The 56,845-nt window shown below is 66.9% G+C and carries 53 protein-coding genes (2 of these 53 cut by a window edge); 31 read left to right on the top strand and 22 right to left on the bottom strand.

The window, feature by feature from the left end:
* The 3 genes from V1Y59_RS03180 to V1Y59_RS03170 form a co-directional block, all read left to right on the top strand.
* Positions 1-490 carry the 3' portion of a hypothetical protein gene (locus V1Y59_RS03180; protein ID WP_330503388.1) on the top strand. It extends 329 nt beyond the left edge of the window, so 490 of the gene's 819 nt are visible here — the last part of the coding sequence; its start codon lies off the left edge, out of view; the stop codon is at positions 488-490.
* A gap of 97 nt (positions 491-587) precedes the next feature.
* Positions 588-1,265, top strand: a complete 678-nt coding sequence (locus tag V1Y59_RS03175; protein WP_330503387.1) for an AAA family ATPase — start codon at positions 588-590, stop codon at positions 1,263-1,265.
* Positions 1,266-1,808: 543 nt separating this feature from the next.
* Positions 1,809-2,417, top strand: a complete 609-nt coding sequence (locus V1Y59_RS03170) for a hypothetical protein (RefSeq protein WP_330503386.1) — start codon at positions 1,809-1,811, stop codon at positions 2,415-2,417.
* A gap of 790 nt (positions 2,418-3,207) precedes the next feature.
* On the opposite strand, the gene V1Y59_RS03165 is transcribed toward V1Y59_RS03170, so the two are convergent.
* Positions 3,208-5,268, bottom strand: a complete 2,061-nt coding sequence (locus V1Y59_RS03165) for a prolyl oligopeptidase family serine peptidase (RefSeq protein ID WP_330503385.1) — start codon at positions 5,266-5,268, stop codon at positions 3,208-3,210.
* Between the two features lie 450 nt (positions 5,269-5,718).
* Here V1Y59_RS03165 and V1Y59_RS03160 point away from each other — a divergent pair, with 450 nt between their 5' ends.
* Entirely contained in the window at positions 5,719-7,356 is a 1,638-nt protein-coding gene (locus V1Y59_RS03160; RefSeq protein WP_330503384.1) for a serine hydrolase, read from the top strand.
* Positions 7,353-8,744: a DUF1254 domain-containing protein gene (locus tag V1Y59_RS03155; RefSeq protein WP_330503383.1), complete on the top strand. Its 1,392-nt coding sequence runs from the start codon at positions 7,353-7,355 to the stop codon at positions 8,742-8,744. Before V1Y59_RS03160 ends, V1Y59_RS03155 begins: the two co-directional genes overlap by 4 nt.
* Here the strand turns inward: V1Y59_RS03155 and V1Y59_RS03150 are convergent.
* A complete protein-coding gene (locus V1Y59_RS03150; RefSeq protein ID WP_330503382.1) occupies positions 8,741-9,967 on the bottom strand; it encodes an NADH:flavin oxidoreductase in 1,227 nt (408 codons plus the stop codon). The genes V1Y59_RS03155 and V1Y59_RS03150 overlap by 4 nt on opposite strands.
* On the bottom strand, positions 9,964-10,563 hold the full coding sequence (locus V1Y59_RS03145; protein ID WP_330503381.1) for a TetR/AcrR family transcriptional regulator: 600 nt from the start codon (positions 10,561-10,563) through the stop codon (positions 9,964-9,966). Before V1Y59_RS03145 ends, V1Y59_RS03150 begins: the two co-directional genes overlap by 4 nt.
* A gap of 251 nt (positions 10,564-10,814) precedes the next feature.
* Here V1Y59_RS03145 and lpdA point away from each other — a divergent pair, with 251 nt between their 5' ends.
* Both lpdA and V1Y59_RS03135 read left to right on the top strand, forming a co-directional pair.
* Positions 10,815-12,200, top strand: coding sequence for a dihydrolipoyl dehydrogenase (lpdA, locus tag V1Y59_RS03140; protein WP_330503380.1), 1,386 nt, complete (start codon positions 10,815-10,817; stop codon positions 12,198-12,200).
* 120 nt (positions 12,201-12,320) lie between these two features.
* Complete coding sequence (locus tag V1Y59_RS03135) at positions 12,321-13,199, top strand: DNA-3-methyladenine glycosylase family protein (RefSeq protein WP_330503379.1); 879 nt, start codon at positions 12,321-12,323, stop codon at positions 13,197-13,199.
* Here the strand turns inward: V1Y59_RS03135 and V1Y59_RS03130 are convergent.
* Entirely contained in the window at positions 13,184-13,879 is a 696-nt protein-coding gene (locus V1Y59_RS03130) for a class I SAM-dependent methyltransferase (protein WP_330503377.1), read from the bottom strand. The genes V1Y59_RS03135 and V1Y59_RS03130 overlap by 16 nt on opposite strands.
* A gap of 28 nt (positions 13,880-13,907) precedes the next feature.
* Positions 13,908-14,444, bottom strand: coding sequence for a carboxymuconolactone decarboxylase family protein (locus V1Y59_RS03125; protein ID WP_330503376.1), 537 nt, complete (start codon positions 14,442-14,444; stop codon positions 13,908-13,910).
* 25 nt (positions 14,445-14,469) lie between these two features.
* On the opposite strand from V1Y59_RS03125, the gene V1Y59_RS03120 reads away from it, so the two are divergent.
* Positions 14,470-14,937, top strand: a complete 468-nt coding sequence (locus V1Y59_RS03120) for a MaoC family dehydratase (RefSeq protein WP_330503375.1) — start codon at positions 14,470-14,472, stop codon at positions 14,935-14,937.
* A gap of 172 nt (positions 14,938-15,109) precedes the next feature.
* On the opposite strand, the gene V1Y59_RS03115 is transcribed toward V1Y59_RS03120, so the two are convergent.
* The 3 genes from V1Y59_RS03115 to ramB all read right to left on the bottom strand — a co-directional run bounded on the left by V1Y59_RS03115 (position 15,110) and on the right by ramB (position 20,004).
* The gene (locus tag V1Y59_RS03115) at positions 15,110-16,480 is read right to left on the bottom strand and encodes a lipase family protein (protein WP_330503374.1); all 1,371 of its coding nucleotides are present in this window, start codon (positions 16,478-16,480) and stop codon (positions 15,110-15,112) included.
* Positions 16,481-16,696: 216 nt separating this feature from the next.
* Entirely contained in the window at positions 16,697-18,088 is a 1,392-nt protein-coding gene (locus V1Y59_RS03110) for a lipase family protein (protein ID WP_431309088.1), read from the bottom strand.
* 497 nt (positions 18,089-18,585) lie between these two features.
* Positions 18,586-20,004, bottom strand: coding sequence for an acetate metabolism transcriptional regulator RamB (gene ramB, locus V1Y59_RS03105; protein WP_330431441.1), 1,419 nt, complete (start codon positions 20,002-20,004; stop codon positions 18,586-18,588).
* A 51-nt stretch (positions 20,005-20,055) separates the two neighbouring features.
* Between ramB and V1Y59_RS03100 the strand changes: the two genes are divergently transcribed.
* The 4 genes from V1Y59_RS03100 (at position 20,056) to V1Y59_RS03085 (ending at position 24,533) form a co-directional block, all read left to right on the top strand.
* The gene (locus V1Y59_RS03100) at positions 20,056-20,820 is read left to right on the top strand and encodes a hypothetical protein (protein WP_330503373.1); all 765 of its coding nucleotides are present in this window, start codon (positions 20,056-20,058) and stop codon (positions 20,818-20,820) included.
* 405 nt (positions 20,821-21,225) lie between these two features.
* Entirely contained in the window at positions 21,226-22,521 is a 1,296-nt protein-coding gene (gene aceA, locus V1Y59_RS03095) for an isocitrate lyase (RefSeq protein ID WP_330503372.1), read from the top strand.
* A gap of 114 nt (positions 22,522-22,635) precedes the next feature.
* Entirely contained in the window at positions 22,636-23,520 is an 885-nt protein-coding gene (locus tag V1Y59_RS03090; protein WP_330503371.1) for a 3-hydroxybutyryl-CoA dehydrogenase, read from the top strand.
* Positions 23,521-23,807: 287 nt separating this feature from the next.
* Positions 23,808-24,533, top strand: a complete 726-nt coding sequence (locus V1Y59_RS03085) for a heparin-binding hemagglutinin (RefSeq protein WP_330503370.1) — start codon at positions 23,808-23,810, stop codon at positions 24,531-24,533.
* Positions 24,534-24,631: 98 nt separating this feature from the next.
* On the opposite strand, the gene V1Y59_RS03080 is transcribed toward V1Y59_RS03085, so the two are convergent.
* Positions 24,632-25,195, bottom strand: coding sequence for a helix-turn-helix domain-containing protein (locus V1Y59_RS03080; RefSeq protein WP_431309087.1), 564 nt, complete (start codon positions 25,193-25,195; stop codon positions 24,632-24,634).
* Positions 25,196-25,240: 45 nt separating this feature from the next.
* On the opposite strand from V1Y59_RS03080, the gene V1Y59_RS03075 reads away from it, so the two are divergent.
* Positions 25,241-26,437, top strand: a complete 1,197-nt coding sequence (locus tag V1Y59_RS03075) for a benzoate/H(+) symporter BenE family transporter (protein WP_330503369.1) — start codon at positions 25,241-25,243, stop codon at positions 26,435-26,437.
* Positions 26,438-26,627: 190 nt separating this feature from the next.
* Here V1Y59_RS03075 and V1Y59_RS03070 read toward each other — a convergent pair whose 3' ends face one another.
* The 4 genes from V1Y59_RS03070 to V1Y59_RS03055 all read right to left on the bottom strand — a co-directional run bounded on the left by V1Y59_RS03070 (position 26,628) and on the right by V1Y59_RS03055 (position 29,736).
* Positions 26,628-27,131, bottom strand: a complete 504-nt coding sequence (locus V1Y59_RS03070) for a copper chaperone PCu(A)C domain-containing protein (RefSeq protein ID WP_330503368.1) — start codon at positions 27,129-27,131, stop codon at positions 26,628-26,630.
* Positions 27,132-27,204: 73 nt separating this feature from the next.
* Complete coding sequence (locus V1Y59_RS03065; RefSeq protein ID WP_330503366.1) at positions 27,205-28,074, bottom strand: polyphosphate kinase 2 family protein; 870 nt, start codon at positions 28,072-28,074, stop codon at positions 27,205-27,207.
* Positions 28,067-28,894: an SDR family NAD(P)-dependent oxidoreductase gene (locus V1Y59_RS03060; RefSeq protein WP_330503364.1), complete on the bottom strand. Its 828-nt coding sequence runs from the start codon at positions 28,892-28,894 to the stop codon at positions 28,067-28,069. Before V1Y59_RS03060 ends, V1Y59_RS03065 begins: the two co-directional genes overlap by 8 nt.
* Positions 28,891-29,736 carry a TetR/AcrR family transcriptional regulator gene (locus tag V1Y59_RS03055; protein ID WP_330503363.1) on the bottom strand — a complete coding sequence of 282 codons (846 nt, stop codon included), beginning with the start codon at positions 29,734-29,736 and terminating at the stop codon, positions 28,891-28,893. The genes V1Y59_RS03060 and V1Y59_RS03055 overlap by 4 nt, the downstream gene beginning before the upstream one ends.
* Positions 29,737-29,773: 37 nt before the next feature.
* Between V1Y59_RS03055 and V1Y59_RS03050 the strand changes: the two genes are divergently transcribed.
* The 6 genes from V1Y59_RS03050 to V1Y59_RS03025 all read left to right on the top strand — a co-directional run bounded on the left by V1Y59_RS03050 (position 29,774) and on the right by V1Y59_RS03025 (position 34,917).
* Positions 29,774-31,126, top strand: coding sequence for a DUF445 domain-containing protein (locus tag V1Y59_RS03050; RefSeq protein WP_330503362.1), 1,353 nt, complete (start codon positions 29,774-29,776; stop codon positions 31,124-31,126).
* 82 nt (positions 31,127-31,208) lie between these two features.
* Positions 31,209-31,685 (top strand): helix-turn-helix domain-containing protein, encoded by a 477-nt coding sequence (locus V1Y59_RS03045; protein ID WP_330503361.1) that lies wholly within the window; start codon positions 31,209-31,211, stop codon positions 31,683-31,685.
* A 2-nt stretch (positions 31,686-31,687) separates the two neighbouring features.
* Positions 31,688-32,521 carry a heparin-binding hemagglutinin gene (locus V1Y59_RS03040; RefSeq protein ID WP_330503360.1) on the top strand — a complete coding sequence of 278 codons (834 nt, stop codon included), beginning with the start codon at positions 31,688-31,690 and terminating at the stop codon, positions 32,519-32,521.
* 69 nt (positions 32,522-32,590) lie between these two features.
* Complete coding sequence (locus V1Y59_RS03035; RefSeq protein WP_330503565.1) at positions 32,591-32,896, top strand: DUF2516 family protein; 306 nt, start codon at positions 32,591-32,593, stop codon at positions 32,894-32,896.
* 57 nt (positions 32,897-32,953) lie between these two features.
* A complete protein-coding gene (locus V1Y59_RS03030; RefSeq protein WP_330503359.1) occupies positions 32,954-33,796 on the top strand; it encodes a MerR family transcriptional regulator in 843 nt (280 codons plus the stop codon).
* A complete protein-coding gene (locus V1Y59_RS03025) occupies positions 33,793-34,917 on the top strand; it encodes an alpha/beta fold hydrolase (protein ID WP_330503358.1) in 1,125 nt (374 codons plus the stop codon). Before V1Y59_RS03030 ends, V1Y59_RS03025 begins: the two co-directional genes overlap by 4 nt.
* On the opposite strand, the gene V1Y59_RS03020 is transcribed toward V1Y59_RS03025, so the two are convergent.
* The gene (locus V1Y59_RS03020; RefSeq protein ID WP_330503357.1) at positions 34,901-35,992 is read right to left on the bottom strand and encodes a UDP-N-acetylmuramate dehydrogenase; all 1,092 of its coding nucleotides are present in this window, start codon (positions 35,990-35,992) and stop codon (positions 34,901-34,903) included. The genes V1Y59_RS03025 and V1Y59_RS03020 overlap by 17 nt on opposite strands.
* Before the next feature lie 46 nt (positions 35,993-36,038).
* Here V1Y59_RS03020 and V1Y59_RS03015 point away from each other — a divergent pair, with 46 nt between their 5' ends.
* The 6 genes from V1Y59_RS03015 (at position 36,039) to V1Y59_RS02990 (ending at position 40,958) form a co-directional block, all read left to right on the top strand.
* The gene (locus tag V1Y59_RS03015; protein ID WP_330503356.1) at positions 36,039-36,539 is read left to right on the top strand and encodes a DUF2505 domain-containing protein; all 501 of its coding nucleotides are present in this window, start codon (positions 36,039-36,041) and stop codon (positions 36,537-36,539) included.
* 130 nt (positions 36,540-36,669) lie between these two features.
* On the top strand, positions 36,670-37,179 hold the full coding sequence (locus tag V1Y59_RS03010) for a DUF2505 domain-containing protein (protein WP_330503355.1): 510 nt from the start codon (positions 36,670-36,672) through the stop codon (positions 37,177-37,179).
* Positions 37,180-37,216: 37 nt separating this feature from the next.
* Complete coding sequence (locus V1Y59_RS03005) at positions 37,217-37,984, top strand: class I SAM-dependent methyltransferase (protein ID WP_330503354.1); 768 nt, start codon at positions 37,217-37,219, stop codon at positions 37,982-37,984.
* A 106-nt stretch (positions 37,985-38,090) separates the two neighbouring features.
* On the top strand, positions 38,091-38,909 hold the full coding sequence (locus V1Y59_RS03000) for a carbon-nitrogen hydrolase family protein (protein WP_330503353.1): 819 nt from the start codon (positions 38,091-38,093) through the stop codon (positions 38,907-38,909).
* A 27-nt stretch (positions 38,910-38,936) separates the two neighbouring features.
* Positions 38,937-40,022, top strand: a complete 1,086-nt coding sequence (locus V1Y59_RS02995) for a hypothetical protein (protein WP_330503352.1) — start codon at positions 38,937-38,939, stop codon at positions 40,020-40,022.
* 141 nt (positions 40,023-40,163) lie between these two features.
* On the top strand, positions 40,164-40,958 hold the full coding sequence (locus tag V1Y59_RS02990) for a DUF1542 domain-containing protein (protein WP_330503351.1): 795 nt from the start codon (positions 40,164-40,166) through the stop codon (positions 40,956-40,958).
* 26 nt (positions 40,959-40,984) lie between these two features.
* Here the strand turns inward: V1Y59_RS02990 and V1Y59_RS02985 are convergent, their stop codons facing one another.
* Both V1Y59_RS02985 and purU read right to left on the bottom strand, forming a co-directional pair.
* Positions 40,985-42,610, bottom strand: coding sequence for an MFS transporter (locus tag V1Y59_RS02985; RefSeq protein ID WP_330503350.1), 1,626 nt, complete (start codon positions 42,608-42,610; stop codon positions 40,985-40,987).
* 118 nt (positions 42,611-42,728) lie between these two features.
* The gene (gene purU, locus V1Y59_RS02980; RefSeq protein WP_330503349.1) at positions 42,729-43,673 is read right to left on the bottom strand and encodes a formyltetrahydrofolate deformylase; all 945 of its coding nucleotides are present in this window, start codon (positions 43,671-43,673) and stop codon (positions 42,729-42,731) included.
* Positions 43,674-43,700: 27 nt separating this feature from the next.
* Between purU and deoC the strand changes: the two genes are divergently transcribed.
* Entirely contained in the window at positions 43,701-44,375 is a 675-nt protein-coding gene (gene deoC, locus V1Y59_RS02975; protein WP_330503348.1) for a deoxyribose-phosphate aldolase, read from the top strand.
* Between the two features lie 32 nt (positions 44,376-44,407).
* On the opposite strand, the gene V1Y59_RS02970 is transcribed toward deoC, so the two are convergent.
* Together V1Y59_RS02970 and V1Y59_RS02965 are read right to left on the bottom strand one after the other, a co-directional pair.
* On the bottom strand, positions 44,408-45,367 hold the full coding sequence (locus V1Y59_RS02970) for an NAD(P)/FAD-dependent oxidoreductase (protein WP_330503347.1): 960 nt from the start codon (positions 45,365-45,367) through the stop codon (positions 44,408-44,410).
* On the bottom strand, positions 45,364-46,269 hold the full coding sequence (locus V1Y59_RS02965) for a class I SAM-dependent methyltransferase (protein ID WP_330503346.1): 906 nt from the start codon (positions 46,267-46,269) through the stop codon (positions 45,364-45,366). Before V1Y59_RS02965 ends, V1Y59_RS02970 begins: the two co-directional genes overlap by 4 nt.
* A 48-nt stretch (positions 46,270-46,317) precedes the next feature.
* Between V1Y59_RS02965 and V1Y59_RS02960 the strand changes: the two genes are divergently transcribed.
* A complete protein-coding gene (locus tag V1Y59_RS02960; protein ID WP_330503345.1) occupies positions 46,318-46,881 on the top strand; it encodes a helix-turn-helix domain-containing protein in 564 nt (187 codons plus the stop codon).
* A gap of 73 nt (positions 46,882-46,954) precedes the next feature.
* Positions 46,955-48,217 carry a L,D-transpeptidase gene (locus V1Y59_RS02955; protein ID WP_330503344.1) on the top strand — a complete coding sequence of 421 codons (1,263 nt, stop codon included), beginning with the start codon at positions 46,955-46,957 and terminating at the stop codon, positions 48,215-48,217.
* Between the two features lie 19 nt (positions 48,218-48,236).
* Here the strand turns inward: V1Y59_RS02955 and V1Y59_RS02950 are convergent, their stop codons facing one another.
* Both V1Y59_RS02950 and V1Y59_RS02945 read right to left on the bottom strand, forming a co-directional pair.
* Positions 48,237-50,129, bottom strand: a complete 1,893-nt coding sequence (locus V1Y59_RS02950; RefSeq protein WP_330503343.1) for an HNH endonuclease signature motif containing protein — start codon at positions 50,127-50,129, stop codon at positions 48,237-48,239.
* Positions 50,130-50,744: 615 nt separating this feature from the next.
* Positions 50,745-51,521 carry an SDR family oxidoreductase gene (locus V1Y59_RS02945; protein WP_330503342.1) on the bottom strand — a complete coding sequence of 259 codons (777 nt, stop codon included), beginning with the start codon at positions 51,519-51,521 and terminating at the stop codon, positions 50,745-50,747.
* Positions 51,522-51,563: 42 nt separating this feature from the next.
* On the opposite strand from V1Y59_RS02945, the gene V1Y59_RS02940 reads away from it, so the two are divergent.
* From V1Y59_RS02940 to V1Y59_RS02930, 3 genes are read left to right on the top strand one after another with little or no spacing between them, the layout of a single operon-like run.
* On the top strand, positions 51,564-52,706 hold the full coding sequence (locus V1Y59_RS02940) for an ROK family transcriptional regulator (RefSeq protein WP_330503341.1): 1,143 nt from the start codon (positions 51,564-51,566) through the stop codon (positions 52,704-52,706).
* Positions 52,703-53,515: a transglutaminase-like domain-containing protein gene (locus V1Y59_RS02935; RefSeq protein WP_330503340.1), complete on the top strand. Its 813-nt coding sequence runs from the start codon at positions 52,703-52,705 to the stop codon at positions 53,513-53,515. The genes V1Y59_RS02940 and V1Y59_RS02935 overlap by 4 nt, the downstream gene beginning before the upstream one ends.
* 5 nt (positions 53,516-53,520) lie before the next feature.
* Positions 53,521-54,624, top strand: a complete 1,104-nt coding sequence (locus V1Y59_RS02930) for a zinc-binding metallopeptidase family protein (RefSeq protein ID WP_330503339.1) — start codon at positions 53,521-53,523, stop codon at positions 54,622-54,624.
* A gap of 218 nt (positions 54,625-54,842) precedes the next feature.
* Here the strand turns inward: V1Y59_RS02930 and otsB are convergent, their stop codons facing one another.
* Both otsB and V1Y59_RS02920 read right to left on the bottom strand, forming a co-directional pair.
* Positions 54,843-55,631, bottom strand: coding sequence for a trehalose-phosphatase (gene otsB / locus V1Y59_RS02925; RefSeq protein ID WP_330503338.1), 789 nt, complete (start codon positions 55,629-55,631; stop codon positions 54,843-54,845).
* Positions 55,628-56,845, bottom strand: partial view of an alpha,alpha-trehalose-phosphate synthase (UDP-forming) gene (locus tag V1Y59_RS02920; protein ID WP_330503337.1) — the 3' portion only. 315 nt of this gene lie beyond the right edge of the window; only the last 1,218 of its 1,533 coding nucleotides appear in the window; the start codon falls outside the window, past its right edge — the gene reads right to left on this strand; it ends in the stop codon at positions 55,628-55,630. The genes otsB and V1Y59_RS02920 overlap by 4 nt, the downstream gene beginning before the upstream one ends.

The raw sequence follows: 56,845 nt of genomic DNA, 5'->3' as shown, positions 1-56,845 counted from the left end.
GGACACGACCACGATGCAGCTCGACATCACCGACATGGTGAACCGGGTCATCGAACAGACCGGGGTGGATGCGCGGGTGTCCGGCCCGATTCTGGTGCCGCTGTCCGGAAGCAGCGGGTCGGGACTCGAGGCGGGCAGGTATCACGAGGTCGGCCAACAGATCACCGCGATGGCCTATCTGTCGTTGGCGGTGGCCGTGGTCGCGGGCCTGCTGGCGCTGTTGATCGCCCGGCGACGATCGACGGTGGTGGCGTGGCTCGGCGTGGGTGTCGTCGCGTCGGCGGTGTTCGCGTGGGCCGTGGCCATGTTCTTCGCCGATCGCGCCAAGGACGAGGTCGAGGCCGCCGAAGAGGGCGGAAGAGAGGTGTCGGCGGTCATCATCGACGGCGCGGCAACCGATCTGCAGGACCTGGCCTTGATCGTCGGAGCGGTCGGCTGCGGTGTTGTGGTCCTGGGGATCATCGGGCGACTCGTGGTCGGTCGGCGGTAGTTCAGGTCGTCCGCCTGTTCTCGAAGCTGGGGGTGACGCGTTGTTCGTCGAACGGGCAAGGGTGGGTGCTCGGGACGCGCCGATCGGCGGATCGTGGATGAAGGATGTGCCGTCGATCGCGGCGATCATCGATGGCGCCACATTGGAGTTCGGTTCGCCCATCACCTTCGTGGTGGGTGAGAACGGTTCCGGCAAATCGACGGTGGTCGAGGCGATCGGTGAGCAATTCGGACTCGACCCGCGCGGTGGCAGAGCCGGGATCACCGGCGGAAACCGAGATCTGCCCAAGAGTCCGCTGGGCGAGTTACTGACGTTGGACCTGACATGGGCGGGGCAGAGTATGCGCCGCGCACCTCGGGAGGATCGGCAGGGCTTCTTCTTTCGCGCCGAGACCGTCATCGAGATGAACCGCCGCTTCACGGGAGTGCCGGGATATTGGGACGCCGATGTGGAACAGCAGAGCCATGGCGAGGGATTCATGCATATCCTGGAAACCATGCTGACCCGGGCCGGGTTGTACATCTTCGATGAACCGGAGACCGCATTCTCGTTTACCTCGACTCTGCGGTTTCTCGCGATACTCACCGAACTCGCCGAGCGTGGGTCCCAGGTCATCTGCGCCACGCATTCGCCGCTCCTCACCGCGACGCCGGGCTCGACCATCATCGAGATGACCGACGACGGACCGACTCTCGTTGACTGGCATGATCTTTCCCTCGTACGTCACTGGCGTCGTTTTCTGGCTGAACCGAACAGCTATCTGCGACATCTGTGACACCTTGGTGTTGGTCGCCTAGCTTCTCTTCACCGTTGGTCGAGTAGCTTCGAGCCGCGTCTTCTACGTTAATCGTCTAGCCTCGCGCCGCGTCTTTTACCGCTGGTCGAGTAGCTTCGAGCCGCGCTTTCTACCGTTGGTCGAGTTCCTTCGAGCGGCTTCTACCGTTGGTCGTCTAGCCTCGCGCCGCGTCTTCTACTGTTGGTCGAGTAGCTTCGAGCCGCTAGGCGAGAAGTGTATCGAGACCTCTTGAACCGTTGTGCGCCAATTCTTGTCGGTGCCGGCCGATACCCTGTTCTCAACGAATCAATTCAGGCATCCACACCGACGTCTTCGACGAACAAATATTGTCGTACCCGCCCGATACTCTGACATCAGTTCGTTCCCACCACGTTCCGCGCAGCCAATTCTCGCGAAAGGCGTTCCGTGTTCTCGTTTTCCGATCGGCCGGCCGATGAGCGGTTGCTGGCGTCGTCGGAGCCTGATGATCTGGTCGCGGGGTTGCGCGATTCGTTGCGGTTGAGTCGGCAGGCCGAGGCGCGGGTGGTTCTCGGGGCGTATCGCTTAGGCCTTTCGACATACAACGAACGCCTGTTGGGGCAGGGGCCGGGTGGTCGGGTGCGGGCGCGTCAGCATGCCGAGCGTGCTGCGATCTCGGAGATCTCGTTGCGGTTGGGTGTGTCGCGCACGATGGCGGGGAAGTGGTCGCGTCTGGGGGAGATGCTGGCGGAGTTCCCGAAGATCCGTGAGGCGTATCTGGACGGTGATTTCAGCACGCATCGGATGTCGTTGTTGGTGCGGGCGGCTGCGGCGGCGCCGAAGGGTGATTTGCAGGAGCGGTTCGCGGAGGCTGCCGAGGATGCGATCGGGCACAACGACTGCCACGACGATCCCACGCACGACAAGGATGCCGCCGACAAGGACCCCGCCGACAAGGACGTCCCTGATGGGGTAGACCCGACGGCGGATGCTGGTGAATCGGGCGGGGACGCCGGCTCCGATGCCGACGCCACTACCGCCGATGATGTCGATGACACTCCTGCCGACGATGCCGATCCTGATGCCGGTGCGGGCACCGGTGGCGTGTCGGTGACGTTTGAGGATATTGCTCTGGAGTTGGGTCATCGGGCGACGACGGATACGGCGGCGTGAGGATCTGGATTCTGCGGTGATCGGTCTGGATCCGGATGGTGCTGCGGAGAACCGTGAGGACATCTCGGATGTCTACGCGAATGTGGTGCTGAGTAAGGAATCGTTCGGGCACATGAACCTCGAGGCGTGTATCCCGGCGGAGTATGGGGTGTTTTTGCAGGCGCGGATCGCCGGGTTGATTGCCGAGCGGGTGTGTCGGGCCGATGGTCGTCGGGTCGGGCAGCAGCGGGTGATCGCGCTGGCCGAGTTGATCGGGGTGCCCGGTGTCGAATTGCGGTGCGGGTGTGGTGTGGACGGTTGCCGGGCCGGACAGTCCGACACCCGTAGCGCCGATATCCGGAGACCCGACCTCACCACCGACACAATCGACACCTCGGACACGAGTGTCGCCGATGGCCGGGAAGCGTCAGGGGCCGGCGAACCGACGGCTGCGCCCAGCGAGGACGAAACTTCAAACCCGGCCGTCGAGATCGAGCCAGGTGTCGTGACGCCCCAACCTGTCAACGAGTCCGGTGAAGCCGAACCTACTACGGGCACAGTCGACTTCTCCATTGACGAAGCCGAATCGGCTTCGGTCTCGGTCGATGAGAGCATTAACGTAGACGCCGCTGCCGGCGCCGGCATCGTCGACGTCGAACCCGCCGCCGTCGAGCGGATCGGCTACACACCGCTCACCGATCGTTCACGAGGGCCGCCAAATCTGGCTTTCACGGGGGCCATCGGCGACCGGCGAACGCACCGCGCCCTCCGACACGAACCCAGGTGGTTGGTCACACGGCAGGTCGCCAATTCACTCCTGCCCGAGAGCCCGCCACAGGAACTCATAGGCCAACGCCGATTTGAATGCTGCCTGCTTGTTGTCCGCGGCTCCGCCGTGCCCACCTTCGATGTTCTCGTAGTACGACACCGAATGGCCGAGTTCCTCCAACCGCGCCACCAGCTTTCGGGCATGACCCGGGTGTACTCGGTCGTCGCGGGTTGACGTGGTGACCAGCAGTTCCGGGTATGCCGCGTCGGCCCGAAGGTTCTGATAGGGCGAGAACGGCTCCATGAACGCCCACTGTTCGGGATCGTCGGGGTCGCCGTACTCGGCCATCCAGGATGCGCCGGCCAACAGCAGATGAAAGCGCCGCATGTCGATCAACGGGACCTGGCAGACCAGCGCGCCGAACAACTCCGGATACCGGGTGAGCATCACGCCCATCAACAGGCCTCCGTTCGATCCCCCCTGTGCACCAAGCTGTTTCGGCGTCGTCAGGCCTTCGGACACCAGGGCCTTGGCCACGCTGGAAAAGTCCTCGTACACCTTGTGGCGTCCGGCTTTCTGCGCCTGGGTGTGCCACGACGGCCCGTACTCGCCGCCACCGCGGATGTTCGCGATGACGTAGATCCCTCCGCGTGCAACCCACCCGCGCCCGGCGATCGCCATGTAGCCCGGGGTCAGCGAGTTCTCGAAACCGCCATACCCGTAGAGCAGGGTCGGACCCGACTCGACGCCGGACCGTCGGACCACGAAATACGGGACGGCGGTCCCGTCGTCCGACGTGGCGAAGCGCTGCTCGGCGACCACGTCGTCGGCATCGAAAAACGCGGGGGATTGCTTGATCACCTCGACCTCGCCACCCGACTGCCCGTACAGCAGGCTCGGTGGCGTGGTGAACGAATCGGCCGACCAGAAGATCTCGTCGCTCTCGTCGGGGTCGGTGTCGAGAACCGAGATGGTCGCCAGCGGCGGCAGACCGGGCGTCTCGAGCGGTGTCCACGTGCCGAGGGTCAGCGTCGTCACCTCGGTGTGCACATCGTGCAGCGTGGTGAGGATGAGATGAGAAGCGGTGAACGAGTAGTCGGCGAGACTGGTGTGCGCGTCGGGCGTGAAGAGGACCGTCGCATCACGGCCGCCGGCCAGATAGTCCTCGTAGTCGAAGACGAGCAGGCTTCCGGTGGGGTAGGTGGTGTCGCCGATCGTCCAGTCCGACCGCGGCATCACGATCAGCCAGTCGAGGCGCACTCCCGAATGCGCATCGGTGGGAACGTCGATGCGAATCCGCTGACCGTCACGCAACTCGTAGCGTTCGGCGTTGAAGAAATCGGTGGCACGGCTCGCGAAATGTCGCTCGTAGCCGGGGGTACTGTCGTATCCGGCTCCCGCGGAGACGTCGTCGACCTCGCCGGCGAACACCTCGACCGCGTCCGCCAGCGGGGTGCCCCGCGACCAGCGCTTCGTGATCCGCGGATATCCGGATGTGGTGAGAGCCGATGATCCGTCCGGCTGCTCACCGAAATCGGTTCCGACATAAACGGTGTCACGGTCGATCCAGCCGATGCTCGACTTGTTCTCGGGCAGCTCGAATCCGTCCGCGACCCAGGAGCGGGTCTCGATGTCGAATTCGCGGATCACCGTCGCGTCGGCGCCACCGCGGGACAACGACACCAGCGCATGCCGGTACTCGGGACGCAGTACCGTCGCACCCGCCCACACCCAGTTCTCGTCCTCGGCGGCCGCGAGGGCGTCGACGTCGATCAGCACATCCCAGTCGGGCGAGTCGCTGCGATAGGACTCCAACGTGGTGCGTCGCCACAAGCCCTTGGGGTTGGTCGCATCGCGCCAGAAGTTGTAGAGATACTCGCCGCGACGTCTGACGTAGGGGATGCGATCATCCGTGTCGAGTACCTCCAGCGCCTCGGACTCGAGGGTGCTGAACCTGTCGCCGGACGCCAGATTCGCCACCGTCGGTTCGTTGTGGGCACGCACCCAGTCGAGCGCAGCGTCACCCGTGACGTCTTCGAGCCACACGTAGGGGTCATCCGGTGTGACATCCGACGCGGTGGATGTCGGCTGTTCGGTACTCATGGATCTCCTCGTTCTCCGACGATCGCATCGTCGCGGCCACCCGTTGCACGGTCCCGCGAGCCGTCCTCTCGCCAACCTATCGCGGCGATGAGATTCGAGGCGGGCCGAGGTCTACCCCGGTGTGCTGAACGAACGACGACGAGCCTCCAGTCGCCACCCCCGCCCAACCGCCTACCGCCGGTCGAGTAGCCGAGGAGCCGACAATCCGCTGGTCGAGTGGCCGAGGAGCCTGCGACGAGGTGTATCGAGCCCGAGCCGCCACCCGCCAATCCGCTGGTCGAGTAGCCGAGGAGCCTGCGACGAGGTGTATCGAGACCCGCCCGCGCCCGCCCGCCCAACCCCCTCGCCCGAACCCGTGCTTCGACCGACATCGACCGATAGGCTTGGCGCGGGTCGAACGTCGCCGTGTCGACAGATCGGCACGCTCTGGTGAGGAAGCGGGTACGACTGATGGTCGTCCGAACTCGGTTCGCCGCGCGTGCGCGTGCCGCGACGACCGTGTGCGCACTCGGTGTGGTCGCCGCTCTGGCAGCGGGTTGCGCGACGGTGGCTACGGACTCCGAGATGTCGTCGTCCCCGGCGCCGTCGGCGTCGGAAGCCGCGGAACCGGCCGATCCCGCTGCCGCCGTCGCGCTGCCGCTGCCCGACGACGGGCTCGACATCGCGCTCGGCCGACTCGACGGCCTCGTCGAGTCGTTGATGGACTCGACCGGGATACCCGGGATGTCGGTGGCGGTGGTGCACTCCGGTCGGTCCGTGTACGCGAAGGGCTTCGGTGTCGCCGAGGTGGGCACCGGCCGCGAGGTGGGCGCCGACACCGTCTTTCCCCTCGCCTCGGTGTCGAAGCCGATCGGCGCCACGGTCATCGCCAAGCTGGTCACCGACGACGTGGTCGAGTGGAGTACGCCGGTCGCCGAGAACCTGCCGGGCTTTGCCCTGTCGGATCTGTACGTGACCCAGAACGTCACCATCGGCGACATGTACGCGCACCGGTCCGGGCTGCCCGAGCACGCCGGCGACAAGCTGGAGGACATGGGCTACGACCGCCAAGAGGTCATCGAACGGCTCCGCTATGTTCCGCTCGATCCGTTCCGGATCTCGTACAACTACACCAACTTCGGCCTCACCGCCGCTGCCGAATCCTCCGCCCGAAAGGCCGGCGAGGATTGGGAAACGCTGTCGGCGAATGCGATCTACGATCCGCTGGGCATGGACCGCACGAGTTCACGATTCCGGGACTTCGAGGCCGAACCCGACCGGGTCGTCGGACACGTCAAGGTCGACGACGAATGGGTGCCCACCCCGGCACAACGTAACCCCGACGCGCAATCGCCCGCAGGGGGCGTCTCGTCATCGGTGAACGATCTCAGCCGCTGGCTGACGATGCTGTTGGCCGAGGGCGAGTACGACGGCGAGCAGATCGTCGACAGCGACGCGCTGCTCCCTGCGCTCACCCCGGAGATCATCTCCTCGCCCTCCACCTCGACCGATGCCCGCGCCGGCTTCTACGGCTACGGCTTCAACTCCACGGTCACCGAAGCCGGGCGAACCCAGTACAGCCACTCCGGTGCGTTCGGCTTGGGCGCTGCGACCAACCTCCTGGCGATACCGTCGGCAGACGTCGCGATCGTCGCCCTCAGCAACGCCGCGCCGGTCGGCGCGGTCGAGGTGCTCACCGCGGAATTCGCCGACCTCGTCCAGTTCGGCGAGATCCGGCAGGACTGGCGGGACCTCTACGGCGAGTTCTTCGCGTCGGAGGGCGAGCCCAGCGGTTCCCTCGTCGGCGAGCGGCCGCCGGCTGATCCCTCTGCGCCACAGCCACTCCCGTCCTACGTCGGAACCTACCGCAACGATGTGTACGGCCCCGCCGAGGTGCGCGAGGACGGTGACGGGCTCGTGCTCGCCCTCGGGCCCGACGGCGTCACGACACACGAACTCAGCCACTGGGATGCCGACACGTTCACCTTCACGATGCGCAACGAGAACGCGGAGGCGGGCTCGATCTCCGCCGTGACCTTCGAGGGGGACACGATGACCATCGAGTACTACGACGACGACTGCAGTGACGGGGTGTTCACCCGAGAATGACGAATCGTCGACGTCGAACCGCCACCGCGGCACTAGCCGCGCTGATGGCGGTGACCTGCGCAGTAGTGGCCCCGGCGCGGGTCTCGGCGGCGCCGGCCACTGCGGCGATCCAGAGTGCCGCGGACGCCTATGTTTTCGGCGCAGCACCGGTGGCGATGGTGCGCACCCGGTCGCAGTTGCTCTGCCCGCGTGGGCCGCTGCGACCGGCGCCCAACCAGCTGGTCAATGTCCCGATCGCGGCGAACCCCCTCATCCGCGCCGTGGTGGCACCCAACTCCGACACCCTGTACACGACAGCCTTTCTCGACCTGCGTGACGGGCCGGTGACGCTGAGCTACCAGAACACCGGTGGCCGCTATCTGGCGTTGCAGATGCTCGACATGTACACCGATGTCATCGGCAACATCGGCACCAGGACCACCGGTTCGGGCCCGGCATCGGTCACCGTCGTCCCGCCCGGATACACCGGGCAGATCCCGGCGGGGTCGCAACGTATGCAATCGACGACCTGGGACGTGTGGCTGCTCGGCCGTGTCCTGATAGCCGGTGGCGGGTCGCCGATCGCGCAGCAGGTTCAGGCGGGTATCGGGCTCAGTGTCGGCCCGCGACAGGGTTATCCGGCGGCCGTTCCACCGCGTCTACGCACGCCCGCGTGCACCGGCCGGTCACCGCAGGATCTGGCCGCCGACGGCCCGATCTTCTTCGACGAACTCGCCGACGTGCTGGCCGCCAACCCGCCGCCGGCGCGTGACGCGGCCGCAGTGGCGGCGATGGCCGCGGTCGGTGTGCGGCCGGGGTCGACGCCGAGTCGCGGGCCGACCGCCGAACTGTTGAGTTCGGCGATCCCTGTGGGCGAGCGGACGATCGATGCGGCGGTCGCCGGCAACCTCGCCCGACGGGGTTCGTGGAGCAGTCTGGCGACGGCGGGCCACTACGGCAGCGATTACGTCACCCGTGCGGTCGTCGCCACGTGGGGTCTCGGTGCCAACGAGGAGGCCGAGTCACGCTACTTCCTCGCCGATTCCGACAGTGGCGGTGCGCGGCTCGACGGCTCGCGTACCTATCGGCTGCACCTCCCGGCTCGACGGCCGCTGGTTCCCGTCGACCCGAGCCGGGGTGGCTGGTGGTCGGTCACCATGTACGACGAAGCGAACTTCCTGGTACCCAACCTGATCGGACGGTACTCGCTCGGGCCGGAGTCGTCGGCGCTGACGCGGAACCCGGACGGTTCGGTGGACATCGTGCTCTCATCCAGGCCACCCGGCGACCCGAGACTGTTGCCGAACTGGCTACCCGCCCCGGCGGGAACGTTCCGGTTGATCTTCCGGCAGTACGTTCCGACGTCGACCACGTGGTTTCCGTGGTCGCCGCAGGTTTCGGGACACTAGACCAGCGCCAACGGGTCGGGCACCTCGCCCTCGCGGATGGGACAGCGGGTGTGTGAGTAGATGGTCGGCATGCACAGGTTGCAGTGCACACACCGCGACGTCGTCGTCGGGTCGGCCCGGATGCGAAGCGGGAGATCGGGTTCGCGGAGCAGTGCCCGACCCATGGCGACGAAGTCGAAGCCCTCCTCGAGGGCCTTGTCCATCGACGCGCGATCGGTGATGCCGCCCAGCAGGATCAACGGCAGGCGCACCGCCGCGCGCAGTTGCCGCGCGAGGGGCAGCAGGTAGGCGTCGTGATACTCGTAGTGCTTCAGGAAGAACGGCGCCGCCACCCTGAGGCCGGTGCGCATCGCACCGTGGAACGCATCCGCGAACTCCGCACGGGGCGGCTCGCCGTGAAACAGATACATCGGGTTGAGCAATGAAGAGCCCGCGGTCGGTTCGATCGCGTCGATGTGGCCGTCGGATTCCAGCAACTGCGCGACGGCACAGGCTTCGTCGATGTTGAAGCCGCCGAACCTGCTACCGTGGCCCGGCCCCGGTTGTCCGACACCGTCATACATGTTGAGTTTCACCCAGATCGCGGCCTCGTCACCGATCTCGTCGCGGACGGCGGCGAGTATCTCGCGCGCGAAACGTGCTCGGTTCACCAGCGATCCGCCGTAGCGATCGCGGCGATGATTCAGCAACGGCGACAAGAAGCAACTGATCAGATAGTTGTGGCCGCAGTGGATCTCGAGTCCGTCGAAGCCACAGTCGACGGCGATCCGCGCCGCTCGCCGGAAAGTCGTGACCATCGCCGCGATGTCGTCGGCGTCGAGCTTGTGGGTTACCGACATCCCCATCGGCGCCGGGATACGCGACGGCCCCAGAGCCTTCTTGCGGTTCGACACCGAGTTGGCGACCGGGCCCGCATGGCCGAGTTGCGCTGCCGCGAGGGCACCCTCGGCGTGGATGGCGTCGGTCAGTTGCCGCAGACCCGGCATCGCGTCCTCGCGCAGCCAGATCTGATGTCGGTCGGTGCGGCCCTCCGGTGCCACCGCACAGTAGGCGACCGTGCTCATCGCGACGCCACCCGCGGCCACCTCGCGATGGAACCCGATCAGGTCGTCGGTGACCAGGGCGTCGGGGGTGGCGCCCTCGAACGTGGCGCACTTGATGAGCCGGTTGCGCAGCGTGAGGGGGCCGAGCTGGGCCGGGGTGAACGGGTCTGGACTGGTCATCGGGACTCCTCGGTCCGGGCTGGGGGAGCGGGGGAGGCGGACAGGCCGGCGGTCACGAAGCCGCGCAGCGCGGACACGGACGCCGGAGACACGGGGTGTTCGCCGCCGAACTGGTCCAGGATCAGGCCGAAGGCCAGGCCCCACCGGCGGCGCGCATCGTCGGCATCGAGGTCGTCGACGATCTGCGCGAGCATCTGTGCCCACCGATCGAGTCGAAACCACGGCCGCGTCCAGGCCGCGTCCGGGTGGGTGGAGACGAACCGGGCCAGCAGGCGCAGGTGCAGGTGGCCGACCGGCTCGGACTGAATGGTCGCGAACGGCTCCAGGATCAGGTCGATGAGGTCGGCCACCCGGGCGTAAGTGGGGTCGAAGCTGTCGAGCAGGTCGGCCCAATGTGGCCCCATCCGGTCCTCGAGGAGTGCCACCACCAGCGCATCCTTGGAACCGAAGTGATAATGCACGGCCGCCGGATTGGCTCCCGCCGCCGCGCAGATCGCGCGGACGGAAACCTGCTCGTACCCCTCGGTCAGCAGGAGCGATTCGGCAGCGGTCAGCAGGGCGGTGCGGGTCGTCGTGCTGCGCGTCGATGCGGGCATAGGTCGATGCAAGCACAGATCAATCATTGTTTCAATCAGTGATGGAATCGGAGCGACGGGAGCATCCCGCGGATGGCGCGGGTCGATTTCGGTGACGCTGGCGGTGCCGGGTGGCGCGGACCGTCGACGACTCGCGGGAGCCGAGCCGACCCGCGTGACGGTTGTCGGGAATGCCGGAACCGGCGAAGAAGTTACCTATGAGTACGGGGACGCCGTGCGGCGAAGACACGGCCCGACGTAGGCTGGCAGGCGTGGCTGAACACTTTCAAACAGTAGTACTAGGTGCAGGTCCTGGTGGGTACGTGGCCGCGATCCGGTCCGCCCAGCTGGGCATGAAGACCGCCGTCATCGAGGAGAAGTACTGGGGCGGCGTGTGTCTCAACGTCGGATGCATTCCGTCCAAGGCGCTGCTTCGAAATGCCGAGCTGGCGCACATCTTCAACCACCAGGCCAAGACCTTCGGGATGTCGGGTGAGGTCTCGTTCGACTTCGGCGCGGCGTTCGACCGCAGCCGCAAGGTGTCGGAGGGGATCGTCAAGGGCGTCCACTTCCTGATGAAGAAGAACAAGATCACCGAGATCGACGGATACGGCACGTTCAAGGACGCCAAGACCATCACCGTCGGCGATCGTGAGATCACGTTCGACAACGTCATCATCAACACCGGGTCCACCGTCAAGCTGCTGCCCGGCGTCGAGCTCTCCGACAACGTCGTCACCTACGAGGACCAGATCCTCACCCGTGAGCTGCCGGAATCGATCGTCATCGTCGGCGCAGGCGCCATCGGCATGGAGTTCGGCTACGTCCTCGCCAACTACGGCGTCGACGTCACCATCATCGAGTTCCTCGACCGTGTGCTGCCCAACGAGGACGCCGACGCGTCGAAGGTCATCGCCAAGGAGTACAAGAAGCTCGGCGTCAAGATCCTCACCTCCACCAAGGTCCAGTCGGTGAAGGACGAGGGCGACAGTGTCACCGTCAGCTACAAGGACGCCAAGGACAAAGACGGTGAGATCACCGTCGACAAGGTCCTCATGTCCGTCGGGTTCGCCCCGCGCGTCGAGGGCTTCGGCCTCGAGAACACCGGCGTCGAGCTGACCGACCGCGGCGCCATCGCGATCGACGACTTCATGCGCACCAACGTCGACGGCATCTACGCCATCGGAGATGTGACGGCCAAGCTGATGCTTGCGCACGTCGCGGAGGCGCAGGGCGTGGTGGCCGCCGAGGTGATGGCAGGCGCGGAGACGATGACTCTCGGTGACTACCGGTTCATGCCGCGTGCCACCTTCTGCCAGCCTCAGGTCGCGTCGTTCGGGCTCACCGAGGCGCAGGCCAAGGACGAGGGCTACAACGTCAAGGCGACGAACTTCCCGTTCAGCGCCAACGGCAAGGCTCAGGGACTCGGCGAGACGGCCGGCTTCGCGAAGCTGGTCACCAACGCCGATACCGACGAGTTGCTGGGCGGACACCTGGTGGGCGACAACGTCTCCGAGATGCTCCCGGAGATGACGCTGGCCCACAAGTGGGATCTCACCGCCAAGGAGCTCGCCCGCAACGTGCACACCCACCCGACGATGTCGGAGGCGATGCAGGAGACGTTCCACGGCGCGATCGGGCACATGATCAACCTGTAACCGTCCGCCCACTCTGCGTTCTTCCCCCAGCTTTCCATTCTTCCCCCTCAAACAGACGGGGGAAGAATGGAAAGCTGGGGGAAGAACTGTCTTTGGACGACCCCACGAGGTGGTGATGCCATGACCAGCGGTCGACGCGAATGGCGGCCACCATGGCCACTCGACATCCGCGCAACCGTCGGTCTGCATCGTCGGGGCTCCGGCGACCCGACGTTCACCTACGGCCGTGACGGATCGGTGTGGCGGGCTGTCCAGACGCCGGACGGGCCCGGCACGCTGACGATCCGCTCCGACGGGACGACGATCACCGGCAGGGCATGGGGGCCGGGTGCCGACTGGTTGCTCGGGCAGATGCCCGACTTTCTTGGTGCACAGGACAATCCGCAGGAACTGGTGCCCCGCGACACCGTCGTCGCCGAGCTCGTGCGACGCTCTGACGGCCTGCGTCTCGGCCGAACCGACCGGGTCTGGGAAGCGCTGGTTCCGGCGATTCTCGAGCAGAAAGTGGTGGGCGCCGAGGCGTTTCGCGCCTGGCGATACCTGGTGCGCAGGTTCGGTGAGCCCGCACCGGGGCCCGTCCCCGACACCATGCGAGTACCGCCGCCCCAGCGTGAGTGGGCACGGATCCCGAGTTGGGAGTGGCATCGCAGCGGCATCGAACCGGTGCGGATGCGCACCATCCGCGGTGCGACCGCGATGGACGTCGAGCGTCATCACGACCGTCTGACGGTGCTGCGTGGGGTAGGGCGATGGACCGAGGCCGAGGCGCGGTCTCGCGCGGTCGGCGACCCCGACGTCGTCAACGTCGGCGACTATCACATACCGAAACTGGTGGGATTCACCCTGATTGGGGAGCCAGTCGACGACAACGGCATGCTCGAGCTACTCGAACCCTATGCGGGACAACGGCAGCGGGTCATCCGGATGGTCGCACGGCACGGCGTGCGGCCGGAGCGGCGCGGCCCGCGGATGACCGTCCGCGACTATCGGGAGTTCTGACGAACACTCCGGGGGATTCTGTCGGCCGACGGCGTCAGGGGGGATTTTGTCCCCAGAACGTACTGGCCCTGTCCGGTGATGGTCTGTTCGACGTGGTCGACGCCGGCCGCGCGAAGTCGATCGACGATCTCGTGTCTGTCGAAGATGCGATACCCGGCGGAACCGGCAGCCGCGACGACACCGGGGAACGACGTGAGATCGGTGCGCACAGACGTGAAGATGACCACCTCGCCACCGGTCCGTGTCACCCGCACGAGTTCGTCGATCACCGGCAGGGGGTCCGGGATCAGATACAGCGCAGCCAGGCAGGTGACCGTGTCGAAGGTGTTGTCCGCGAAGGGAAGGGCATGTCCGTCCGCGCGGATGTACATGGTGCGGTCCGTCCGGTTGGTCCGGGCGGCTTGCGACAGCATGGGTGGCGAATAGTCGACACCGACGCACCTGCCGTCGCCGGTCAGCCCCTCGGCGATTCGCCGAGTGTAATTGCCTGGCCCGCAGGCGACGTCGAGCACGAGTCGGTCTCCCGGGCGGGTCAGGTATGCGGTCAGGGCTCGGTCGAAATCGGCGGTGCCGGTCCCGCCCAGGCTGAACAGCCGCGTGAATGTCGGTCGCCACATGTGTTCGTAGACCTGCGAGAACACCGGGTTGTGCATCATCCGTTGCGCCAGCGAGTCGGACATCGTGCCCCCGGGGATCGTGTCGGTCGGGTTAGACCTTCGTGTCGCGCTGTACGCGCAATGTGGTGATCGTCGTCGCGAGCATGTCGTACTGTCCGACCAGCAGGACGAAGGCGACGAGCCTGGCGTCATCGAGATGGCGGCGCAGGGCGGCCCAGGTGTCGTCGGAGATGTCTTTGTCGGTGACGAGTTCGTCGGTCGCCGTCAGCAGCCAGCGCTGCCGGTCGCCCCACCCGGCGTCCGGTCCCTCGAACACTCCGCCGATCTCCTGCTCGGTCAGCCCGGCCCGCTTGCCGAGTCGGCGATGATGATCGAGTTCGTAGTCGCACCCGCGCAGATGCGCGACACGGATGATGATCATCTCGGATTCCTTGCGCGACAACGCCCCGAACGGCATCAGTCGTGCACCGAAGTGCAGCCAGCCGCGGAAGAGTCCCTTGGCGCGGCCCAGCGTGGAGAAGATGCGGGCCTCGTCGACGCCGATGGCGCGAGCCGCCCCGCGGGCGAACAGCCAGTTGATCGGACCGAGATCGCCGAAGCCGCCGGGAGCGACGCGAGGAGTGCCCATGGGGCCACGGTAGACTACCGTGACTATGACGAGCACCACACAGCGAACGTTCACCAGTGTCGATGAACTCAAGGCCGCGATCGGGGAAGACCTCGGCTCCGGCGAGTGGATGGAGATCGATCAGGAGCGCGTCAACGCGTTCGCAGAGGCCACCGGCGACCACCAGTGGATCCACGTCGATCCCGAGCGCGCCAAGGACGGTCCGTTCGGCGCGACCATCGCACACGGGTACCTGACGCTCTCGCTGCTCCCGGTGTTGGCCGGTGGCATCTTCACCGTCGAGGGGCCGAAGTTGGTCATCAACTACGGCGCCAACAAGGTGCGTTTTCCCAACCCGGTGAAGGTCGGTTCGCGTATCCGCTCCAACGCCGTCATCACGTCCGTCGACGAGACCCCCGCCGGCGTCAACATGGTCGTCAAGAACACCATCGAGATCGAGGGCGTCGAAAAGCCGGCCTGCGTCGCGGAGAACGTGCGGGTCCTCGTCTACTGAGCGGCGGCGGACCCTTCGTGACGCTCGCAGGCTCGCTCCTCAGGGGGGGGTGCGGCGGGCGTCACCCCCTGGTCCCTGAGGAGCCCGGAGCTTGCGGCTCACCCCCCCTGGTCCCTGAGGAGCCCGGAGCTTGCGGAGGGCGTCACGAAGGGCCGAACCCATCGACCAGTAGTTATCCCGCGCATCCGCTCTGCGGCACATTCCCGGTGAGGCGCTGCTCGATCCACCCCATCGCGTCCTCGAACGCGGTGAAGACGGTGATCATGTGTTCACCCGGGTACTCGCGGTAGGTCGAGTTGACCCCGAGGCGACACTGCTCGGCGTGCAGGGCACGGGCCTGGCTCGCGGGAATCCACCACTCCTGCGCCCCGTGATAGATGAAGACCGGCATGGCTGCGGGCATGTCCTTCATCGAGGTGATGTCGAAGATCTCCTCGGCGACGGGTGACTGGTAGGGGTCCGGAACGTTCGACAGCACCTGGGTGGGGACGAACGAGAATCCCATGTAGCCCATCTTCCCGGTGCAGAGGTTCTTGAAGAAGTCGATGGTGGCCAGCCACTGCGCCACGTTGTTAGCCAGCGGCAGCAGTTCCGGCCGTTCCCGGGCGATGCCGAGGATCGCCGAATGGAAGACTCCTGTCGCCAGATTGGCGTTCATGGCGCCGGCGAGCGCTCGGTAGTCGGCCGGAACCCCGCCGATCGCTGCCCCGACGAAGCGATCGGCGACATCCGGCGCATAGGACGCAGCGAGCTTGGCGGTGGCATTCGTGGCGATCGCACCACCCGAGTACCCGAGCATCGCGACCGGACCATTCGCAAAGTTGCGTGCGTCGAAATCCTCCGCGGCCCGAATCGCATCGAGGACGACGTGGGCGGCCACATACGGTTCGGCGTAGGCCATCCGTGCCCCGGTGTGGTCGGGGACGATGACCGCGTAGCCCTTCTCGAGGGAATCCTGGGTGGTCGGCGGCCGGAGGTCGGTGTTGTTGGTGTCGTCGGTCTTCCCGTGCGCGAGCGTGTAGCCGGTGGTGCAGCGTGTACCCAGCGCGACGATCGGCGGGTTGTTCACCATGACCGGCCGGGCCCCGGGGCCTGTCCACTTCGTCGGCGGCACGAAGAGGGTCGCGGTCGCGAACAACGGCCGGTCCTTGGCATCCCGCGTCGCGAACTTGATTTGACGCGCGTACCCGACCTGTACCTCGAGGACCTCGGACGCCACCGATGCGACGTCGCGGGACGTGATGATCTCGCCCGGCCGGCGCTGCTCGAGTCCGCGCGGCCACACGTCGAAGAACGGATCCCCGGACGGGGAGGGCATGATCGCCTCGCGGAGTTCCTGCAGTTCCCGGCTGGCGCCGGGTACGACGGATCGGGCCGGGATGGAGTCGAGTCGGGGAATGTCGGGCGCTGGGATCATGGAGTCGATCCCGGTGTGCAGGCGGTCGGGGAATGGCATCAGGTTGACGGGCTCGCCGCTTGCATTGCCGACTCCGCTGACCGCGGCGGCGATCGTGATCGACACGACCACCGCGGCTCGGACCATCGTTGTCACAGTTCTTGATCGGCGTGCCGGCATCGTCCACCTCTTACTGCATGCGAAAACGGGTCGCACCGACCAATTGGGACGGATGACCGATTTTCGCTCTCTCAAACAATCCTCGAAGGATTGTAAGTGGCGTGACTTACATTCGCGATACCGGGTGGACCTGACTCACAGGTAATGATCCGTTTTGACGAACGGTCACACGGCGCGGTTCGGTCAGCGGCATGCGGTCCGGGCCGGTGCTCCGCCCAGACGGTCGTCCAACCAGTCGAGTGCTTCCGGGTATCCGAGAACCGCGGCGGAGACGTGTTCGCCGAACACCTCCCGGTAGACCGCTCGCGCGCCCAACGCGCACTGGGTCCAGAACAATCGGCGCGCCCCGTCTGCGGGAATCCACCACTCGTGCGTCCCGTGATAGATGTACAACGGCACCGCCGAGCGTCGGTCGCTCATCGCGGTGATGCGAAAGATGCGTTCTGCCACCGGGGAATGGAACGGGTCCGGGTCGTTGGCGAACAGTTGCATCGGCCAGAACGTCTGACCGGCCAAGGCCGCGGGGATGGTGCAGATGTTCTTCAGCGGCGAGGTCCCCATCCACCGTGCGAGATCGTTTGCCATGGTGAGCATCTCGGTGCGCTCGCGGGCGATGCCGAAGGTCGCCGCATGGAAGATTCCGGTGGCGAGATTGGCGTTCATGCTGCCCACGAGCATCCGGAAGTCGGCGGGCACGCCACCCAACGCGGCACCGACCACTCGCCCGGCGAGCTCAGGTGCATAGGTGGCGACGAGCCGCGCCGCACCGCCCGTCGCGATCGCCCCGCCGGAGTAGCCCGTCATCGCGATCGGCGCGTCGGCGAAGGTGTCGCGGTCCAGCTCGGTCAACGCGCGGATGGAGTCGAGCACGACATGCCCTGCCACGATCGGCTCGGCGTAGGCCATTCGCGGCCCCTGATGGTCGGGGACCAGGACCGTGTAGCCGCGCGCCAACGCGATCTGAGTGGTCGGCGGAATGAGGTCGGTAGGATTCGTGGCAATGGAGAATCCATGTGCCAGAGTGTATCCCGGAGTGCACGCGGTGCCCAGGGAGTCGATGGGCAGGTTGTTGACGAGGACTCCCGCGCGGCGCGTGGTCCGAGGGACGAGGACGGTCGCGGTGCCGTATGACGGTGTCCCCACCGCGTCGGTGCTCCGGAACTTGAGCAGGTGCGCCGAGCGGATCGGCGTGGTCACCACCGGTGCCGCGGTGGCGGTGACGTCACGGGTCGCGATGATCCGGCCGGGCGGGAGCGAAGCCAGGTCTCCCGGCCAGTGGTCGAACATGGCGTCGCCGGTCGGCGAGGGTAGCGCCGCCTCGCGGAGCTCCTGTGTGTGATGCGAAAAGCCTTCTGCGCGCGCACGTGCGGGTATTCGGTCCCATCGGGGAATGGGAGCGTCGGGGAGTATGGCATCGATGCCGGCCGGTATTTCGGGCGGTATCGCCATCATGTTGGGTGGTTCGGCGTTGGCGGGTGCGGAGCCAACGGCGACGAAGCTGATCAGGGTCAATGCGACCGCTGCAGCGGGGCGAAAAAAATTATCCGACAACGGTTTCGAGCGACACCGCCACATAGCGTGCTCCCTCTGGGCGAGGAGATCCCCGATGATCTCCGCACTTCAGCAGCGTATTGCGGCGTGTGGCACAGATGTCTGGGACACGCGACCCACATACCAAACGTTATGGGATTGAAACGCGGTGGTGTCGTCGAGCGGCCCACGCCACGACGCGCGAGCCCCTCGCCGGTTGGGCGGAGTTTGCCAGCCGTCCCCGTCGCCGGTTTGAGTAGCGGCGCGCGAGCATGCGAGCCCGACGCGTATCGAAACCGGGCTCGCGGCAACTGATCTCGATACGCGTCCTCGCCTAGCGGCTCGGACGCTACTCGATCAGCGACAAGGCTCTCGTCGAGCTGGACACTACTCGATCAGCGACAAGGCTCTCGTCGAGCCGGACGCTACTCGATCAGCGACAAGGCTCTCGTCGAGCTGGACACTACTCGATCAGCGACAAGGCTCTCGCCGAGCCGGACGCTACTCGATCAGCGACACAAACCTCAACCAGAGAGGGGCCATCAGCTGGTCATGTACGGCGACACCGTGCTCCGGTGCTCGTCGATCTGCAGGCTCGCGCCGAGGGCGGGGAACGCGCGCTGCGGACAGTTCTGTCGTTCGCACACCCGGCAACCGGCGCCGATCGGTGTGATGCGGGCCTGCGGCCCGATCTCCAGGCCGTCGGAGTAGATCACCCGCCCGGCATGACGGAGCTCGCAACCGAGTCCGATGGCAAAGGTCTTGCCCGGCTGGTTGTAGCGCGCCGCGCGTCGCTCGACGGTACGCGCCACCCAGAAGTAGTCGCGACCGTCGGGCATCTCCGCGATCTGGGTGAGGATCTTGCCGGGGGAGGCGAACGTCTCGTACACATTCCACAGCGGACACGTGCCACCACTGGACGAGAAGTGAAATCCGGTGGCGGACTGCCTTTTCGACATGTTGCCGGCACGATCCACGCGGACGAACGTCCACGGGATACCGCGCAGATTGGGGCGCTGCAGGGTGGACAGCCGATGGCAGATCGTCTCGTAGGACACCGAGTAGAACGCCGACAGACGCTCGATGTCGTAGCGGAAATCCTCTGCCGCGCCATGGAACTGGTTGTACGGCAGGATGACCGCAGCGGCGAAGTAGTTGGCCAGGCCCAACAGCGCGAGCGACCGGGCCTCCTCGCTGGTGAAGTTGCCGTCGTCGACGAGCCGGTCCAGGAGGTCGCCGTACTCGAGGTAGCCGAGCTCGGCGGCCAGCTTCATCGTCCGCTGCCCGGCCGACAGGGCGGCGGAGAACTCGAGGCGGCGCGACTCGGGGTCGAACCGATGCAAGGTGTAGTCGCCGAGATCGACTCGGCGGACGATGTTCACACCGTGGACGGTCTCCAGGCGGTTGGCGACCTCGCGGCGGATGTCGGCCGAGTGCATCCGCATCCGGACCGTCATCTCCTCTGCAGCGACGTCGAGCTCGTGAATGTAGTTGCGCCGCTGGTAGAAGTAGTCGCGCACCTCCTCATGCGGCGCGGTGATGGCGCCGCGCATACTCCGGTCACCACGCTCGTCGGTGGCTGCGGCGAGTTGATCGGTGGCGATCCGGTAGCGCTGATGCAGATTCACCATCGCCCGGGCGAACTCGGGATGGGCGGCCACCAGCGAACTGATCTGATGGGCCTCGGTGGCCGACGCCGCCGCCTCGACGTCGTCGTCGAGCATCACCTCCCGCAGTTCCGCGACCAAACGGACGTTGTCCTGCGTGTCGAAGAACTCCTCGTCGATCCCGAACACCTCGGTGATCTTGGACAGGACGGGCACGGTCAGTGGGCGCGCGTCGTGCTCGATCTGGTTCAGGTATGACGGCGAGATGGACAGCGTCTGGGCCAGCGCGACCTGGGACAGCCCGCGCTCGGAGCGCAGTTGCCGCAGTCGCGAACCGACGTAGGTCTTGGTCATGGCAACCTCCTGCCGATCCACCTGCCTGCACGTTCAGGGTACGGTGACCGCGTGCGAGTGCTGGGGCTGCGTCGGCGGGGAGTGCCGGTGCTCGCGGCCCTGCTCGTGTCGGCGACGATCGCCGGCTGCCAGACCGACGTCGACCCGACGGCCCCCGCCACCGAATCCGCGGTCCCGGCCGACTTGTTGCTCGCCCCGGCCGATCTGCCTCCCGGATTCGACCCCACGCAGCTGTCGCTGTCCGAACTGGTCGAGGGCAACGGTGCCCGGATCGAGTCGGCGGCCGACGCCGAAGTGCAGCCGCCGTTCTGTCGACCCACCGCCGACGCCGACCTCAATCCCCGGCTCGACGACGTCAATTCCGCGGTACTCGCGGCTCGGGCGGCGTCGGCGTCGCTCGTCGAACTCGTCACCACGGCACCGCGCGACATCGCCGCGGACATCGGCGCGTCGACGGGCCAGTGCGCCGTCACCACGACCATCATCCGTGCCGGAACGCTGGCGGGCGCGCGCATCGTCACCCGGTACTCCCGACTTCCGATCCCGCCGGGAGCGCAGCAACTGTCGGCTCTGCGGCAGTCCGTGCTCTTGCGTTCCAACGTCACCACGACACTGCCCGACGGATCGGCCACCAACCAGGTCGGGTTCGCCGGATATGCCGATCTCGACCGGGGGTCTGGCGCGGTGACCGTGCAGCTGACCGTGTCCGGCGATGCCCCGCCCGTCGCCGAACCGCCGCCCGCAGCGGAACCACCCATGAGTGACGCCGCGTTCGGGGCCCTGTTCGATGAGGCGGTCGCCGCCGCTGCGCAGTGATCCGTGCCGACGGCGAACGTGAAACCGATCACACGCCGAGCGTGAGTCCGCCGCGTCGTCGTCGGTCGGTGATGGCATCGCCTCGCCATCTGGGCTACCGGCCGGTAGATTAAACATGCAGTACGCGCGTACTTTTTGGCGCAACCCGCTCTGACGTTCACACCGAGAGCTTCGCAAACTTTGCAAATCTTCGCCGAACTGTGGCCCAATTTTGCACCTGAAAGGGATTGGACCTGCAGGTTTGTCCTGTGGCACTCTTGGTTCAGACACCGCCAGACGACGCGGACTTGTTCGCACATTTTGCGGGCAGGGCGTGTGACGACGGCCGTCTGTCAGCAGATCAGCCCGGGCGCCACCGGGACGATGCAGAACTGTTGAGCCAACGAACGGAAAGTGAAGTAGGCAATGAGCAACGTCGGAAAGCCCCGCACCGCTGCGGAGATCCAGCAGGACTGGGACAGCAACCCGCGGTGGAACAACGTCAAGCGTGATTACACCGCCGAGCAGGTCGCCGAGCTGCAGGGTTCGGTCGTCGAAGAGCACACCCTCGCCCGTCGTGGCGCCGAGATCCTGTGGGACGGCGTGACCAAGGGTGACGGCAGCTACATCAACGCGCTGGGCGCGCTGACCGGTAACCAGGCCGTGCAGCAGGTCCGCGCCGGCCTCAAGGCCGTCTACCTCTCCGGTTGGCAGGTCGCCGGTGACGCCAACCTGTCGGGCCACACCTACCCCGACCAGTCGCTGTACCCGGCCAACTCGGTGCCGAACGTGGTGCGTCGCATCAACAACGCGCTGCTGCGCGCCGACGAGATCGCCCGCGTCGAGGGCGACGACTCCGTCGACAACTGGCTGGTGCCGATCGTCGCCGACGGTGAGGCCGGCTTCGGTGGCGCGCTCAACGTCTACGAGCTGCAGAAGGCCATGATCGCCGCTGGTGCCGCCGGCACCCACTGGGAGGATCAGCTCGCCTCGGAGAAGAAGTGCGGCCACCTGGGTGGCAAGGTGCTCATCCCGACCCAGCAGCACATCCGCACCCTGAACTCGGCTCGCCTGGCCGCCGACGTCTCGGGCACCCCGACCGTCGTCATCGCGCGCACCGATGCCGAGGCCGCCACCCTCATCACCTCCGATGTGGACGAGCGCGACCGCGAGTTCATCACCGGCGAGCGCACCGCCGAGGGCTACTACCACGTCAAGAACGGCATCGAGCCGTGCATCGCGCGTGCCAAGTCCTACGCTCCGTACGCCGACATGATCTGGATGGAGACCGGTACCCCGGATCTCGAGCTGGCTCGCAAGTTCGCCGAGGCTGTGAAGTCGGAATACCCCGACCAGCTGCTGTCCTACAACTGCAGCCCGTCGTTCAACTGGAGCAAGCACCTCGACGACAGCACCATCGCCAAGTTCCAGAACGAGTTGGGCGCCATGGGCTTCACCTTCCAGTTCATCACCCTGGCCGGCTTCCACTCGCTCAACTACGGCATGTTCGATCTGGCCTACGGCTACGCCCGTGAGCAGATGACCGCCTTCGTCGACCTGCAGAACCGTGAGTTCAAGGCCGCCGACGAGCGTGGCTTCACCGCCGTCAAGCACCAGCGCGAGGTCGGTGCCGGCTACTTCGACAACATCGCCACCACCGTCGACCCGAACACGTCGACCGCGGCGCTGAAGGGCTCGACCGAGGAAGGCCAGTTCCACTAGAACCGGTCGCCACGGCGAAAACCGTTGCCCTACATGATCCCGGGGTGAGCAGGGTTACCACTCTGCTCACCCCGGGTTTCATTTACCCACGTATTGCAGTCCGAGGAGCCCGCAATGGCAACCGAAAAGGTCTCTCGGGTCGGTGTTGTCGGCGCCGGCCAGATGGGCGGCGGCATCGCCGAGGTGTGCGCGCGTGCGCACACCGACGTCCTGGTCTACGAGTCCTCCCGCGAACTCTGCGTCGCCGGTCGGAGCCGCATTCTGCGGTCGTTGGATCGCGGCGTGTCCAGCGGCAAACTGACCGAGCGTGAGCGGGAGCAGGCGGCCTCCCGGCTCCGATTCACCTCCGACATCGGCGATTTCGCGGATCGGCAATTCGTCGTCGAGGCCGTCGTCGAGGACGAGGCCGTCAAGACCCGGATCTTCTCCGACCTCGACAAGGTGGTCGCCGACCCCGACGCGGTCCTCGCCTCCAACACCTCGTCGATCCCGATCATGAAGCTGGGCATGGCGACCCAGGACGCGGGCCGGGTCATCGGCATGCACTTCTTCAACCCGGTACCGGTGCTGCCCCTGGTGGAACTCGTCACCACCCTGATGACATCACCCGAGGTCAGTACCCGGGCCGAGGATTTCGCCCACGATGTCCTCGGCAAGCAGGTCGTGAAGTCGGCCGACCGCTCCGGCTTTGTCGTCAACGGACTGCTGGTTCCGTACCTGTTGTCGGCGATCCGCATGGTGGAGAGCGGTTTTGCCACGGTCGAGGATGTCGACAAGGCGATGGTGCTCGGTTGCGCTCACCCGATGGGGCCGTTGAAGCTGGCCGACCTCGTCGGTCTCGACACCGTCAAGGCCATCGCGGACAGCATGTATCAGGAGTTCAAGGAGCCCCTGTACGCGCCGCCCCCGCAGTTGTTGCGCATGGTCGAGGCCGGGCGACTCGGCAAGAAGGCCGGTCGTGGTTTCTATCCCTACGCCGAGAACGGGACGGCCAAGTAGCTCGTGGCTCGTCCCCCGGCGGACGGCCATTTTTGGCAGGCGTCGGGCATGTTGACGCCAGATCAACGTCGCGTGACATCTCGCACCCGTGCTTGCTGTGTGCTTGCATTTGCTAGCAAGTTGTGGATACTGGGTTGTGGAACCAGGCGGATACGCCGAACAGACGTCGAGACACACGGCGTCGTTCGAGGGATCTGGCACCGGGTGATCTGTGGGGGTGGTCATCCGCGGAGTCGCGCCCTGGTGGCCACAACCGACTTCCGCCCATCACACAGGAGGTGTGAATCATGAGTGAATCCACTCGTACGCTCGCCAATCCGATCTATGCCGCAGTCGGCGCCGGGGACTATGTCCTCACCCAGTTCAACGACATCATCGCCCAACTGCGCGAACGCACCGAGGCTGCGTCGGAGAGCGCACAGTCGCGTTTCGAGCAGACCCGCGACGATGCGCAGACCCGGATCGACGAGGCCCGCACCCGCATCAACGCGCTGCCCGAGGACGTTCCCGCCGGCTTCGAGGAGCTGCGCGGAAAGCTGACCAGCGACGAACTGCGCAAGTTCGCCGAGGGTTACCTCGACAGCGCCACCGAGTTCTACAACTCGCTGGCCGAGCGCGGCGAGACCACCGTCGAGCGCCTGCGTCAGCAGCCGGTCGTCCAGGAGAACCTGGGTCGCGCCGAGAAGTACTACAACGACGCGGTCGACATGACCGAAGACGCCCTCGGCGTGGTGTCGTCGCAGACCCGCCTCGTCGGTGAGCGCGCCGCCAAGCTGACCGGGATCGTCAGCAGCCGTGTCGAAGGGGTCGCCGCCGACATCGAGGAGGCAGGCGAGGTCATCAAGGGCGAGACCGCCGAGGCCGCTTCGGAAATCGGTGGTGCGGCAGGCACTGTCGAGGCCAAGGCACGGACCTCGAAGTCGTCGCCGGCCAAGAAGGTCGCCGCCGCCAAGAAGGCCCCGGCCAAGAAGGCGCCTGCGAAGAAGGCTCCGGCCAAGAAGGCCTCCAGCTGATCTGACGCGGCCACGCATACGCACTCGGCCCCGCTCATCCCATGTGGTGAGCGGGGCCGAGTGCTATGTCAACCGGCCGCGTTTCGCCGCCACCGCTATCAGTCAACCGCCGGGGAGCGAATCGTCAGCACCGCCTGTGCGGGCGCATCGCCGCTCCGATAGCTGTGCTCGACATCGCTGCGCCATTGCATCGAATCACCGCTTACCGCGCGGCTTTCCGAGCCAAGCGGGCCGGCGGTGAGCTCGCCCTCGACGACCAGCACGTGTTCGGTGACGCCGGGGCCATGTGCCGGCGATACCCGGGTACCGCCCGGTAGTACGGTCAGCCAGACGACCTCGGTCGTGGCGCCGTCCGGATGGTGCTCCACGTGCAGCAAGCGGGCGAGCAGGTGTTCGCCGCTGCCTTCGGTGCCTGCCTCCTCGCCGAGCAGTGCGGTCAGCGGTACACCGAGTGGGCCGGCGATGGCATACAGGGTGTCCAGCGTTGGATTTCGCTGTCCCGACTCGATCTCCGACAGCGAGCCCTTACCGATGCCGGCGCGGCGCGCCAGTTCCGACAGAGACATCCCGCGCTCGGATCGCGTCATGGCGATGCGGGCACCGATCTCGCGTCGGCGTTGGTCGATGGTCACGGCAGGGATGGCCTTTCTGACGGTTCGCACGCGGGCGATCGTTCCGCAAACAGAACGATCGCCTATTCTGCACAGATGACCATCAGAGCACAGGCCGGATTGCGCGAGCCGATCATCGCCGGCATCGTCACGGCGTTGGTGGGCTTCACCTCATCGTTTGCGGTGGTCATCGCCGGTTTGCGGGCCGTGGGGGCGACGCCCGAGCAGGCGGCGTCGGGACTGTTCGCGCTGACCGTGGTGTTCGGTATCGGGATCATCGTGCTCAGCGTGCGGTCGCGCGCACCGGTCACCCTCGCGTGGTCGACTCCCGGAGCGGCTCTGCTCGTCAGCATGGGCGCAAGCCACGACGCTGGATGGCCCGCCGCTGTCGGTGCGTTCCTCGTGGTCGGCGGCCTGATTATGGTGGTCGGTTTGATCCCCGCGCTCGGCGACCTCATCGCGCGGATTCCGACCCCGATCGCCCAGGCGATGCTCGGCGGGGTGTTGTTGTCGCTGTGTCTGGCACCGATGGAATCATTGGCCGCCGAGCCGTTCGCGACGCTCCCGGTGCTTGCGGTCTGGCTGGCCGCGACGCGTTGGCTGGCCCGGTGGGCGATGCCGCTCACCATGGTGACCGCGCTCGTCGTCATCGCCGTCTACGTGTCGGTGTCCGGCAACGAGCTGCACGCCGACTCGACGTGGTTGCCGACGTTGACGTGGACCACCCCGCAGCTGGATGTCGCGGCGATCGTGGGCATCGCCGTCCCACTCTTCGTGGTGACCATGGCGGCGCAGAACATCCCGGGGGTCGCCGTTCTGTCGTCGTTCGGTTATGCGACCCCGTGGCGGGCCGCGATGGCGGTGACCGGCGCGGGAACCGCGGTCGTCGCGCCGTTCGGCGGGCATGCCATCAACCTGGCCGCGCTGTCGGCGGCACTCGCCGCCGGAGACGAGGCCGGACCGGACCGGTCCCGCCGATGGATCGCCGGAGTGTCGGCCGGGGTGAGCTACCTCGCGCTGGCGGCGGTGTCCGGGGCGTTGGTGACGATGGCCGCCATCGCGCCCGGCGGCCTGGTGGAAGCCGTTGCCGGCCTGGCGCTTCTGGGGACCTTCGCCGCTGCGTTGATGGGTGCGTTCGCAGCGGTCGAGACGCGGATACCGGCGGCGCTGACGTTCGTGGCGGCCGCGTCGGGTCTCACCTTCTTCGGCATCGGCGGGGCCTTCTGGGGTTTGGTGATCGGGGTGGCTGCGCATTCGGCACTTCGTGCCGGTGGACGCACGGCTACGTCCTGAGCACGCGCCCAACAGGAAGTGGCGCCCAGTCGACGGAAGATGGCGCCCACTCAACGAAGAATGGCGCCCAGTCGACGGGGAATGGCGCCCAGTCGACGGGGATTGGCACCCAGTCGACGGGGATTGGCGCCCAGTCGACGGGGAATGGCGCCCAGTCGACGGAGGGTGGGCGCGCGGGGCGCCTCGAACCTCACGCGGCCGGGCACGCCTCCACCGGCACGATCAGGTCCACCGGGTCCGAGTTCTCGAAGGTGAACGTGACGGTGAACGACCGACCGGGTTCGGCGTCCTCACGCAGACCGATCAACGTGGTGGTGAACGCCGGGTCGCCGGGCGCGAGGTCGGCGCCCGGCACGCCGGAATTGATCTCCGACTGGGGTTCGATCGTCTTCGGTCCGGCCGGCGAGATCTGCACGGACTCCGCGACATCCGTGGAGATGCCGGTGAACGTGACCGGGGCGGTCTCCGATCCGTTGGAGATGATGTAGCGGAAGCCGGCCTCGCCGCCGACCTGGAGTGCGCAGCGTCCGGCGATGTTCTCGGGCGTGATGAAGGCGTTGCTGATCGACACCTCGCCGGTGCCCGCACCGGAGTACCCGGAGCCACGGTTGGAGGAACCGCCGTCGGGGTCGTCCGAGCACGCGGCGACGAGCGCGGCCACGCCGATGATCGGGATGATGAATCGGGTTCTCATGTCAGTGACGGTAGGCAACCAGACTCATGGCCCGAGAACAGGGGCACAACGATTCCGTGACGATGTTGATCACTCAGACATCGAGCGCCGCAACCCGCTCCTTCTCCACCTGCACATCGAAGTCGGCTTTCGGCCAGTCCAGTCCCAGTCCCTCGAGCGCGGCGATCAGCAGTTCGCAGACGGCGAGCCGCGCAAACCATTTGCGGTCGGACGGGATCAGGAACCAGGGGGCGTTCGCGTTGTCGCAGCGGTCGAAGATCGCCTGGTACGCCTCCAGGTAGTCGTCCCAGAACCCACGTTCGTCGATGTCGCCCGGATTGTATTTCCAGTGCTTGTCGGGCCGTTCCAGCCGCTGGGTCAACCGCTCCTTCTGCTCGGCCTTCGACACCACGAGACAGCATTTGATGATGGTGATACCGGCGGCGACGAGGTCGCGCTCGAACTTGTTGATCAGTTCATAGCGCTTCTCCCACTGCGACTGCGGCACCAGGTTGTGCACCCGCACCGGGAGTACATCCTCGTAGTGCGAGCGGTCGAAGATGCCGATGCGCCCGCCGGGCGGCAGAGCCCGGTGGATGCGCCACAGGAAATCGTGCTGCTGCTCCTCGGGCGTCGGCGGACCGAATCCCTTGATACTCAGGCCCTGTGGGTCCACCAGGCCGCCGACATGACGGACGATGCCGCCCTTGCCCGCGGTGTCCATACCCTGCAGTACCAGCAGCACCGAACGATGATCGCCGGTACGGCCGTTGGCGTACAACAGTTCCTGCAGATCGGCGAGGACCTCACCGCGCTCGGCGAGGAGCTCCGCTCCGGCGCTCTTGTCGCCATCGAAGCCCGGTGTCGACGACGGGTCGAAATCGGCGATCGGGCCGGTCGAGGTGACCCGCAACGCCTCGGTGGCCGGAACGGTCCAGCCGGCGGTCGGGCTGTGCTTACCCATGGACGTCCTCTCCTCGTGGTTCACGTGGTTCGGTCGCGGCGGGAGGGAACAGCGGCCCACCGCCGAATGCGTCGCGGTGGGAGTCCGGCGCGGTTCCGTCGTTGTTGGTGATGCCGTAGTGGGCACCGAGTTCTGCGGTGACGAGGGTGTGGCCGTTGCGGTCGATGAGGTCGGGGTCGTCGGCCAATGCGGCGATCACCCGTCCGACGAACCCCGGGTCCTCGGCTCGTCGGAGCGAGAAGCCGGCGAACTCGTCCACGCCGAGGGACAGCAGCAGTTCGGTCCGGATCAGCCCCAGCCACAACGACACCGCGGTGACACCGGTCCCGGCGAGGTCGTGGCCCATGTCGAAGGCCATCTTGTCCAGTGCGGACTTGCTCATCCCGTACAACACCGAGTGCAGGTGACCACGGGATCCGAACGACGAAATCGATGCGATCAACCCACTGCCCGCCTCGACCATGAGCCGGGCCGCGTGCACCGACGCGACATAGTGGGCGCGCAGGCCGACCTCGATCAGGGTGTCCCAGTCGTTGACCGGGCGTTCCCAGAACCTGTCGGAGAACCCGCCGAAACCACGCGGGGCGGCCCACGCGTTGTTGACCAACAGATCGAGGCCACCCGCCTCTCGTGCCACGCGATCGAACACGCCGGCGACCTGCGTGTCGTCGGTGTGGTCGCAGGTCAGCGGGACGGTGCCGTCTGGTCCGGTGCCATGCCGCGAGGTCACGTAGACCTGCCATCCGGCGGTGACGAGAGCGGCGGCGACACCCTGACCGACGCCGCGGCTCCCTCCGGTGACGAGGGCGGTCCGGGTCATGTGGCGTTCTCGATCGGGTCGCCGGCGGCGGCGTGGTCGGAGGCCGGACCGCCGGGCACAGGATGGTCGGTGCCGGCGGGTTCGGGCAGCGTCGGGGGAGCCGCGACGAACGCCTGACGGGATCCGTTGACGGCGGCGATCCCGACGATCGAACTCCACGACAGCATCGTCAGATAGTCGATCAGGTCGCCGACCGGCATCGAGCGCTCGGTCATCCACCAGTCGACTGCACGTTGGATCGCGCCGACGAGTGCGTTGGACCAGACCTCGGCACCCGACGTGTCGGCGTCGCGTTCGGACATCCGCAGGACGAGCAGATCGGTCATCAACTGCGCGACCAACTTCTCCGAGTCCGCCGTGGCGACCGACGACGGCGCGCCCGTCAGGGCGAACTTGTACAGGTTGGGCTCGTCGGCGACGGCGGTCACGTACACCTCGATGACGGTGCGCGTCAGCGTGTACTCGTCCACGTCGTCGGTGATCGTCTCGGTCAGTCGGGGCAGCAGCGTGGTCTCGAAGAAGCGCACGGCGGTCGCTACGGCGAGGTCGTTCTTGTCGGTGAAATAGCGGTACAGCACCGTCTTCGACACACCGATGTGCGCGGCGATCTCGTCCATCCCGACGTCCGCGCCGAGCGCGCGGACGGCGTCGATCGTGCCGTCGGTCAGTTCGGTGCGACGGTTCGCCTTGTGCTTCTCCCAGCGTCTCCGTCGCCCGTCCGGCTTGGCTGTCGGGTCGGTGACGGTGCTGCGCAACGCGTGTTCGAGTCCCCGGGTCACGTTCGCTGCGGCGGTCACGGCCGTGCGGGCGGCCGCCGCGGGACTTGGCCGGTTGGGCGTCACCTGGCCAGCCTAGTGGGTGCCGGGTAAAACTGGTTCAATGCCGCCAACAGTCATTTCGGACGTCTCCGGGTCGCCGGATCGTCCGCCCGCGACAGAGCCGCCGCGGGCGTCGCTCGGGTTCGGGGCCGACGGTGCGGGCGATGCCGCCCGCCGCCGCGACTTGCGCAGGATGAAGGTCGTCGCGACCGGGTTCCTGCTGTTCGCCGCCGTCGTCTACACGTTCACCCGGTATCTCGAGCATCGGGACGGTGCGGACGTGGCCGCCTGGGTCGGCTATGTGCGTGCGGCATCCGAGGCGGGAATGGTCGGGGCCCTCGCCGACTGGTTCGCGGTCACCGCACTCTTCAAACACCCGCTGGGCCTGCGGATTCCGCACACCGCGTTGATCCGCAAGAAGAAGGACGACATCGGCGACCAGCTCGGTGGGTTCATCGAAGAGAACTTCATGACGCCTGAGGTGATCGAACACCGCGCGCAGACCCTCGATCTACCCCGACGCCTGTCGAACTGGCTGGCCGACCCGGCGAACGCACCGCGGGTCTCCGACGAGGCCGCCAGACTGATCGCGCTCGCCGCGGAGATGCTGCGCGACGAGGACATCGAGAAGCTCATCGAGCACGCCATCAAATGGGCCGGCGAGCCGGAGTGGGCGCAGCCCCTGGGGCGAGTCCTCGAGCAGCTCATCGCCGAGGACCGTCTCGAGCCGGTCTTCCAGCTCGCGTGCGACCGCGCGCACGAGTGGGCACTCGGTAGCCAGGATCTCATCGACCGCGTCGTCGACGAAGATGTCGGGCCGTCGTGGAAACCGAAGTTCGTCAACGTCCTGCTCGGCGACCGGATCTATCGCGAACTCGTCGACTTCACCTTCAAGGTGAAGACCGATCCGCAGCATCAGCTGCGCCGGTCGATGCACACATTCGTGGAGCAGTTCGCCGACGATCTGCAGAACGACCCGGAGACGATCGAGCGGTTCGAGAAGATCAAACAGGAACTCATCGGCCGCGACGAGGTCTCCGACGCCGCGTCGACCGCATGGAAGACCGGCAAGGCCGTCATCGAACAGATGCTCAGCGACCCCAACAGCACATTGCGGAACTCGTTGTCCGACGCGGCGATCCGCCTCGCCATCCGCATTCGCGACGACCGGCCGCTGCAGGAGAAGATGAACGGGTGGGTGGTGCGCGCGGCCCAGCACGTCGCCGCGAACTACTCGCAGGAGATCATCTCGGTGATCACCGAGACCGTGCGCGGCTGGGACGCCGACGACACCAGTCGCAAGATCGAACTACAGGTGGGTCGCGATCTGCAGTTCATCCGCATCAACGGAACGGTCGTCGGCGCGTTGGCCGGTCTCACGATCTACACGGTCTCGGTCCTCGTCTTCGGGTGAGCAGGTCTTTGGGGGTGGCGGTCTGCTTGCACGTGCTAGCACTCCCGCTGATACTGGTGAGCAGGACCGACACGGGAGAGTGATGACGCCGGACGAGAACGACCTTCCCGACCCCGCCGATGGCACGACGCCGTCGGATGAGGCCGACGACGGGGGTTCGTCCGGTCCGGTGGAGGCCGTCGAGGCGGTCGCGACCGCCGCGCAGGATGCCGTTGCGACGGCCGCGCAGGACATCGGCGGGTTCATCCGGGCACAGCGAATCGCCGCCGAGGTGTCGTTGCGTCAACTCGCCGAGCGAGCCGGCGTCAGCAACCCGTACCTGAGCCAGATCGAACGAGGTCTGCGTAAGCCGTCGGCCGACGTCCTCGCCCAGATCGCCAAAGGCCTGCGGCTGTCCGCGGAGGTGCTCTACGTCCGCGCGGGCATCCTCGAAGAACGTCCGGCGAGCCCCGTGCGTGACGCGCTCCTCGCCGACGACTCGATCAGCGAACGCCAGAAGCAGATGCTGCTCGAGATCTATGAGTCGTTCCGCAGAGAGAACACCGACGCCAAGGAGTGAACATGCCGGAGAATCCCCTGAACACGGTCATCGAGCAGGTGACCGCGTTGCTCACCGATCTGCGCGAGCGCAGTGGCGCTGCCGGCGAAGAGGCACAGAAGCGTCTCGGAGAAGCCCAGGCCCGTGCGCAGAGCCGCGTGGACGACACCCGGGATTCGGCACTGGCGGTGTTCGAGGATGCCAAGGCGCGGCTGTCGGCTCTGCCGGTCGAGGTCCCCTCCGAGATCGACGACCTGCTCGCGAAGTTCGGGCCCGATGAACTGCGCAAGGTCGCCGAGGCGTATCTCGCGGTCGCCGCGGGCCTGCTGACCGCCCTGTCTGAACGCGGCGAGGAAGTGGTCGAACGGCTCAAGTCGCAGCCCCTTGTCGGAGAGAACCTGCCGAAGCTGGAGAAGGTGTACAACGACGCACTCGGTCTGACCGAGGATGCGCTGGGCACCATCTCCACCCAGACCCGCGCGGTCGGGGAACGTGCGGCCACCCTGGCCGGGATCACCTCCGGCGAGGACGTCGCCGACGAGCCGGCGACGAAGGCTCCGGCCAAGAAAGCACCGGCGAAGAAGACCGCCAAGAAGGCCGCGACGAAGGCGCCGGCCAAGAAGGCCCCGGCGAAGAAGGCTGCCGCGAAGGCACCCGCCAAGACCGCCGCGAAGAAGACACCGGCGAAGAAGGCGCCCGCCAAGAAGGCGGCTACCAAGAAGGCCGAGTCGGTGCAGGAACCGGCCAAGAAGGCCGTCGCGAAGAAGGCCGCCAAGAAGGCAGCGACGAAAGCGCCGGCCAAGAAGGCGCCTGCGAAGAAAACACCCCCGCAGCGGATGACCCCCGACGAGGCCTGAGTGGTGAACTCCGACGCTTGGCCCGACGACGCCGCGGCGATCGGAGTCTAAGCTGGCCTCGTGGACCTGATGAGTTTTATGGCCTACGGCCAGAATCTGATCCTGCTGCTGCTGACCCTGGTTGCCGGGGTCGCCGCGGCGGTGGCGTTGATTCATGCGGCAATGCAGCGCAAGGATGCGTTCCCGGCCGTCGACCGGCAGAGCAAGGTGATCTGGGTGTCGATCCTGGCCGCCGCGACCCTGTTCATCTGGCTGTTCGGGGCGGTGAACCTGCTCGGGATCATCGGTGTGGTCGCGATGCTGGTCTACATCGTCGACGTCCGCCCGCGGGTCGACGAGATCCAGGGCAAGCGCTGGTTCAGCAAGCGAGCGTGACGTGCCCGGCCCGGCGGTTGTTTCCGACCGCACGGGCAGGGTGAATACACTGGCGAAGTGGCCGAGTACCGGATCAACGACCTGGCAGAGGCGTCAGGCGTCAGCGTGCGCAACATCCGCGTCTATCAGGACCGCGGCCTGCTGCCGCCTCCGACGATCCGTGGCCGCACCGGCTGGTACTCCGATGAGCACCTGGTCCGGCTCAATCTGATCTCCCGCATGCTCGAACGTGGCTACACGTTCGCCACCATCAGCGAGTTGCTGCACGCCGCCCACTACGGGATGCGGGTGGAACAGGTGTTGCGGGGTGCACCCCGCGGCGGACGCTTCCGCAATTTCAAGCGCGCCGCCACCATCACCATCACCGAACTGCGCAAGACGCTGAACGCGACCGACCGCTCGATCGCGCTGAGTCAGAAACTCGGGCTGCTGGCCAAGGACGGCGCCCACTACGCGATCCGCAACCCGGAACTGCTCGAAGGGGCCGAGACCCTGGTCAAGGCCGGGATCGACATCGACGTCCTGCTCGATCGCTGGGTCCGTGTGCAGGACGACCTCGATGACGTCGCCAAGAGTTTCGTCTCGATCATCACCGACAAGTACTTCGACGAGAACCTGCCCGATCTGGGTGAGGAGCAGGTCAGCAAGATGGCGGAGCTGATCCAGACGGTGCGACCGATGGCGCACGACATCGTCGAGTCGACGTTCCGTCAGGCTCTCGACCGGCAGATCTCCGCGGCGATCGGCGAGGCCAGCACATACTTCGACGCCGGCGCGCCCGATAGTGAGAATGCGGCGGGCGGTTCGGAGTCGGACTCGGCCGACGCCGGTGGTGTCACCGAGCTGCGTGCCGTGGGGGACCGGCCCGAGCGAATCGTCCGACATGAGGGGGAATCATGAAAGCACTGACCGTGCGGCGGCCGGGGCCGATCGCGACCATCGCCGGCGCGGCTGCTGCGGTGGGGGTCGGCGTGGTGGCCGCCGGAATCGGGACGATCTTCGCGGGACTGCTCCGCGAGGCGTTCCGTGCCGAACGGGCGCTCGACGACGGGCCCGATGATCTGCTTGCCACCCCCGGGGCCCAGCCGAGGCGGATGAGCGTGGAGACCGCCGGCGGCGTGCGACTCAACGTGGAAGCCCACGGGCCCGACAACACCGACGACGACATCGTCGTCATGGTGCATGGGTGGACCTGCAGCATCCGCTATTGGTATCCGCAGATCAATCACCTTGCCGCGACGAAGCCGGTCGTCGCCTATGACCAGCGCGGGCATGGCGCAAGCCAGCTGGGCCGGGTCCGGCCGACCATTGCGATGCTCGGTCAGGATCTCGACGCGGTGCTCGACGCGGTGGTGCCCGAGGGGCGGCGGGCGATCCTGGTCGGCCACAGCATGGGCGGCATGACGATCATGTCGTGGGCCGCGCAGTTCCCCGACAAGATCTCCTCGCGGGTGTCGTCGGTGGTGCTCACCTCCACCGCAGCCCAGGCGGTCGTGCAGAATCACCTGCTCATTCCCGTGGGGCTACCTCGGTACACGAAGCCGTTCGAGACGACCGTCGGCAAACTCGTCACGTCGGCGCCCGTACCGCTGCCGCATACCGCGCACAGCGCGTGGCTGTCGCACTACATCGCATTGGGCCCCAACGCGCGCAAGGCGCACGTCGACTTCGTCGATCGCATGATCGCCGAATGCCCGGCGCGCTCGCGGGCCGGGTGGGGATCGGCGATGGGCAAGCTGGAGGTCGTCGCCGGCCTCGAGGCGCTGCGCGTACCGACGACTGTCGTGGTCGGTACCGACGACCGCCTCACCCCGCCGGTCCATGCCGAGCAGATGGCAGAGGTGTTGCGGCGCAACGGTTCACTTCGAGAGCTGATCGTGCTCGACGGTGTCGGACACATGTCGAGCATCGAGGCGGACGTACGTTTCAACGAATTGCTCGACGACGTGCTGGCCGATGTGGGGCGGCGGGAGACGGCCGCTGTCGACGCCGAGGCGGTCGGGACTACAGCGAGCAGTTGACCAGCACCGGCTCCGGGTGCAGATCCACCCCGAACGCCTGACGCACACCGTCACGGACGTCGCGAGCGAGATCGAGGAGTTCGTCCGTGGTCGCGTCACCCCGATTGGTCAGCGCGAGTGTGTGTTTGGTCGATAGCCGGACCGGCGCACCGGGGCTGGGGTAGCCGCGCCGGAACCCCGCGCGTTCGATCAGCCACCCCGCCGACAGCTTGACGCCGTCGCCCGCGGGGTAGGTCGGGACAGTGATGTCGGAGCCGACCTGCTCGCGGATACGGCGCAACACGGGTACCGCTTCGTCGGCGGTCAGCACCGGATTGGTGAAGAACGAACCGGCACTCCAGGTGTCGTGATCGTCGGCGTCGAGGACCATGCCCTTGCCCCGTCGCAGTGACAGCACCTGTTCGCGGACCTCGGCCGCGTCGGACTGCGCGCCGGGTTCGAGGCCCAGGGTCGCGGCCAGTTCGCCGTACCGGATGGGGCGGCTGATGCGTTTGTCGTTGAGCCAGAAGGAGACCGCGAGCACCACATGGTCGTCTCGGTGCTTGAGATTGCTCGTCCGGTAGCCGAGTTCGAGCGCGGACGGCGCCACCCGCCGTCGTTCGCCGGAGCGCCGGTCGAGGAGGTCGACGTCGCGCAGCAGGTCGGCCACCTCCACGCCGTAGGCGCCAACGTTCTGCACCGGGGTGGCGCCGGCAGCTCCCGGGATACCCGAAAGGCATTCCAGCCCACCGAATCCCGCGTCGATGGTGGCCGCAACCAAACCGTCCCAGTCGACTCCGGCGTCGGCGGTGACGTACGGGCGGCCGTCCTCGGTGCCGAAGGCGACCCCCGACGACTCGATCAGCACAGCGGTGCCGTCGAACCCCTCGTCTGCGACCACCAGGTTCGATCCGCCGCCGACGAGCAGGCAACGGTGCCGTTGCCGGTCGAGGTCGGTGACCGCACCGATCAGATGGTCGGTGTCGTGGCATCGTTCGAATGCACGCGCAGGGCCGCCAAGACGCAGCGTCGTCACCGAGGACAGCAGGGTGTCCTGCGTCTGTCGGGCCGGGCCGGCGGGCACGGGGTCGCTCACCTGACCAACCGTAGCCCGACCGATGATCTCCGGTACCCTCACCCTCATGGCGAGCACCATGGAACACGCGGTGTCCTATCCCTTCTCGGTATCGCGGTTGTGGGAGATCCTCTCGTCCGAGCAGTACTGGCGGGACCTGCTCGATGCCATCAACTCCAGTCACGGCCAACTCGACTCCTTCGACGTGACCGACGACACCATCACCGTCGTGATGCAGCAGGGTGTGCCGGCGGAGAAGCTGCCGTCGGTGGTGACCAAGGTCCGTCCGGGGGACCTGGAGATCCCGCGACGCAACACATTCACCCTCGCCGGCGATCGGATCACCGGTGAGATGACCGCGACCGTCTCCGGGGCACCGGCCAAGGTGAACGGGGCGTTCGTGACCAGCGGCGATCCCGCATCGACGCGCTACACCGCGGATGTGGAGGTGAGCGTCCCCTTCGTCGGCGGCAAGATCGAGAAGGCGATCATCGACCAGCTCGTCGAACTGCTGGACGCCGAGCAAGAGCAGACCGTGGCCTGGGAGGCCGCGCATCGCCCTTCGTGACGACCCTCCGCAAGCTCCGGGTCGCCTCAGGGATCTCCACTCGGTCCCTGAGGAGCGCGTGAGGTACGAGCGCGCGTCACGAAGGGCGATAAATTGGGAAGCAACGAATCGGTAACGTAGCCTGATCCCCATGGCACGACGGCTCAGCTACTCGGCGCGTTTCACCCACCCGGCGGAGACGCTCTACCAGGCCCAGAGCACCCGGCAGTACTGGGACGACATGATGGCCGGATTCCAGATGATCTCTCCGCACTGCGCGGTGGAGGAGTTCACCTCCGACGAGACCGGCCTGCGGGTGGTCCTCAAGCAGACCATCGGCCGCGACCAGCTGCCCCAGTTGGCCCAGACCGTGCTGATGAAGGACATGATCATCACGCGCGAGGAGTCCTTCGGCCCCTTCGACCCCGACAACACCAAGGGCAACTACAACGCGTCGATCCCGGCCGGGCCGGGCAGCCTGCAGGGCTGGCAGGAGCTCTTCCCGACCGAGACCGGCTGCACGATCCGCAAGACCACCGAGGTCAAGGTGTTCATCCCGTTCGTCAACGGCAAACTCGAGCAGCTCATGCTGGTCAACCTCGTCGACCTCTTCCGCGCGGAGGCCGAGTACGCGGCCGACTGGGTCAAGAAGAACCTCTGACGTCTGCTTGCACAATTGCCGGGTCGCCGATCGCGGCATGAAACCTCACGGCCGGGTCACCCGCGGCACCACCAACATCAACCGCCTGCGGCGGGTGGATCGGTGGATGGCCCATGACCCGGCGATCGGCACGCTGCTGAGCTCCACCCCGCGCCCACTCGTCGTCGACCTGGGCTACGGCGCCCGCCCGGACACCACGGTGGAGATGGCCCGGCGGCTGCGGCCGAAAGCACCCGACCTGGAGATGGTGGGTCTCGAGATCGATCCCGAGCGGATCGTCGAACCCCGTGACGGCGTGCGGTTCGCCCTCGGCGGCTTCGAACTGGCCGGGCTGCGACCTCATCTGGTGCGGGCATTCAACGTCCTACGCCAGTACGACGAATCCGAGGTCGCCGACGCGTGGGCGCGGATGCAGCGTTCGCTGGCACCCGGCGGACTGATCGTCGAGGGCACGTGTGACGAGATCGGTCGCCGATGCTGCTGGTTCGTGCTCGATGCCGACGAGCCGCGGTCGTTGACCCTGAGCTGGTCGCCCGAACACACCGAGCGCCCTTCCGAACTCGCTGAGCGACTGCCGAAGGCACTGATCCACCACAACGTGCCGGGCGAGCCGATCCATGAGTTGCTGTCCCTGGCCGACCGCTGTTGGGACATCGCCGCGACACATGCCGCGTTCGGGCCGCGCAGGCGGTGGCGGCAGACGCTGGCCCTGCTGCATCAGCATGGCGTCCCGGTCGCCATCGCGCGGGGGCGCGTCGTCGACAACATCCTGACCGTGCCCTGGTCCGTCGTCGCCCCGCTCTGAGGACAGTCGAACCCTGAGGACAGCCGGGCCCCGGGGTCATCCGATCGTTCGAATACCGTTCCATCGCACGCTTGTCACGTCCTCGGCGGTCACTACCCTGGGGGCCATGCGAATCGCCATGGCGCAGATCACCTCCGGCACCGACCCGTCGAAGAACCTCGAGCAGGTCGATGCGGCCGTCGCCGAGGCGGCCGGGCGCGGGGCCGATCTGGTGGTGTTGCCCGAGGCGACGATGTGTCGATTCGGGGTGAAGCTCGGGCCGATCGCGGAGCCACTCGATGGGCCCTGGGCCACCGAGGTGTCGGCGATCGCCGCACGGCACGGTGTCACCGTGGTCGCCGGGATGTTCACGCCGGCGGGTGACCGCGTGGCCAACACGCTGGTCATCGCCGCTCCGGATGGGTCACGCCGGTCCTACGACAAGATCCATCTGTACGACGCGTTCGGGTTCACCGAGTCCCGCACGGTCGCGGCCGGGGACGAGCCGGTGACGTTCACCGTCGGCGACGTCACGGTCGGTGTCGCAACCTGCTACGACATCCGGTTCCCGGCGTTGTTCACCGCGCTCGCACGTCGAGGAGCGCAGGTCATCGTCGTCCCGGCGTCGTGGGGCGCCGGTGCCGGCAAGGTGCACCAGTGGCAGGCGTTGGCCACCTCGCGCGCCCTCGATTCGACCTGTTACGTGGCGGCCGTCGGGCAGGCGTTGCCCACTGATCCCGAGGTCCGGGAGTCGTCGGCGCCCACCGGAATAGGTCACAGCCAACTCACAGATCCCTTCGGTACCGTGGTCGCCGCATACGACGAAGGCGTGCAGGTCGGGGTTCACGATGTCGACCTGGGCACAGTGGAGAAGGCACGCAAGGCCCTGGCCGTCCTGGACAACGAACGGCCCATCCAACAGGTCTCGGCACCGAGCACGAACTGACCGAGCAGCAACCGAGGACCGCGCGACATGACCGACAGCCAGAACACCGACCGGCCCGGATCGGGTGGTGACGACCCGCAGACCCCCGGGACCCCGGACCACGCCGCCCAGCAGCATCCCGTCGGCGAGCACACCGACGACCACACGGCCAAGCTGGGCGCCGCGGCTCCCACCGACGAGTCCCCCCGCGCCTATTCGCAGCTCCCGCGCACCGAGACCGCGCAGTTCGGGCCCGGCCACACCGGCGGGTTCGATGCCCAGTCGGACGGGTTCGCGCCGATCCCGCCGGAGGCACAGACCGGTGTGGTGTCGACGTCGCCTGCCAAGAAGCGCAGCACCGGCAAGATCGTCGCGTTGTCATCCGTGGCGGTCATCCTGATGCTCGTCATCGCCGCGGTCGGCAGCGAACTGTATCTGCGCAACAAGGCGACCGACTGCATGGAGAGCGCGTTCACCGAGCTGACCGGCACGGAGACCACGGTGTCGCTCAGCCGTAAACCGATGCTGCTGCAGGGGTTCGGCAACGACATCCCGTTCGTCCAGATCGACACGGTCGACGAACCCGGTGAGATGCGGCTGCATGCGCGCGCCGAAGGCATCACAGGTGAGGGTGACTCCTCCACCATCCGGTCGCTCACCGGGACCGGGTTCGTCCCGTTCGACCGTGTCGTCGCGATGAGCCAGCAGGCGACCGCAGGCGCCGACCCGTCGACGTCCGGCAACGGTCAGTCCGGTGCAGGTGGCCTGATGCAGGGCGCGAGCATCGAGACGATGACCGGCAACGCCGCGGACGGCACCATCCAGGTGGACTCCGCCGTGCAGGTCGCGTTCCTGCCGATCCCGGTGTCGACCACGATCCGCCCGGTACTGCAGGAGGGCCGGGTGGACTTCGAGGTGGTGAAGGCCAGCGCGTTCATCTTCGGCATCCCGTCGGACTTCGCTCAGCAGGTCGTCGACAGCGTCTCCGAATCGCTGTTCGGGCCGCTCTTCGACGAGGTCACTGTGCAGAGCATGCAGGTCACCGACCAGGGTGTCGACTTCGCGGTCGACGGCCAGGACGTGGCGCTGTCCGGGGAGATGACCGGCGGGTCCGGGGACTGCTCGGCCGCCTGACGACCGGTCGGCGCGATTCGAGCGGCGCAGTCACAACCGGTTCGCCGGTACGCTGGGACATGTCCGATTTTGTCGGTCTCGGCGGGACGTCACCACGGCCCGGGCACGGCATCTGAGGTGGAATCCCCAACGGAGGAAGAGATGAGCGCACTGATCCTGATCGCTGTCGTGGTCCTGGTCGTCGTCGGCATCGTCGTGATGGCCCAGCAACGGTCCGGGGTCAATGCGGCCCGCGAACTCGACGACGCCAAGGCCGACGCGCGGCAGGCGATCGAACGACTCGGCGGGCAGGTTTTCATGCTGGTCGGCGACGGTCCGGCATCGAAGCAGGCCCTGGCCGACGCCGGTGAACGCTACAACGCGGCCGGCTCGCAGATCGAGCAGGCCAACTCGCCTGCGCAGGCGAAACTGGCCAAACAGACGGCCGTCGAGGGCCTGTACTACGTTCGCGCGGCCCGCACCGCGATGAACATGGATCCGGGGCCCGTGGTTCCGGAGCTCGAAGGGCAGAAGAGCGCGGGCTCGGTCACCGAGGACCGCACCGTCGACTTCGAGGGCCGCCAGGTGGAGGCTTCGCCGAGCCCGTCGTCGCGCACGCCCAACTACTATCCCGGCGGCCGCGTCGCCGGACGACCCGTTCCCGCCGGCTGGTACTCCGAGCCGTGGTGGAAGCCGGCCCTTGTCGCCGGTGCCTGGGGTATCGGTTCGATGTTCCTGTTCTCGGCGCTGTTCTCCGGGATGGCCGGAGTCAACTACGACGCCAACGCATTCGAGAGCGGTGCCGGTGACGGCAGTGACGCCGGAGCCCTCGAGGGCGGCGATGCCGGTGATGCCGGTGGCGACATGGGCGGTGGCGACATGGGGGACGGCGGAGGCGGATTCTTCGACGGCGGAGGCGATTTCGGCGGCGGAGATTTCGGGGACTTCGGCTTCTGAGGGGCGCCTCGACGTCCCGCACGTGTTCAGGTAACGGGTTCCTCGTCGCCCGCGGGAGTGTCGGGTGTCGTCTTCGCAACCGATGACGTCGGCCGCGTCCGGTCGGTGACCGTGTTCGAGCGTCGGGTATCGGTCTGGAACACCCACCAACCGGCCGCTGCGGCGCCCGCGGCGATTGCTGCGGCCACCCACGACGCAGAGTGGAAACCGGTGATGAAGGCGCCTTTCACCACGCTCTCGAGTTGGTCGCCCAGGGGCCCGGGGATCTGCTCCGCTGTGTGGACGCCGACCATCAGGGAACTCTCGCTGGTCTCCTTCACCTCATCCGGCAGCGGTGTGTCCGCCAGAGACTCCGCAACATTCGCCGAATACACCGACGCCACAATCGATCCCAGTACGGCAACGCCGAGTGTGCCGCCGATCTCACGACTCGTGTCGTTGACAGCGGCGCCCGCGCCGGCCTGTCCGGCCGAGATCTCGTTGAGCACCAGGAAGGTCGCCGGGCCCGAGATGAGGGCGACGCCTGCGGCCATCGTCGACATCGCCACCACGATGACGCCCCAGTACGACGTGTCCGTGTCGTACTGCACGGTCATCACGAAACCGGCCGCCATCACGAGCGATCCGAACGCGGCGGTGCGTCCGGCCCCGACTTTCGACGCGAGCCACATGCTGGGACCGGCGAGCAGTCCCATGACAATGGCGAACGGAAGAGTGCGCACACCTGTCTCGAGAGCGGAGTAGTCGCGAACGCCCTGGAAGTACTGGGTGACCAGGAAGACGAAACCCATGAGGGCGAAGAAGCCGAAGGCCATCAGCAGGGCGGCGGTGGCGAATCCCCGGTCGGCGAAGAGTCGCACGTCGAACAACGCGTGCGTGTGGCGGTACTCCCACCGGGCGAAGAGCGCGAGGACCAGCACCCCCAGACCGCACCCGACGATCGTCTGGATCGACCACCACCCGTGATTCGGTGCTTCGATGACGCAGTAGACGAAGAGCACGATCCCGACACCGGACAGGACGACCCCGCGGAGGTCGAATGGCCCGACATCGGGATTCTTGTTCGGCGGCACCAACAGGGCGACGAGGAAGGCTGCCAAGAGTCCGGCAGGGATGTTCACCCAGAAGATGGCACCCCAGGAGAAGTGTTCGAGCAGCCAGCCGCCGAGCAGTGGACCGATCGCGATCGCCACGCCTGCGACGGCAGCCCACAGCGCGACCGCGAGTGCGCGTTCGGTGAGGTCGTCGAAGATCACCACGATGATCGCCAGCGTCGCCGGGAACACCAACGCCGCGAACAGGCCCAGTCCCGCGCGAGCGGCGATCAGCTGGCCGAGCGTGTCCGACATCGCCGCCGGGATCGACAGCGCGGCGAAGCCCACCAGGCCGACCTGTAGGACGAGCCGCCTGCCGAATCGGTCGCCGAGATAGCCGCCGGTCAGCAGCAGACCTGCGAACACCAGGGTGTACATGTCGACCACCCATTGCAGGCCCGAGTTGTCGGCCGACATCTCCCGGGCGATCGTCGGGAGCGCGACGTTGACGATCGTGTTGTCCACGAACACGAGGAGTTCGGCCCAGCACAAGGCGAACAGCGCCCACCACCGGAACCGGTTCTTTCCGCCAGTACTCGTTGGTCCCCCGACGACCATGAGTGCACCTTCCCTACAGAGCATCCGTCGGCCGTACCGATCTGGCCACAAGCGTTATCTGATAACGATCGATGTCAGATTAGCGTGAACGGGATGTCCGATGCTGCAGAACGGGCACTCAAGTGAAGACGACGGTCTTGCGGCCGTGGACCAGAACGCGGTCCTCGAGGTGCCAGCGCAGGCCGCGCGAGAGCACCATTGTCTCGATGTCGCGACCCTGACGGACCATGTCCGCGACGGTGTCGCTGTGGTCGACCCGGATGACGTCCTGCTCGATGATGGGCCCGGCGTCGAGATCCGCGGTGACGTAGTGGCAGGTCGCGCCGATCAGCTTGACCCCCCGCGCGAACGCCTGGTGATACGGCCGTGCGCCGACGAAGCTCGGCAGAAAGCTGTGGTGGATGTTGATCGCGCGGCCGGCCCACGCATCGCACAGCTGCGGCGGCAGGATCTGCATGAAGCGGGCCAGGACCACTGCGTCGGGGGAGTACCCGTCGACGATGCCGGCGACCTCCTCGAACGCCTGCGCCTTGCCCTCCGACGGGAACGGCACGTGGTGGAACGGGACGTCGAACCGCGTCACCAGCTCCTCGAGATCTCGATGGTTGCCGACCACCGCGGAGACCGTCGCCGGGAGTTCGCCACGGTGCGCACGGCCGAGGAGGTCGACGAGGCAATGGCTTTCCTTGCTGACCAGCAGTACCGCCGATTTCGGTGAGCCGGTGTCGGTGAGCCGCCACTCGGTCTCGGGGCCGATCTCGGCGGCCACCTCCCGCGCGAACCGCTCCCGCATCTCGTCCAGCCCGATCTGCACGGAACCGGCCCGGACGGTCTGACGGGTGAAGAACCAGCCCGTCTCGCTGTCGGAGTGGTACCCGGCCTCGGTGATCCAGCCGCCGATGTCGGCGAGGAATCCGGAGATGCGCGCCACGATTCCCGTCCGGTCGGGACATCCGAGGGTGAGGACATACCGGTGCTCCGGGTCGACCCCAGACGGGGTCGGTTGCGTCGGGGTCGGTTGCGCCGGTGTCGGGGGTGCCGGGGTCGGCTCTGGTGCTGCCACGACTGTCAGTGTGTCAAGCTCGTCTGTGTGATCACCACCGACCTGTCCCGCCGCGATGTGGCGGCCATGATCGACCACACCCTGCTCAAGCCGGAGGCCACCCGTGCGGCCGCCGAGGCCACGGTTGCCGAGGCCGCGGAGCTGGGCGTCTACGCGGTGTGTCTGTCGCCGTCGATGCTGCCCATCGAGACCGGGGCGCTGCAGACCTGTGTCGTCGCGGGTTTTCCCTCGGGTAAGCACCATTCGCTGGTCAAGGCGGCCGAGGCCCGGCTCGCCGTCGACAGCGGCGCCGACGAGATCGACATGGTGATCGATGTGGGTGCGGCGGTCGACGGCCGATTCGACGAGGTGTTCGCCGATGTCATGACCGTCCGAGAGGCCATCGGCGACGTCGTGCTCAAGGTGATCATCGAGTCGGCAGCGCTGCTGGAGTTCGCCGGGCCGGACACGGTGACCGAGGTGTGTGGGCGCGCTGTCCAGGCCGGGGCGTCGATGGTGAAGACGTCCACCGGTTTCCACCCGTCGGGCGGCGCGACCGTGGAAGCGGTGCGGCTCATGCGGGATGCGGTCGGCGACCGTGCCGGTGTGAAGGCGAGCGGCGGCATCCGGACGGCCGAGTTCGCGGCCGAACTCATCGGGGCCGGCGCGACCCGCCTCGGATTGTCCGGGTCACGCGCGGTCCTCGAGGGTTTCGCGGCTTGACTCGTCAGAGCTGAGCTGTCAGACCTGAGCTGTCAGACCGCGGCGGTGGCGCCCGCTCGCCGGGCGTCGACTGCGCGTCGGGCGTCCTCGGCGACGAGATCCATGTTGATCGCACCACCCGCGGTCACTCCGGCACCCATCGAGACGGACACCGTCGCAGCGAGATTGGCGACGTTGCCGGCAGCCCACAGGCCGGGGATATCGGTGGCGCCCATCGGGTCGGCTGCGATGAACTGCCCACCCATCGGATGGTCGCTGAGGGTCCCGCCGAGGCGCGTGTACAACTCCGAGCGCACCACGAATCGAGGGGCGACGACCAGGGCGTCGCGCTCCACCGTGGTGCCGTCGGCCAGCGCGACGGCCCTTAGCGCGTCGTCGGCGATGTCGAGGTGGTCCACCGCGCCGTCGACGATGGAGACGCCGAGGGCCGAGAGTTGTTCGAGCTCAGCGTCTTCGATGGGTGGCATGGTGTGCGTGAACAGGGTGACGTCGTCGCTGAGCTGGCTGAACAGCAGGGTCTGGTGCACGGACATCGGGCTGGTGCCGAGGACGCCGATGCGCCTGCCGCGAACCTCGTAGCCGTGGCAGTACGGACAGTGCAGGACCGTCGAGCCCCAGAGTTCCCGGACGCCGGGGACGTCCGGCAGTTCGTCCACCAGGCCGGCGGCGAGGAGGACGCGTCGTGCGGTGACGGTGTCGCCGTCGGCCAGCTCAAGGGTGAACACCTCGTCGGTGCGGGCCGCGTCGGTCACTGCGCCGGAACGGATCTCGGTGCCGTAGCCGCGAGCTTCGGCGCGCCCCTTCGCCAGCAGCTCGGTGGGCCGGATGCCTTCGTTGCCGAGGACGTTGTGGGCACCCTCGGCGGGAGCGTTGCGGGGTTCGCCGGCATCGATGACGATCACCGATCGCAACGAGCGGGCGAGGGTGGTCGCGGCGCTGAGTCCGGCGGGCCCGCCACCGACGATGGCGACGTCGAAGGCATTGGTGCTCATGGCTTTTCTCCTTCAGTGTGGTCGGAACGTCGCGCGATCCAGGCGGTGCGACGAGTGCGGACGGAGAGGTCGTCGCGCTGGTGTAGCGACGACGGATGGTTCGGGTCGAGTAGGTCGTCGAGGGTGGCGCGCTCGGTGTCGGACAGGTCGTCGTCGAGACCCTGGCGCATGCGGGAGATCCATGCGACCGCATAGCGGGCGGTGAGTTCCCGTGGGACGGGCGGGTTCTCGATGTCGATGGTGTCGACGAGGTCGAATCCGGCGCCGGTGATGGTCGGCGTCCAGTCGGGATGTGCGTTCGCGCCGCGTTCGGACATGATGTCCTGCAGTCGCGCTTCCAGCGCTCCCTCCGGCGAGTCCGGCGGGAGGAACGCCGGGAGCCCGTCCAGTTCGACGACGACGAGGATGCCTCCGGGGTGCAGTGCGTTGTGCACTGACCGGAGCAGCGCCGCGGGGTCGGCGAAGTGGTGCATGGTCGATGACGACCACGCCACGTCGATGTCGGTGAGTTCGTCGGGAACTGCGACGTCGAGGTCGGCGTGCAGCGTGTGGACTCGATCGTCGAGGCCGGCGCGTCGGGCCGCGTCGGCGACCCGTTCCAGCATGGTCACGGAGTTGTCGAGTCCGATGATCCGGGCGGTCGGGTAGTGCCGTGCCAAGGCGACGCTCTGAGTGCCGGTGCCGGAGCCGAGATCGATCACCGTACGTGGGTCGGGCGCCAGCGCGGAGATCCGGGCGACGAGGTCATCGACATACTGGCCGGTCGCGGCCGCATCCAGGTCGAGCACTTCGGCCATTCCGTCGGCCATCGCGCTGTCCAGGGGTGCGTGACCATTCTTGCCGTGGTCATGGCCGTGGCCGTGGTGGTGCCCGCGGTGCTGCGCTTGAGAAGGCTGCGTCATGATCTCCACGGTAGCGGCGGAATGCGCTACTGGCATACCCTCTTGCGTATGGAGCAAGAAATCGATGCGGTCGTTCGGCAGCGCATCAGAGGGCTGCGGTTGGCGAAGGGGTGGACGCTCGACTCGCTCGCCGCGCGGTGTTATCTCAGTTCGTCGACGTTGAGCCGGATCGAGACCGGGCATCGTCGTGTCGCCCTGGACCAATTGGTGCCGATTGCGCGTGCCCTCGGCACCACGCTCGACCAGCTGGTGGAACCGGCGAACGACGAGGACGTGGTGATCCGGCCGGAGCCACACACCGAGGCAGGCATGACGTTCTGGAACCTGTCGCGGGACCAGACTCCGGGCAACGTCACGGTCGCCAAGGTCCGTCTCACCGGGGAGCACACCGTGGACCCGAACAGTTTGCGGGTGCATCCGGGCCGCGAGTGGTTCACCGTCATCTCCGGAACCATCCGCCTGTACCTCGGGGAGCGGGTGATCCTGGTGCCGCCGGGGCAGGCGGCGGAGTTCTCGACGATGGTGCCGCACGGGATGTCGGCGGTGGATGGGCCCGCCGAGATCGTGTCGATCTTCGACCACGACGGCGAGCGGGCCCACCTCCCGGGGTGACAGTCGATACTCAGTCACATCACAGCTGGCAGAGCGCGCTTTTCCGGCACCGGTCGGTACGCTGGAGGCCGTTATGAGCGCGCAACCCCTCCTCACCCGACGAACAGTTCTCGCCGCAGCTGGTCTCGGTGCCGTCGCCGTCGCGGCGGCGGCGTGCTCCGGCGGTGAGTCGGAGACCGAGAGCGCGGGACCCGCCGAGCCCACCGTGGAGCTGGTCTTCACACCTGCGCTCGACGCCGAGGAGGCGCCGAACCCCACCGACACCTTCTCGGTCAAGGCGGAGAACGGGGTGCTCAACCCGGACATCAAGCTGGTGAACCCGAACGGCAAGGTCGTCGCCGGGGCGATGACGGATGATCAGAAGACGTTCACCATCACCGAGCCGCTCGGATACGGCACGGAGTACACGTGGCAGGGCAGCGCGATCGGATACGACCGGGTCACCACGCCGGTCACCGGAGCGTTCACCACGCTCGCTCCGGAGTCGCAGACCAACCTCGTGGTGAACATCGGCGACGGGCAGGAAGTCGGCATCGCCGCGCCGATCATCTTGAAGTTCGATGCGACTGTCGAGGACAAGGAAGCGGTCGAGAGGGCGCTGAGCGTCACCACCGAACCGGAGACCGAGGGCGCGTGGGCGTGGCTCGGCGAGGACAACGGGTCACGGGTGCATTGGCGGCCCCGGGAGTACTGGGCGCCGGGCACCAAGGTTCACATGTCGGCGAAGCTTTATGGCGTCGACTACGGCGGCGGTGCTTACGGTGCGGCTGACGTGACATCGGACTTCGGGATCGGCCGATCCCAGATCGTTCAGGCCGAGGCGTCGTCGCACCAGATCGTGGTGGTGCGTGACGGCAGTGTGCTGATGACCTTGCCGTGCAGCTACGGCGAGGGCGACCTGGACCGCAACGTCACACGCTCGGGCATCCACGTGGTGACCGAGAAGTATGAAGACTTCTACATGAGTAATCCGGCAGCCGGATACTTCAACGTGCGAGAGCGATTCGCCGTCCGCATCTCGAACAACGGCGAATTCATCCACGCCAATCCGCAAACCGTTGGGGTGCAGGGCTCGTCAAATGTCACCAACGGGTGCATCAACCTGTCGCTGGAGAACGCCCAACGCTACTTCGAGGTGGCTGTCTACGGCGACCCGGTGGAGGTGACCGGGACGCGAATCGCGTTGTCGGAAGCCGACGGCGACATCTTCGACTGGATCTTCGACTGGGAGACGTGGACCGGGATGTCGGCGATCAAGGGCGACCCATCGCAGATCGACGTGCCGGCAACGCCTTCCGGAGCGCCTCGGTCGGCGGCACCTGCGCCGGCAGGCTGAAAACCGTTACCGCACAATCTCACCGTGGGTAGGTGATGATGGTTTCGCCGGTGCGTAGGTTGCGCCAGGTGATGGTGCGGTCGGTGTGCATGGTCGGTACCCAGCCGCCGTCGTGTTTGCGATGGTGATCGGGCCGGCACAGCGGTGCGAAGTTGAAGGGCACGCTCCAACCGCCGGCCAGGGGGTCGGCATGGTTGAACTTCACCAGGTGGTCGAGTTCGCATTCGTGGGACGGTCGGCTGCAGTAGGGGTAGCGGCAGCGCCGATCCAGGTAGGTGATTTCGGCGCGTAGCCGGTCGGATGGTCGGTAGATCAGGGCTCCGGGTGGTGGGATGTCGTATCCGCCGTGTCCGGTGGGGTCGATGGGTGGTGCCAGGGCGCGTTCGCCGATGACGATCAGTCGGCTGGCGGGCTTGGGGGTGGTGAGGGTGGGGATGGTGATGATCTTCGCCCGTTGTGCCAGGTCGGCGGCGTGGGCTGGATCGATGGCGCCGTAGCCCTGCAGACGGGTGGGTTCGATGCCGGTGGGGTCGTGCAGCAGGGTCCAGGCCGGTGGGGTCGGGAGGTCGGTGGGCGCTGGGGCGGTGTCGGTTTGTTCGGTGCTGTCGGAGTTGTCGGCGTTGCCGGTGTCGTCAGGGGTGTCGGTGTCGGTCTCGGTTGTGTCGCCATCGTCGGTGCTGTCGACGTTGGCGAGGTCGGCGGCGGGCTCGCTGCCGGTCTCGGCGATCTCCTGGTTGTCGGAGTCGTCCGCGGTGTCGGTGGTGTCATGGTCCTCGGCGGATGCGGCCGGCTCGGCGTCGGTAGGCGCGGTGATGGACGCGCTGCTCGTCAACCGACCCTCGTCGTCACCGTTGTTGCTCGGGTCAGTCTCACGGCCGGTGGTGTCGGTGGTTTCGGCTGTCTCTGGGTGAGGCTGGTTCGATGCATTGCCGCCGGTGCTGGGCGCCGCCGACCGCTTCCCACGGCCGGTGCGGGTCTTTCCGGCGGTGCAGGCGTCGTCGCCGCATTCACAGGTCAGGGTGGCGCCGGGGATACCGACGATCTCGCCGAACGCGAGGATGCGCTGCTGTCCGAGGGTGCGCGGGTCGTTCTTGCACACGCGTGCGGCGACAAGCGCGCTGATGCGGTCACGCAGATGCACGCCGTGCTCGGCAGGCATACAGGCGTCGAGGTTCATGTGCCCGCCGGCTTCGTTGCTGAAGGTGATGTTCTCGAACGCTTCGGCGATCGCATCCCGCGATTCGGCCGCCCCGTCCGGATCCAGGCTGATCACCGCGTCGGCGAGGTCATCACGCAACGCGGTGTCAGTCGAGGCCCGATTCCCCAGCTCGAGGGCGAGGTCTTCGAAACTGACCGGCTCATCCTGGTCGGGTTGTGGTTCCGGTTGTACCTCGGCATCCGGGTCGGTGTCGTCAGCCTCGTCGTCGAGGAGGTCGTCGAGGGTGGGGTCGGTCGGCTCGTCCGCCGGCTCATCGGAGGTGTCGTTGGGGTAGGGGAGTTGGTCGCTCAGGTCGCCTTTTGGGGCGATGTCGGCGGCGTGCACCATCACCGACATGCGGTGGGTGCTGAATTCGCCGGCCAGGTATGCCATCCGGATCTTGGGGTACTCCTGCAGTGAGGCGCCGAGCGAGTACCATTCGCCGGCTTTGGTTTTGTTGATCCGCAACGCCAGGGAGATCTCTCCGACCGCGGCGTTGCGGGCGGTCTGGCCGAAGATCATGCGGTGGCGGCCGTCGGCGCCGTACAGCCGCTCGTTGTAGGCTCTTTCGCCGATGCGGTAGGCCATCAGCAGTGCGCGTGCTTCGGCTTGTCGACTCAACCGCAACGCGTCGCGCGCGAACGCCCCCAACCCCTCGGCACCGACCGACGACAACAGCGTGTCGTCGGCGGTGGGGTCGGTGTAGGTGAACACGCGAGTCCTTTCGTGTGGGGGAGATGCTGTGCGGGAGTGGAACTGATGTCAGAGTATCGGGTGGGTCTGACAACTTTGGTGGGTCAGCGGCGGACTGTGGATAATGTTGAGTCTGCGCTTTTCGATTGGGTTCAGGATATCGGGTAGGTGTGACAAGTGCGGTGGTGCAAGAGGTTTCGAGGTCTCGATTTCGACAGGCTCAATCCGGCGGATACGTCCTCGCCTAGCGGCTCGGACTACTCGACCACCGGTAGGGTGTGTGGCTCGGACTACATCAACGGACAAAGCTGTGTCGTAACGGAACTGACTACAGAGTATCGGTTGGGTCTGACAACTTTGGTGGGTGAGCGGCGGCCTGTGGATAACGGTGGGTCTGCGCTTTTAGATTGCGATCAGGATATCGGGTGGATGTGACAAGATCGGTGGTGCAGGAGGTTTCGATGGTTCCGAGGTCTCGATACGTCCTCGCCTAGCGGCTCGGACTACTCGACCAGCGGGTGGGGGAGCGCTCGGACTACTCGACCAACGGTTGGGGGTGCGGCTCGGACTACTCGGCCACCGGGTGGGGGTGGCTCGGGTTACTCGACCAACGTGATCCGGCCGCGAGTCGGCCCCTCAGCCCGTCTTGATGTTTCGCCGGGCGGACGCCTGGTCGCGCGGCTTGAGGACGATCTGATCCAGGTCGACGTGAGGAGGGCGGGACGCGACGAAACCGATCACCTCGGCGACGTCGTCGGCTGTGAGCGGGGTCAGGCCCTCGTAGACTGCGTCGGCCTTCTCCTGGTCGCCCTCGAAACGCACCAGAGAGAACTCGGTCTCGACCATTCCAGGCGCGATCTCGGTGAGTCGCACCGGCTTTCCGAGTAGCTCGTACCGCAGGGTTCGATGCATGACTGCTTGGGCGTGCTTGGCCGACGTGTAGCCGGCACCGTTGTCGTAGGCCTCGAGGGCCGCGATCGAGGTGACCGTGACGATCAGGCCGTCACCGGAATCGACCAACGCGGGTAGCAACGCCTTCGTGAGCCGAAGAGTTCCGAGCACGTTCGTCTCCCACATCCACCTCCAGTCTTCGAGGTCGGCCGTCGCGACGGGGTCGAGGCCCTTGGCGCCGCCCGCATTGTTCACCAACACGTGCACCTTCTCCAGTCCCGCCACGAACGCGTCGACGGATTCGGCGTCGGTGACATCGAGACGTCGGCCGGTCCCGCCGATCTCTGCCGCGAGTTCATCGATCAGCTCGGTGCGTCGCGCACCCAGCACCACGTGATAGCCCTGAGACGCCAGCTGACGTGCGGTCGCGGCCCCGATCCCCGAACTCGCGCCCGTCACCACCGCAACCTTCGGTTCCGCTTTCGCTTGCTCGGCCGTTCCGTTCTGCGTGGTGCTGGTCATGACCTCAGCTTAGCGACGCTTCGACGTTGCTAAATTCGGTACATGTCGTCGACCGGAGTCGTGCCCGCGGCCCTGCAGGTCGGCTCCACGCCCGCGGCGGCAGTCCTGCACGCCATCCGGATCAGCGGCCCCGTGACCCGCGATCATCTGTCCGGCGCCACATCGCTCTCGCCCGCGACGATCAATCGCCAGGTCGCCGCACTCACGCGGCTCGGCCTGGTGGTGGAGCGACCCGATCTCGTCGATCCGGGCGCCATCGGTAGACCGAAGAATCCGCTCACCCTCGACCGGGACTCGCTGTGTGTCGCCGGAATGCACATCGGTGCCCGGCGGACGCTGCTCGCGATCGCCGACCTCGGCGGCCGGCCACTGTACAGCCACGCCGTGCTGACACCGCGCGACGCTGCCGGGGTCGGTGATCTGTGTGCGCAATTGCGCGATCTCGCAGCACGATTCAGTGGCCGGCGGCTGCTGTGGGGCGGGGTCGCCGCGGGCGGCGTCGTCGACTCCGCGTCCGGGCGGATCGACCACCCGGTGTTGGGCTGGCAGCGCGTTCCCGTCGGGCAGATGCTCGCCGATGCGCTCGACGTCCCCGTCTCGGTCGGCGAGCATGTCCAGGCGATGTCGGCCGCCGAACTGCTGCTCAGTGCGCCCCGCGAGATCGTCGGCACTGGGCTGTTCTTCTACGCCCGCGAGACCGTGGGCATGGCGATGTCCGTCGACGGCAGGGTCCTCATGCCTCGGCGCGGGGCCGGATCGATCGCCCACCTACCGGTCGTCGCACCGCATCTCGCAGACTCGCCGAACCCGGTCCTGCAGGATGTGGTGGGTCGTGCGTCGGCCCAGCGCGCGGCACGACGAATCGGCGCGGACGAGGACGCGCCCATGATCCTCGACGAACGCGCGGAGGTACTCGGCGGTGTCGTCGCGATGATGCGTGACGTGCTCAACCCGGATGCCGTCGTGGTCGCAGGTGACGCGTTCGCCGCGCACCCGCGAGGGCTGGCGCCCGTACAGGCCGCGTTCGACGCGGCCACCACCATCCGTCGCCCCCTCGAGATCGCGCCGTCGCGGTTCGGGGTGCGCATCCAGGAGAGCGCAGCGGTCATCGTGGCCCTGAGTGTGATCTACGCCGACCCTGTCGCCGCGACCGGGAATCACCCATCGCCTAACGTGAACGTATGACCACACCCCCGCGCGAAGTCGCCTCCTCCCTCGAGGTGAACGTCACCGCCGCCACCGAGCTCGAGATGCAGATCACCGTCGCGAAACTGCCCGGCCTCACGGTGGACGAAACGCTGTCGGTGACCATCGACGGTGACGCGGTCGAACCGGAAGAGATCGTCGGTGAGCACGGGTCCCGCATCCACCGCCTTCAGGTCGACTCGGGGCTCGTGGTGGTCGACTACTCGGCATCGGTCACCACCCCGGCCGACCCGATCGAAGTCGAGGTGACCGACCACTCGATCTACCTACGGCCCAGCCGATATGCCGAGGCAGACAAGTTCTTCGGCTACGCCGCCGGACAGTTCGACATCAACCTCCCGCCGAGCGAACTGCTGCAGCAGGTGACCTCGTTCGTCGAGAGTCACCTCAGCTACATTCCCGGTGCGAGCGACCCCATCGATGGTGCGGCCGACACCCTGCTCGCCGGTGCCGGCGTGTGCCGTGACTATGCCCACCTCGTCGTGGCATTGCTTCGGGCCCTGAACATCCCGGCCCGCCTCGTCGCCGTGTACGCCCCCGGCTGCGACCCGATGGACTTCCATGCGGTGGCCGAGGCGCTGATCGACGGACGCTGGGTGGTCGTGGACGCCACCGGCCTGGCTCCGCGCCAGACCATGGTGCGCATCTCCACCGGCCGCGACGCCGCCGACACCGCGTTCCTCGACAATCATCGAGGCACCATCAACCTGAACTCCTACAAGGTCACCGCGATCGTGCAGGGAGACCTGCCGACCGACACCGGGGAGGACCGCATCGCGATAGGCTGACCGCCGTGCATGCACTCACGTGCCCGGTCTGCAACGCGCTCTCCGGATTCGATCCCCAACACTGCCCCAGTTGCGGGAGCTCGGTCGGAATCCACCTGCCGAGCCAATCGTTGGCAGTGGTCGCGACCGAGGGCGTCCAGATCGACGGACGGCAGTGGGTGCGGTGTTCCAACGCGACCCGAACCGGGTGCAACTGGCTGACCTTGGCCGAGGTCGACGAAGGGTCGATCGGCCTGCGGGGCAGATGTTTTCCGTGTTCACTCGTCCGACGGGATCCCGACCCCGACGACACCATCGCGGTGGAGAAACTCACCTCCACGACGCGCGACCTCCGCATGCTGATCTATCAGCTCGCGGACCTGGGGCTGCCCGTCGAGCCCTTCTGGCGCACCGAGGGTGGACTGGCATTCGATCTGCTCTCGAGTCAGACGACGGGACAGCAGGTGATCATCGGACACGCCAACGGTGTCGTCACGATCGATCTGGCCGAATCCCTCGACGCCCACCGCGAACGACTTCGCGTGGACCTGGGGGAGGCCTACCGCACGATGCTCGGGCACTTCCGACATGAGGTCGGCCACTACTTCGAGCACATCCTCGTCGAAACCGGTGGCGGTGCCACGGAGTACCTGGCCGAAGCCCGGGAGATCTTCGGCGACGAACGCGTGTCCTACCGCGATGCCATCGACCGCCACTACACGTACGGTCCGCCGCGTAACTGGCAGGATTCGTACATCTCCGAGTACGCGACGATGCACCCGTGGGAAGATTTCGCGGAATGCTTCGCGCACTACCTGCACATCACCGGGACCATCGACACCGCGCGCGAATCCGGACTCATGCTCGAGAGCGATCAGGTCAGCTTCACCATGGACCGCGACATCGTGCCGTTGAAATCGTACGCGGATGTCCCCATCGAACGGCTCCTCTACGACTGGAAATGGTTGTCCACCATGTTCAATCGCGTGAACGCCGCCATGGGGGCGCGGCCGCTCTACCCGTTCGACATCCCGCGCCCGGTTGTCCGGAAACTCGGATTCGTCCACCGGGTGATCCGGGAGTCGGCGACGCGGTTGGCGATCACCGATCCGATGGTGGGATCGGGGTGACCCTTCGATACGCTCGCAAGCTCGCTACTCAGGGTGGCGCGCTCGCAAGCTCGCCCCACCCGATGATCGAGTAGCCCGCGAGCCGCCAGGCGAGCGTGCGTATCGAGATCGAGTTCCGGGGTCTCGATGCGCCTCGTCGCAGGCTCCTCGGCTACTCGACCAGCGGTTGGGGGCGCCCGGGCTAACCGACCAGCGGTTGGGGCGACCCTTCGTGACGCTCAGGCGGAGGTTCTCGCTTCGCGGCGCTGAGCCACCACGAACTCGAGAACCGTTGCGACGTCGTCGGTGTCGTCGATGCGGTGGGTCGCGATCGTATCGCCGGTCCCGACCTTGATGGTCACGTCGCCGTTGTCGGGATGCAGATGGGCGAACGCCTTCTCGTCGGTGACATCGTCGCCGAGATAGATCACCGCATCCGCGCCGACTTGCTCCCGTAGCACATCGAGGGCGTGCCCCTTGCTCGTCTCGATGACCGCGAGTTCGAGGACCTCTTTGCCTTCGGTGCTCTGGACATCCGGCCACGTGGCCGGCCCGGAACGAACTCGCTCCAGAGCTTTCTCGGCATCGGCCGAGGACGCATTACGCACGTGCAGCACCGTGCTGGCCGGTTTGGTCTCCACCCGCGTGCCGGGGTGATCTGCTGCGATGGAACGCAATTCGTCGATGAGTCGGGCGAGCAGGGCGCGATGGTCGTCGGTGATCTCGAAGACGAACCCGGATTCGAACTCGCTGCCATGGCTGCCGACGAGGGCGACCGGCGCGGACAACCCCGACAGCTCGGCCAGTACCGCGCGCTCGCGACCCGACACCACGGCTGCGGTCGTCCCGGGCAACTCGGCAGCGGCGGCGATCGCCGCCACCGACGCGGGATTCGGGATCGCGTCCTCCGGCCGGGACACCAACGGGGACATGCAGCCGTCGTAGTCCGATGCGACGAGCAACGTCGGAACCGACACCGCGTCGATCAGGGCCTCCCGCAACGCGGCAGGTATCCCGGTGGCGCTCATGCGTCCTGATCCGCGGCGTCTGACGTCTGGACGAGGTGGACGCCGCGGTTGGCGTCCGTCGCCGTCTCGGTCACCGACGCCAGCGTGCCGAGGAAACTCTCCGCCCACTTGGCCACATCGTGGGCCATCACCTGACGACGAAGCGCGCGCATCCGCTTACGGCCATCCGCCGTGGTCTGCCCCACCGCCGCCTCGATGGCGTCCTTGACGCCTTCGAGGTCGTACGGATTGGCCTGATACGCCGAGCGCAATTCCGAAGCGGCTCCGGTGAACTCGCTCAACACCAGGGAGCCGCCGAGGTCGCTGCGGCATGCCACGTACTCCTTGGCGACGAGGTTCATCCCGTCCCGCAGCGGGGTCACGAGCATCACGTCGGCGGCGACGAAGAACGCGATCAGTTCGTCGCGGGGAACCGGGCGGTGAAGGTACTGCACCACCGGTTGGCCGACCGAGCCGAACGAGCCGTTGATGTTGCCGACCAGCTGCTCGATGCCCGCTCGCATCTGCACGTAGCTCTCCACGCGCTCACGACTCGGGGTCGCCAGCTGGATCATCACCGTTTCTTCGGGGTCGAGCCGCTTCTCCTCCAGCATCTCCGAGATGGCCTTGAGGCGCACGTCGATGCCCTTGGTGTAATCGAGCCGGTCGACGCCGAGCATGATCGTCTTCGGATTGCCGAGGTCCTTTCGGATCTCGCGCGCCCGGTTCCGGATCTCCTTGGACTTGGCCTTGGCGTCGAGGTCGCCGGAGTCGATCGAGATCGGGAACGCGCCGACCCGCACCGTCCGGAAACCGACTTGGACGACGCCGAACCGCGAGCGCACACCGACCGTGCCCTTGCTGGTGGCCTGGCCGGCGAGTCGTCGCGCGAGGAACAGGAAGTTCTGCGCACCGCCCGGCAGATGGAAACCGATGAGGTCGGCACCCAGCAGGCCTTCGACGATCTCCGTCCGCCACGGCAGCTGCATGAACAGCTCGACCGGCGGGAACGGGATGTGCAGGAAGAAGCCGATCTTGAGATCCGGACGCAGCATGCGCAGCATCTTGGGGACGAGCTGGAGCTGGTAGTCCTGAATCCAGACCACCGCCCCCTCGGCGGCGGCCTTGGCGGTCTCCTCCGCGAAGCGACGATTCACGTCGACATAGGTGTCCCACCATTCGCGGTGGTACTCGGGTTTGACCAGAAGGTCGTGGTACAGCGGCCACAACGTCGC

The organism is Gordonia prachuapensis, assembly GCF_036350515.1.
Classification (GTDB): Bacteria; Actinomycetota; Actinomycetes; order Mycobacteriales; family Mycobacteriaceae; genus Gordonia; species Gordonia prachuapensis.
The sequence above is the reverse complement of the archived record's forward strand: the minus strand, read 5'-3'. Positions and strand labels throughout refer to the sequence as shown.

Bases quoted from the DNA above. Each gene is read 5' to 3' on its own strand.
- V1Y59_RS03175 (WP_330503387.1), top strand. From the start codon at position 588: ATGAAGGATGTGCCGTCGATCGCGGCGATCATCGATGGCGCCACATTG.
- V1Y59_RS03165 (WP_330503385.1), bottom strand. From the start codon at position 5,268: ATGAGTACCGAACAGCCGACATCCACCGCGTCGGATGTCACACCGGAT.
- V1Y59_RS03160 (WP_330503384.1), top strand. From the start codon at position 5,719: ATGGTCGTCCGAACTCGGTTCGCCGCGCGTGCGCGTGCCGCGACGACC.
- V1Y59_RS03155 (WP_330503383.1), top strand. From the start codon at position 7,353: ATGACGAATCGTCGACGTCGAACCGCCACCGCGGCACTAGCCGCGCTG.
- V1Y59_RS03150 (WP_330503382.1), bottom strand. From the start codon at position 9,967: ATGACCAGTCCAGACCCGTTCACCCCGGCCCAGCTCGGCCCCCTCACG.
- V1Y59_RS03145 (WP_330503381.1), bottom strand. From the start codon at position 10,563: ATGCCCGCATCGACGCGCAGCACGACGACCCGCACCGCCCTGCTGACC.
- V1Y59_RS03135 (WP_330503379.1), top strand. From the start codon at position 12,321: ATGACCAGCGGTCGACGCGAATGGCGGCCACCATGGCCACTCGACATC.
- V1Y59_RS03130 (WP_330503377.1), bottom strand. From the start codon at position 13,879: ATGTCCGACTCGCTGGCGCAACGGATGATGCACAACCCGGTGTTCTCG.
- V1Y59_RS03125 (WP_330503376.1), bottom strand. From the start codon at position 14,444: ATGGGCACTCCTCGCGTCGCTCCCGGCGGCTTCGGCGATCTCGGTCCG.
- V1Y59_RS03120 (WP_330503375.1), top strand. From the start codon at position 14,470: ATGACGAGCACCACACAGCGAACGTTCACCAGTGTCGATGAACTCAAG.
- V1Y59_RS03115 (WP_330503374.1), bottom strand. From the start codon at position 16,480: ATGGTCCGAGCCGCGGTGGTCGTGTCGATCACGATCGCCGCCGCGGTC.
- V1Y59_RS03110 (WP_431309088.1), bottom strand. From the start codon at position 18,088: ATGTGGCGGTGTCGCTCGAAACCGTTGTCGGATAATTTTTTTCGCCCC.
- ramB (WP_330431441.1), bottom strand. From the start codon at position 20,004: ATGACCAAGACCTACGTCGGTTCGCGACTGCGGCAACTGCGCTCCGAG.
- aceA (WP_330503372.1), top strand. From the start codon at position 21,226: ATGAGCAACGTCGGAAAGCCCCGCACCGCTGCGGAGATCCAGCAGGAC.
- V1Y59_RS03090 (WP_330503371.1), top strand. From the start codon at position 22,636: ATGGCAACCGAAAAGGTCTCTCGGGTCGGTGTTGTCGGCGCCGGCCAG.
- V1Y59_RS03085 (WP_330503370.1), top strand. From the start codon at position 23,808: ATGAGTGAATCCACTCGTACGCTCGCCAATCCGATCTATGCCGCAGTC.
- V1Y59_RS03075 (WP_330503369.1), top strand. From the start codon at position 25,241: ATGACCATCAGAGCACAGGCCGGATTGCGCGAGCCGATCATCGCCGGC.
- V1Y59_RS03070 (WP_330503368.1), bottom strand. From the start codon at position 27,131: ATGAGAACCCGATTCATCATCCCGATCATCGGCGTGGCCGCGCTCGTC.
- V1Y59_RS03065 (WP_330503366.1), bottom strand. From the start codon at position 28,074: ATGGGTAAGCACAGCCCGACCGCCGGCTGGACCGTTCCGGCCACCGAG.
- V1Y59_RS03060 (WP_330503364.1), bottom strand. From the start codon at position 28,894: ATGACCCGGACCGCCCTCGTCACCGGAGGGAGCCGCGGCGTCGGTCAG.
- V1Y59_RS03050 (WP_330503362.1), top strand. From the start codon at position 29,774: ATGCCGCCAACAGTCATTTCGGACGTCTCCGGGTCGCCGGATCGTCCG.
- V1Y59_RS03045 (WP_330503361.1), top strand. From the start codon at position 31,209: ATGACGCCGGACGAGAACGACCTTCCCGACCCCGCCGATGGCACGACG.
- V1Y59_RS03040 (WP_330503360.1), top strand. From the start codon at position 31,688: ATGCCGGAGAATCCCCTGAACACGGTCATCGAGCAGGTGACCGCGTTG.
- V1Y59_RS03035 (WP_330503565.1), top strand. From the start codon at position 32,591: ATGAGTTTTATGGCCTACGGCCAGAATCTGATCCTGCTGCTGCTGACC.
- V1Y59_RS03025 (WP_330503358.1), top strand. From the start codon at position 33,793: ATGAAAGCACTGACCGTGCGGCGGCCGGGGCCGATCGCGACCATCGCC.
- V1Y59_RS03015 (WP_330503356.1), top strand. From the start codon at position 36,039: ATGGCGAGCACCATGGAACACGCGGTGTCCTATCCCTTCTCGGTATCG.
- V1Y59_RS03010 (WP_330503355.1), top strand. From the start codon at position 36,670: ATGGCACGACGGCTCAGCTACTCGGCGCGTTTCACCCACCCGGCGGAG.
- V1Y59_RS03005 (WP_330503354.1), top strand. From the start codon at position 37,217: ATGAAACCTCACGGCCGGGTCACCCGCGGCACCACCAACATCAACCGC.
- V1Y59_RS03000 (WP_330503353.1), top strand. From the start codon at position 38,091: ATGCGAATCGCCATGGCGCAGATCACCTCCGGCACCGACCCGTCGAAG.
- V1Y59_RS02995 (WP_330503352.1), top strand. From the start codon at position 38,937: ATGACCGACAGCCAGAACACCGACCGGCCCGGATCGGGTGGTGACGAC.
- V1Y59_RS02990 (WP_330503351.1), top strand. From the start codon at position 40,164: ATGAGCGCACTGATCCTGATCGCTGTCGTGGTCCTGGTCGTCGTCGGC.
- V1Y59_RS02985 (WP_330503350.1), bottom strand. From the start codon at position 42,610: ATGGTCGTCGGGGGACCAACGAGTACTGGCGGAAAGAACCGGTTCCGG.
- V1Y59_RS02970 (WP_330503347.1), bottom strand. From the start codon at position 45,367: ATGAGCACCAATGCCTTCGACGTCGCCATCGTCGGTGGCGGGCCCGCC.
- V1Y59_RS02965 (WP_330503346.1), bottom strand. From the start codon at position 46,269: ATGACGCAGCCTTCTCAAGCGCAGCACCGCGGGCACCACCACGGCCAC.
- V1Y59_RS02960 (WP_330503345.1), top strand. From the start codon at position 46,318: ATGGAGCAAGAAATCGATGCGGTCGTTCGGCAGCGCATCAGAGGGCTG.
- V1Y59_RS02955 (WP_330503344.1), top strand. From the start codon at position 46,955: ATGAGCGCGCAACCCCTCCTCACCCGACGAACAGTTCTCGCCGCAGCT.
- V1Y59_RS02945 (WP_330503342.1), bottom strand. From the start codon at position 51,521: ATGACCAGCACCACGCAGAACGGAACGGCCGAGCAAGCGAAAGCGGAA.
- V1Y59_RS02940 (WP_330503341.1), top strand. From the start codon at position 51,564: ATGTCGTCGACCGGAGTCGTGCCCGCGGCCCTGCAGGTCGGCTCCACG.
- V1Y59_RS02935 (WP_330503340.1), top strand. From the start codon at position 52,703: ATGACCACACCCCCGCGCGAAGTCGCCTCCTCCCTCGAGGTGAACGTC.
- otsB (WP_330503338.1), bottom strand. From the start codon at position 55,631: ATGAGCGCCACCGGGATACCTGCCGCGTTGCGGGAGGCCCTGATCGAC.